General features: G+C 33.0%; 61 protein-coding genes (2 of these 61 only partly in view). 40 read left to right on the top strand and 21 right to left on the bottom strand.

Translation table 11 applies throughout. The annotated features are described in order from the left end of the window. The 12 genes from KWG70_RS10475 to KWG70_RS10420 form a co-directional block, all read right to left on the bottom strand. Positions 1-171, bottom strand: partial view of an Hsp20/alpha crystallin family protein gene (locus tag KWG70_RS10475; protein WP_230935972.1) — the start only. 282 nt of this gene lie to the left of the window's left edge; only the first 171 of its 453 coding nucleotides appear in the window; its start codon is at positions 169-171; the stop codon falls past the left edge of the window. Positions 172-273: 102 nt separating this feature from the next. Further along, a complete protein-coding gene (locus KWG70_RS10470; RefSeq protein WP_230935971.1) occupies positions 274-1,647 on the bottom strand; it encodes an MBL fold metallo-hydrolase RNA specificity domain-containing protein in 1,374 nt (457 codons plus the stop codon). Position 1,648: 1 nt separating this feature from the next. Continuing rightward, on the bottom strand, positions 1,649-2,500 hold the full coding sequence (locus tag KWG70_RS10465; RefSeq protein ID WP_230935970.1) for an ATP cone domain-containing protein: 852 nt from the start codon (positions 2,498-2,500) through the stop codon (positions 1,649-1,651). A gap of 76 nt (positions 2,501-2,576) precedes the next feature. Then, entirely contained in the window at positions 2,577-2,984 is a 408-nt protein-coding gene (locus tag KWG70_RS10460) for a hypothetical protein (RefSeq protein ID WP_230935969.1), read from the bottom strand. 12 nt (positions 2,985-2,996) lie between these two features. Beyond that, entirely contained in the window at positions 2,997-3,851 is an 855-nt protein-coding gene (locus tag KWG70_RS10455) for a universal stress protein (RefSeq protein ID WP_230935968.1), read from the bottom strand. 70 nt (positions 3,852-3,921) lie between these two features. Beyond that, complete coding sequence (locus KWG70_RS10450; protein WP_230935967.1) at positions 3,922-4,752, bottom strand: universal stress protein; 831 nt, start codon at positions 4,750-4,752, stop codon at positions 3,922-3,924. A 68-nt stretch (positions 4,753-4,820) separates the two neighbouring features. Then, positions 4,821-5,675, bottom strand: coding sequence for a universal stress protein (locus KWG70_RS10445; RefSeq protein WP_230935966.1), 855 nt, complete (start codon positions 5,673-5,675; stop codon positions 4,821-4,823). Positions 5,676-5,689: 14 nt separating this feature from the next. Further along, complete coding sequence (locus tag KWG70_RS10440; protein ID WP_230935965.1) at positions 5,690-6,538, bottom strand: universal stress protein; 849 nt, start codon at positions 6,536-6,538, stop codon at positions 5,690-5,692. Between the two features lie 251 nt (positions 6,539-6,789). Then, a complete protein-coding gene (locus tag KWG70_RS10435) occupies positions 6,790-7,176 on the bottom strand; it encodes a hypothetical protein (protein WP_230935964.1) in 387 nt (128 codons plus the stop codon). After that, a complete protein-coding gene (locus KWG70_RS10430) occupies positions 7,169-8,029 on the bottom strand; it encodes a universal stress protein (protein ID WP_230935963.1) in 861 nt (286 codons plus the stop codon). Before KWG70_RS10430 ends, KWG70_RS10435 begins: the two co-directional genes overlap by 8 nt. A 70-nt stretch (positions 8,030-8,099) precedes the next feature. Next, complete coding sequence (locus KWG70_RS10425; RefSeq protein ID WP_230935962.1) at positions 8,100-9,155, bottom strand: response regulator; 1,056 nt, start codon at positions 9,153-9,155, stop codon at positions 8,100-8,102. After that, a complete protein-coding gene (locus KWG70_RS10420) occupies positions 9,152-11,032 on the bottom strand; it encodes a sensor histidine kinase (RefSeq protein ID WP_230935961.1) in 1,881 nt (626 codons plus the stop codon). Before KWG70_RS10420 ends, KWG70_RS10425 begins: the two co-directional genes overlap by 4 nt. A gap of 133 nt (positions 11,033-11,165) precedes the next feature. Here KWG70_RS10420 and KWG70_RS10415 point away from each other — a divergent pair, with 133 nt between their 5' ends. The 6 genes from KWG70_RS10415 (at position 11,166) to KWG70_RS10390 (ending at position 16,393) form a co-directional block, all read left to right on the top strand. Further along, the gene (locus KWG70_RS10415) at positions 11,166-11,555 is read left to right on the top strand and encodes a hypothetical protein (RefSeq protein ID WP_230935960.1); all 390 of its coding nucleotides are present in this window, start codon (positions 11,166-11,168) and stop codon (positions 11,553-11,555) included. 99 nt (positions 11,556-11,654) lie between these two features. After that, entirely contained in the window at positions 11,655-12,263 is a 609-nt protein-coding gene (locus KWG70_RS10410; RefSeq protein WP_230935959.1) for a WG repeat-containing protein, read from the top strand. Positions 12,264-12,287: 24 nt separating this feature from the next. Then, complete coding sequence (locus tag KWG70_RS10405) at positions 12,288-13,373, top strand: site-2 protease family protein (protein WP_230935958.1); 1,086 nt, start codon at positions 12,288-12,290, stop codon at positions 13,371-13,373. Positions 13,374-13,375: 2 nt separating this feature from the next. Next, a complete protein-coding gene (locus tag KWG70_RS10400) occupies positions 13,376-14,455 on the top strand; it encodes an efflux RND transporter periplasmic adaptor subunit (RefSeq protein ID WP_230935957.1) in 1,080 nt (359 codons plus the stop codon). Further along, entirely contained in the window at positions 14,455-15,717 is a 1,263-nt protein-coding gene (locus KWG70_RS10395) for an ABC transporter permease (protein WP_230935956.1), read from the top strand. The genes KWG70_RS10400 and KWG70_RS10395 overlap by 1 nt, the downstream gene beginning before the upstream one ends. Before the next feature lies 1 nt (position 15,718). After that, positions 15,719-16,393 (top strand): ABC transporter ATP-binding protein, encoded by a 675-nt coding sequence (locus tag KWG70_RS10390; protein WP_230936068.1) that lies wholly within the window; start codon positions 15,719-15,721, stop codon positions 16,391-16,393. A 4-nt stretch (positions 16,394-16,397) separates the two neighbouring features. On the opposite strand, the gene KWG70_RS10385 is transcribed toward KWG70_RS10390, so the two are convergent. Further along, complete coding sequence (locus KWG70_RS10385; RefSeq protein WP_230935955.1) at positions 16,398-16,550, bottom strand: hypothetical protein; 153 nt, start codon at positions 16,548-16,550, stop codon at positions 16,398-16,400. Between the two features lie 161 nt (positions 16,551-16,711). On the opposite strand from KWG70_RS10385, the gene KWG70_RS10380 reads away from it, so the two are divergent. The 7 genes from KWG70_RS10380 to KWG70_RS10350 all read left to right on the top strand — a co-directional run bounded on the left by KWG70_RS10380 (position 16,712) and on the right by KWG70_RS10350 (position 20,446). Continuing rightward, on the top strand, positions 16,712-17,305 hold the full coding sequence (locus KWG70_RS10380) for a CDP-alcohol phosphatidyltransferase family protein (protein WP_230935954.1): 594 nt from the start codon (positions 16,712-16,714) through the stop codon (positions 17,303-17,305). Between the two features lie 105 nt (positions 17,306-17,410). After that, positions 17,411-17,923 (top strand): hypothetical protein, encoded by a 513-nt coding sequence (locus KWG70_RS10375; RefSeq protein WP_230935953.1) that lies wholly within the window; start codon positions 17,411-17,413, stop codon positions 17,921-17,923. Positions 17,924-17,935: 12 nt separating this feature from the next. Beyond that, a complete protein-coding gene (locus KWG70_RS10370) occupies positions 17,936-18,397 on the top strand; it encodes a pyridoxamine 5'-phosphate oxidase family protein (RefSeq protein WP_230935952.1) in 462 nt (153 codons plus the stop codon). A 14-nt stretch (positions 18,398-18,411) separates the two neighbouring features. Beyond that, the gene (locus KWG70_RS10365; protein WP_230935951.1) at positions 18,412-18,798 is read left to right on the top strand and encodes a DUF7670 domain-containing protein; all 387 of its coding nucleotides are present in this window, start codon (positions 18,412-18,414) and stop codon (positions 18,796-18,798) included. A 72-nt stretch (positions 18,799-18,870) separates the two neighbouring features. Beyond that, the gene (locus KWG70_RS10360) at positions 18,871-19,377 is read left to right on the top strand and encodes a hypothetical protein (RefSeq protein WP_230935950.1); all 507 of its coding nucleotides are present in this window, start codon (positions 18,871-18,873) and stop codon (positions 19,375-19,377) included. An 11-nt stretch (positions 19,378-19,388) separates the two neighbouring features. Continuing rightward, a complete protein-coding gene (locus KWG70_RS10355; protein ID WP_230935949.1) occupies positions 19,389-19,760 on the top strand; it encodes a GerW family sporulation protein in 372 nt (123 codons plus the stop codon). A 239-nt stretch (positions 19,761-19,999) separates the two neighbouring features. Continuing rightward, positions 20,000-20,446, top strand: coding sequence for a hypothetical protein (locus KWG70_RS10350; protein WP_230935948.1), 447 nt, complete (start codon positions 20,000-20,002; stop codon positions 20,444-20,446). Between the two features lie 6 nt (positions 20,447-20,452). Here KWG70_RS10350 and KWG70_RS10345 read toward each other — a convergent pair whose 3' ends face one another. Genes KWG70_RS10345 through KWG70_RS10330 form a run of 4 tightly spaced genes read right to left on the bottom strand, consistent with a single transcriptional unit; the run spans position 20,453 to position 23,484 of the window. Next, positions 20,453-20,941 (bottom strand): hypothetical protein, encoded by a 489-nt coding sequence (locus tag KWG70_RS10345; protein ID WP_230935947.1) that lies wholly within the window; start codon positions 20,939-20,941, stop codon positions 20,453-20,455. 3 nt (positions 20,942-20,944) lie between these two features. After that, positions 20,945-21,937 carry an MlaD family protein gene (locus KWG70_RS10340; RefSeq protein WP_230935946.1) on the bottom strand — a complete coding sequence of 331 codons (993 nt, stop codon included), beginning with the start codon at positions 21,935-21,937 and terminating at the stop codon, positions 20,945-20,947. A 6-nt stretch (positions 21,938-21,943) separates the two neighbouring features. Continuing rightward, positions 21,944-22,705: an ABC transporter ATP-binding protein gene (locus tag KWG70_RS10335; RefSeq protein ID WP_230935945.1), complete on the bottom strand. Its 762-nt coding sequence runs from the start codon at positions 22,703-22,705 to the stop codon at positions 21,944-21,946. Further along, positions 22,702-23,484: an MlaE family ABC transporter permease gene (locus KWG70_RS10330; protein ID WP_394801632.1), complete on the bottom strand. Its 783-nt coding sequence runs from the start codon at positions 23,482-23,484 to the stop codon at positions 22,702-22,704. Before KWG70_RS10330 ends, KWG70_RS10335 begins: the two co-directional genes overlap by 4 nt. A 136-nt stretch (positions 23,485-23,620) precedes the next feature. Between KWG70_RS10330 and KWG70_RS10325 the strand changes: the two genes are divergently transcribed. Beyond that, on the top strand, positions 23,621-23,845 hold the full coding sequence (locus KWG70_RS10325) for a heavy-metal-associated domain-containing protein (protein ID WP_230935943.1): 225 nt from the start codon (positions 23,621-23,623) through the stop codon (positions 23,843-23,845). Here the strand turns inward: KWG70_RS10325 and KWG70_RS10320 are convergent. The 4 genes from KWG70_RS10320 to KWG70_RS10305 form a co-directional block, all read right to left on the bottom strand. After that, positions 23,834-24,826 (bottom strand): 2-hydroxyacid dehydrogenase, encoded by a 993-nt coding sequence (locus tag KWG70_RS10320; protein ID WP_230935942.1) that lies wholly within the window; start codon positions 24,824-24,826, stop codon positions 23,834-23,836. The two genes, KWG70_RS10325 and KWG70_RS10320, sit on opposite strands and share 12 nt — an antisense overlap. 159 nt (positions 24,827-24,985) lie before the next feature. Continuing rightward, positions 24,986-27,493 carry a TonB-dependent receptor gene (locus KWG70_RS10315; RefSeq protein ID WP_230935941.1) on the bottom strand — a complete coding sequence of 836 codons (2,508 nt, stop codon included), beginning with the start codon at positions 27,491-27,493 and terminating at the stop codon, positions 24,986-24,988. Further along, positions 27,480-28,382, bottom strand: coding sequence for a FecR family protein (locus KWG70_RS10310; RefSeq protein ID WP_230935940.1), 903 nt, complete (start codon positions 28,380-28,382; stop codon positions 27,480-27,482). The genes KWG70_RS10315 and KWG70_RS10310 overlap by 14 nt, the downstream gene beginning before the upstream one ends. 49 nt (positions 28,383-28,431) lie before the next feature. After that, complete coding sequence (locus tag KWG70_RS10305) at positions 28,432-28,905, bottom strand: RNA polymerase sigma factor (RefSeq protein WP_317206758.1); 474 nt, start codon at positions 28,903-28,905, stop codon at positions 28,432-28,434. A gap of 279 nt (positions 28,906-29,184) precedes the next feature. Between KWG70_RS10305 and KWG70_RS10300 the strand changes: the two genes are divergently transcribed. From KWG70_RS10300 to KWG70_RS10175, 26 genes are all read left to right on the top strand, one after another. Continuing rightward, positions 29,185-30,969, top strand: a complete 1,785-nt coding sequence (locus KWG70_RS10300) for a hypothetical protein (RefSeq protein ID WP_230935938.1) — start codon at positions 29,185-29,187, stop codon at positions 30,967-30,969. 33 nt (positions 30,970-31,002) lie between these two features. Then, entirely contained in the window at positions 31,003-31,488 is a 486-nt protein-coding gene (locus KWG70_RS10295; RefSeq protein ID WP_230935937.1) for a hypothetical protein, read from the top strand. A 90-nt stretch (positions 31,489-31,578) separates the two neighbouring features. Continuing rightward, positions 31,579-32,220, top strand: coding sequence for a Crp/Fnr family transcriptional regulator (locus tag KWG70_RS10290; protein WP_230935936.1), 642 nt, complete (start codon positions 31,579-31,581; stop codon positions 32,218-32,220). 46 nt (positions 32,221-32,266) lie between these two features. Further along, on the top strand, positions 32,267-32,476 hold the full coding sequence (locus tag KWG70_RS10285) for a YgaP family membrane protein (RefSeq protein WP_230935935.1): 210 nt from the start codon (positions 32,267-32,269) through the stop codon (positions 32,474-32,476). Positions 32,477-32,496: 20 nt separating this feature from the next. Continuing rightward, the gene (locus KWG70_RS10280) at positions 32,497-33,348 is read left to right on the top strand and encodes a T9SS type A sorting domain-containing protein (RefSeq protein ID WP_230935934.1); all 852 of its coding nucleotides are present in this window, start codon (positions 32,497-32,499) and stop codon (positions 33,346-33,348) included. Positions 33,349-33,354: 6 nt separating this feature from the next. Then, the gene (locus KWG70_RS10275) at positions 33,355-33,771 is read left to right on the top strand and encodes a c-type cytochrome (protein ID WP_230935933.1); all 417 of its coding nucleotides are present in this window, start codon (positions 33,355-33,357) and stop codon (positions 33,769-33,771) included. Then, positions 33,768-34,703, top strand: a complete 936-nt coding sequence (locus KWG70_RS10270; protein WP_230935932.1) for a DUF5777 family beta-barrel protein — start codon at positions 33,768-33,770, stop codon at positions 34,701-34,703. Before KWG70_RS10275 ends, KWG70_RS10270 begins: the two co-directional genes overlap by 4 nt. Beyond that, on the top strand, positions 34,690-35,106 hold the full coding sequence (locus tag KWG70_RS10265) for a c-type cytochrome (protein WP_230935931.1): 417 nt from the start codon (positions 34,690-34,692) through the stop codon (positions 35,104-35,106). Before KWG70_RS10270 ends, KWG70_RS10265 begins: the two co-directional genes overlap by 14 nt. Before the next feature lie 302 nt (positions 35,107-35,408). After that, the gene (locus tag KWG70_RS10260; RefSeq protein WP_230935930.1) at positions 35,409-36,683 is read left to right on the top strand and encodes a tyrosine-type recombinase/integrase; all 1,275 of its coding nucleotides are present in this window, start codon (positions 35,409-35,411) and stop codon (positions 36,681-36,683) included. Beyond that, entirely contained in the window at positions 36,683-37,723 is a 1,041-nt protein-coding gene (locus KWG70_RS10255; protein WP_230935929.1) for a hypothetical protein, read from the top strand. Before KWG70_RS10260 ends, KWG70_RS10255 begins: the two co-directional genes overlap by 1 nt. A gap of 79 nt (positions 37,724-37,802) precedes the next feature. Beyond that, positions 37,803-38,078, top strand: coding sequence for a helix-turn-helix domain-containing protein (locus tag KWG70_RS10250; RefSeq protein WP_230935928.1), 276 nt, complete (start codon positions 37,803-37,805; stop codon positions 38,076-38,078). 11 nt (positions 38,079-38,089) lie between these two features. Then, positions 38,090-39,139 carry a protein rep gene (locus KWG70_RS10245; RefSeq protein ID WP_230935927.1) on the top strand — a complete coding sequence of 350 codons (1,050 nt, stop codon included), beginning with the start codon at positions 38,090-38,092 and terminating at the stop codon, positions 39,137-39,139. Between the two features lie 65 nt (positions 39,140-39,204). Then, the gene (locus KWG70_RS10240; protein ID WP_230935926.1) at positions 39,205-39,618 is read left to right on the top strand and encodes an HYC_CC_PP family protein; all 414 of its coding nucleotides are present in this window, start codon (positions 39,205-39,207) and stop codon (positions 39,616-39,618) included. Positions 39,619-39,726: 108 nt separating this feature from the next. Then, complete coding sequence (locus tag KWG70_RS10235; protein WP_230935925.1) at positions 39,727-43,434, top strand: efflux RND transporter permease subunit; 3,708 nt, start codon at positions 39,727-39,729, stop codon at positions 43,432-43,434. Next, positions 43,431-44,666, top strand: coding sequence for a TolC family protein (locus KWG70_RS10230; protein WP_230935924.1), 1,236 nt, complete (start codon positions 43,431-43,433; stop codon positions 44,664-44,666). Before KWG70_RS10235 ends, KWG70_RS10230 begins: the two co-directional genes overlap by 4 nt. 3 nt (positions 44,667-44,669) lie before the next feature. Beyond that, entirely contained in the window at positions 44,670-45,395 is a 726-nt protein-coding gene (locus tag KWG70_RS10225) for an acetolactate decarboxylase (protein ID WP_230935923.1), read from the top strand. Further along, positions 45,392-45,949, top strand: coding sequence for a helix-turn-helix domain-containing protein (locus KWG70_RS10220; protein ID WP_230935922.1), 558 nt, complete (start codon positions 45,392-45,394; stop codon positions 45,947-45,949). Before KWG70_RS10225 ends, KWG70_RS10220 begins: the two co-directional genes overlap by 4 nt. A 77-nt stretch (positions 45,950-46,026) precedes the next feature. Then, positions 46,027-46,761 carry a heavy-metal-associated domain-containing protein gene (locus tag KWG70_RS10215; protein ID WP_230935921.1) on the top strand — a complete coding sequence of 245 codons (735 nt, stop codon included), beginning with the start codon at positions 46,027-46,029 and terminating at the stop codon, positions 46,759-46,761. A 64-nt stretch (positions 46,762-46,825) separates the two neighbouring features. Then, positions 46,826-48,832, top strand: a complete 2,007-nt coding sequence (locus KWG70_RS10210) for a copper-translocating P-type ATPase (RefSeq protein ID WP_317206756.1) — start codon at positions 46,826-46,828, stop codon at positions 48,830-48,832. A 4-nt stretch (positions 48,833-48,836) separates the two neighbouring features. Further along, positions 48,837-49,421: a DUF2911 domain-containing protein gene (locus KWG70_RS10205; protein ID WP_230935919.1), complete on the top strand. Its 585-nt coding sequence runs from the start codon at positions 48,837-48,839 to the stop codon at positions 49,419-49,421. Further along, positions 49,422-50,135: a PepSY domain-containing protein gene (locus KWG70_RS10200; RefSeq protein ID WP_230935918.1), complete on the top strand. Its 714-nt coding sequence runs from the start codon at positions 49,422-49,424 to the stop codon at positions 50,133-50,135. A 2-nt stretch (positions 50,136-50,137) separates the two neighbouring features. Then, positions 50,138-51,910, top strand: coding sequence for an efflux RND transporter periplasmic adaptor subunit (locus KWG70_RS10195; RefSeq protein WP_230935917.1), 1,773 nt, complete (start codon positions 50,138-50,140; stop codon positions 51,908-51,910). Between the two features lie 45 nt (positions 51,911-51,955). Further along, positions 51,956-52,936, top strand: a complete 981-nt coding sequence (locus KWG70_RS10190; protein WP_230935916.1) for a hypothetical protein — start codon at positions 51,956-51,958, stop codon at positions 52,934-52,936. Between the two features lie 76 nt (positions 52,937-53,012). Beyond that, positions 53,013-53,453 carry a heavy-metal-associated domain-containing protein gene (locus KWG70_RS10185; protein WP_230935915.1) on the top strand — a complete coding sequence of 147 codons (441 nt, stop codon included), beginning with the start codon at positions 53,013-53,015 and terminating at the stop codon, positions 53,451-53,453. Between the two features lie 136 nt (positions 53,454-53,589). Beyond that, entirely contained in the window at positions 53,590-53,961 is a 372-nt protein-coding gene (locus KWG70_RS10180) for a hypothetical protein (protein WP_230935914.1), read from the top strand. A 122-nt stretch (positions 53,962-54,083) separates the two neighbouring features. Next, positions 54,084-57,671, top strand: partial view of a CusA/CzcA family heavy metal efflux RND transporter gene (locus KWG70_RS10175; RefSeq protein ID WP_230935913.1) — the 5' portion only. It continues 747 nt past the right edge of the window; 3,588 of the gene's 4,335 nt are visible here — the first part of the coding sequence; its start codon is at positions 54,084-54,086; its stop codon lies beyond the right edge, outside the window.

Here is a 57,671-nt window from a genome sequence, read left to right as displayed (position 1 = left end):
TTCAATTTCGTAATCGTTATCGTGTTCTTTTACATTCATTGCTGGCATAAGACTATCTTCTTCAAAGAAGTCTGTATGAAAGAAATCATCTGAGCTTAGAAAATCTTTAAGTTTATCATTACTCCATGAAGGAAATAATCTATTTCTGTTGTTAAATTTGATAAGTGACATAATTTTAATTTTTTGTTATACTTAATTTCCTGTTTGAAATGTACTATTGAAATGTGTTTTTTGAAATGATAATTATCAGTTAGAGGTTCTATTTTAACTGTTTTAGATCATAACCTTTTTAACGTCTGTTAGTTTAGGAATACTCACATTCCAATGATAGATGTCTTGTATTTTTAGTCTAAAAACATCTAAAGCTGTAGCTTCTCCATGAATTAAATAGACCTCTTCGGGAATGTTTTTAATACCGCTCATCCACTTTATTAAATCTTGTTGATCTGCATGAGCTGATAGGCTTTCAATATGTTTTATGGTTGCTTTTACAGGATAATATTTGCCGAAAATTTTTATTTCATGAGCGCCTTCTTGTAGTTGTCTACCCCGTGTACCTTCAGCTTGAAAACCTACTAATAGAACCGTAGTTGATGACTCATCTATAAGCTGTTGCAAATAAGTGAGCACACGTCCACCAGTGACCATACCACTTCCTGCTACTATAATTTTAGACCGTTTATCGTCTATAGTTTCCCAAGTTTCCTTATACGATTGAATAATAGTAACATGATTGCACATAGCGTTATAATCTGACATGGATAACTTATGCCATTTTGGGAAACGTTTAAAAACCTCCAGAACATTATTTCCCATAGGACTATCTATGAAAATAGGAATGTTAGGAATTTTGTTTTTCTTGTAAAGCGTCCATAAAATATACATGAGTGTTTGCAAACGCTCTACAGCAAAACTTGGGATTATTAGATGTTCTTTTTTATGAATTGTATCACTAATAAGAGCAGTTAGAATAGACTCTACGTCTTCTGAAGGATGCAGCTTATTTCCATATGTACTCTCCATAAATAAGACATCTGCCCATTCTGGAGTTTTTGGGTCGTCTAACAAGTAATCATTGCATCTACCAATATCTCCTGAAAATACAAAGCGTTTACCATTGATATCTAACTCTATGAAAGTTGCTCCAATTATATGACCATTGTATTGAAACCTATAGGATATGTGTTCAGATAGCACCATCCATTTATCTTCAATTTCTATCTGAAATAATCTAAGCGTATGCTCAGCTTCCCTTATCGTATAAAAGGGTAAAGCGGGATCATGACTTGAATACTTCTCAATATTAGCTTTTTTAGCTTCTTCCTCATGAATTTTAGCACTATCCTTGAGTATAATCTCTGCTATAGCTAATGTAGGAGCAGTACCCATAATTTTTCCTTTAAACCCTTGTTGCACTAAACGAGGTAAATAGCCTACATGATCTAAATGACCATGCGTAAGTAAAACGACATCAATGGTACTCACATCAATTGGCAGATTGTTCCAATTTAAAGCTCTTAGCTCTTTAAGTCCTTGAAACATTCCGCAGTCTATTAAGATATTCTTTTCTGATGTTTGAATTAGGATTTTTGATCCAGTGACAACACCAGCTGCGCCTAAAAAGTTTATACGTACAAATTTTTCCATATTAGAAGTTCTTTTGATCACAGAGGCATGAGACTTCATCGAGAATTTTTTCTTTCCTTATTTCTGATATACCTAAATGATCTAGGTAGAAATTGTCATACAATAGTTCGCGGCAGAGTACAACATCTCTGCTTAATAAAAATTGTTTTTCTCTGTTGGTTAATAGTGTTGAGACTGTTATAGGGTATAATCCTAATCTATCAATTCTATCTTTTAAGCCATTGTTTTTTGGATAATCCCAACTCAATAAATACAAGCCCACACAATTACCATAGGTTAAGGCATCTTGTGTAAATCTCGTATTTGTTACCACCCAACCTTGAGTTAATAGCGTTTGATTCTTTGATATTTTGGCCCAATTAGCTTTTACATCCTGATAGCGAGAGTTGATATATAACGGAATTTTGACATTGCATTTGAGACCTTGCTCGCCATGAAATTTGCACTCGATTATGGTCGCTTCAGAATTTTTAAAGGCTAAAACATCTATTTCGTGAGAAACACATTTTCCTTGTAATGTCTTACTTACTTCGGTTTTATAGCCAGAGTAATTTAAAACTGCACTTACAAAACGCTCAAAAGGAAATCCGGTGGGACCAAGTTCATATATGGCTTTTTTTAGCTTGTATTTTGAAGCGAGGTGACTTTTACTCTTTTTAAGTAGAGCGAATGCTCGATTGTAAATTTCTCTTGTGGATATGCCTTGATAGAGTTCGTCACGAACTGTATCAAGAATTTGATCAATAATAGTTGCACTAGCTCCAGTTCTCTTTAAAGATGAACGTAGTTTTTCTAATGAAAATTTTACTTTTTCACCTGATGATTTGGTTATCTCTAAATTTTTGATTTCCATAATTGACTTAAAAAAAACTGCCATAATCAAATAGATCATGGCAGTTTCACTTCACTAACTAATAAAATATCGAAAACTAATTCGACTTAAAAAAGTCTCTTACCCATGCCTTGACTTGATTGTCTGTCATGCTATCTGCCTTTTGCACACCTTTTATTTTTGTACCCAAAGGCTTATAATTCTTTTGTAATTCTTCACTAAATTTTTCATTGGTTCCTGCAGGTCCAAAAATCACTAATGCATCTGTGTCTTTAATTTCATCAACAATAGTTTTAAAGTATTGTTTAAGTTGATGCTTTTCCCGTTCTAAATATTTGCTGTCTTGCACTACATCCTGTGGACCACCTTTAAACCGTGTTCCAGATCCACCATGAATACGGTAATGTTCTATATTAGATGGAATGGTTTGTAATGTTTCTTGCTCCTTTTCAATGGTAACAATGAGCGCTTTGTCTTTATCTAACCAGATGCCTGTACGTTTCATTTTTAATGTTTTTTAGTTTTTTAAATCATGCATTACCATAATGGGTACTCTTGAGTGAAAGGTGATATCTTTAACTAATGGGTTTGTTAGCATACTTCCAAAAAAGGCATGTTTTTTATTTATAAACGCAACCATGTCACTCTCTCTACTTTCAACAAAAATGGTTATTGCGGTTTCAATTGAGCAATGTGGTAGTGTATGATGTTTGTAATTAGTGCCTTCTAAAATGTCTTCAAGTAATTGCTTTTTCTCTTTTTGATTTTTATCCAATTCATTTTGTTCTAAAACATGTAGAACAATAATAGTGGCGTCACATTTTTTGGCGATGTCGGTCAAATACTTAAGCTCACGTCGTTTAAAATTGATTTTATAATCTGTAGGAAATACGATTTCTTTGGGTAATATTTTCTTAGCATTTTGCGGAACGACAATTACTGGACAATTACGCACTTTTTCCATGACATTAATTGCGGTACTGCCAAAGGCAGTGGCTCTAGAGTACGTTTCTCCTTTGCTACCCATAACAATCATCTCTATATCTTTTTTCTCTACGACATCTTTAATAGCAGTAACGGGATTATTAAACACTGAAATTGTTTTGAATTGATGCTTAGGATTGTCATATTCTCCCATTGCAATCATATCATATACCTTAGCTAGTCCATTTTCAGAATGTAGTTTTGCAGTTTGATACAATTCGCTTCCAGGTTCCATGTTTAATAAGCTTTCCATAATATTGCTGGTCGCAGAAAACACATTGAGTAGATAAAAATCACAATGGTCATTTTCGTATAGCTTTATAGCATAATGTAAGGCTTGCATTGCGTTTTTAGAAAAGTCTGTAGGTATTAACACTTTATGCTTCATGATGTTTTTAATGTTTATATTGTAAAAGTACTTCACAGATATAAGATGCAAAATGATATATATCAGATTGTTATTCTGAAATAACTAAAAATGGAATTATGGGATGAAACCCAATTTTTTTGATAATAGGTTCTTTTATAATGCTCTCAATAAAACTGTGTTTATAATTTATCATGGCTAACATATCTACTTCTAATAACGCAATGAAATCATTAATTTCATCTGTTTTTTTAGCATAATTTGGCATGAAATGAAAACTCGTATTATAGTGTTCTAGATAGTTTTTAAGCATGGTCATATTATAGTCTTGGATATCTGTCAACTTGTCTTTGGATAGAATACAAACTGGTAAAATCTTAGAATCAAATAGATCTGCTAGATCCTTTAGTGGTCTTAATTCCTTATCGTCATAAAACCTAGTGTAATCTGTGGGAAATGCTATTTGCTTAGGCGGTACAAAGTTAAACTCGTCTGGAACCACTAGAATAGGGCAGCCTTTCACTTTTTTTATAATTCGTACGGTATTGCTTCCGAAGAAAAATTCTTTGGCACCTGTTGCACCTTTTGTTCCCATAACCATCAAGTCGATTTGATATTTTTTTATTGATGATTTTACAGCAGTCTCAATGTCACTAGAACTTAAAATGATTTCAAACTCATGATTTGCATTGGCGTTTGAAACTTCAGCCATAGTTTTCAATTCTACAAGTTCTTTCATGGCATTTTCAGACATAACCTTCAATAATTTATTTGAAAAATTTGACATTGTTGAAACGCTCATTTTTGTAGAGTGTAAAAAATAGAATTTACATTCAACTTCAGCATATAGTTTTAACGCATACACAATAGCGCTCCACGCATTATCTGAAAAATCTGTTGGGAATAAGATGTTTTTTTTCATGGCTATATGTTTTAAATTATAATTTGAAAATTAAGATTTACAATTAGGCTATGAAATGATATAAATCACTAATGTTCTATCTTTTTTGGAGGAATCACTAAGAATGGAATATTTAAATGAAATCCAATTTGATTAATGGTATTCTTGAAAAATAAGTTTTCAAAAAAGGAATGTTTATTATTAATCATGACCAATAAATTAATTTTATACTTCACCTGAAATGCATTAATTCCTTCTAAAATATTCATGCTCTTGATATCATGAAATAAAAAGGCTGTGTCCTCAAACATTAACTCTAGTCTTGATTTATTCTTTTCTTGTAAATCGGTTAAGTCATAACCTGTTGAAATGTGCATGGCGTTAACTCTAGAATGATGGGATTTTGCTATATCATGAAGAATATCTAAGTGTGTTTTATTATAATCTACTTCTAAATCTGTAGGAAATAGAACTTCATGAGGTGATTCATATTCAAAACCAAATGGGATGGCTAGAATAGGACATTTGATTTCTTTAAACACATGTACAGTATTTGATCCAAACAATATTTCTTTGGCACCAGTTGCACCTTTGGTTCCCATCACAATCAGATCAATAGGGTGTTTCTCCATAAATGCTTTAATGCCAGATGTTAGGGTGTCAAACCTAGCTTCGGTTTCAAATGTATGCTTTGGATTAATTCCAAATTCTTCTTTGATTTTCGAAACCGTCTCATTTAAGTTCTCTTGAGCATTAGTTCTTATCACATCTCCTAAGCCAAATTGAGCCGGATAACCCAATACATATTCGACATGATAAATAACAGGAGTATACGCATTCAATAAGTAAAAGGTGGAATCCTCATTTTTAAATAATGTAATGGCATATGTAATGGCATTCCATGCGTTTTCAGAAAAATCGGTAGGTAATAGAATATGTTTCATGATACTTTGTTTTATTATGATCGTGCTGAATTCTGCATTGCTAAAAGAGGTATTTCCAATCCTAAACTCACCTTATCTATTGTTGAAGGAAATAGCATGTCTTCTAAAAATGAATGTTGCGTATTGACCATTGTTAAGATGTCTATATTGTTATCTTTTATATAGTTTTTAATGATCTCGGCTATTTTTTTACTGTCTTCATGATAAAAATTAACCTGATTATCCTTTAATGTGTTTTTTATGAATGCTTGATTATCTTCTTGCCGTATTGATAGTTTATCACTTTTAGAGATGTATAAAACATCTATGACGCTCCTGTATGACTTTGCTAGCTCAGACAAGAGTTTCAATTCTCGACGCTTATACGGAATTAGATAGTTAGTTGGAAATAATATGTGTTTGGGCTGAGTATTGGTATAATTTGATGGTATGGCCAATACAGGACATTGCACATATTTTAATACTTGGAATGTATGACTTCCAAATACAATATGGCGTTCATCAGATTTGCCCTTTGTTCCCATTACAATCAGATCGATGTTTCTTGCTTCTGCTATTAAGTTTGCTTCCTCAACGAGTGTGCTATACGATGAAATAGTATGATAGGTAAATCTCGGATTTGGAGCAATGCTTTTAACCTCTTCTAATAATTTTTCTAAGTTGGCTTGTGATGTAGTTCTAATTGTATTTAAAACATCTTCAAAGACCTCTCGAGAGGTTAGGTCTTCATGATCATAAAATTCATTTTGATACGCATGCATAAAATAGAATTGTGTTTTTTGGTATTTAAAAAACTCCAAGGCATATTTAATGGCATTCATTGAATTTTCAGAGAAATCGGTAGGGAGAAGTATTGAAAACATCTGTACAAAGTTTAAGTGTTAATTGTAAAATTAGGTTGTAGATGATGCAAAAACAATGATATATATCAGATGGATACTTACTGGTGAGATGTGTAATTATCTTGTATTAAGTAAACCAAGAAAGCCAAACGTAGGCGTTTGGCTTTCTTAAAGTTGAGAATCCCCACTCTCAATATGATAGTCACCCTAAAATGACACTATAAATATAATTTTAACTTAATTCTCATACAATGATATCTATCAGTTTTGACTCATATTTGTACGATACTGTAAGCCGTATTAAGTAAAAAGAGCCCTGTAAAAAATAGAAGCATATAAATGACCTGAACAAATTTAATATTAGCTAGTTCCAAAAAGGAAACCGTTGGTTTAGGAAATATAAATAACGCTAATCCTATAATAAGCGAAATCCAACCTATACTTGTAATGATTAGCTTATAACTTAAGTCCCAAATATTATGAAACTGAATGTTTACCAAACCTACTATAATTGCTAAAAATGATGAGATGATAAGAAATTTTTCATCATTTAAATCATTAAATATTTGCTTAATTCGTTTTGGATTAAGACTTAAGATAAAAAAGAATATGAGGAGATACCATCCCCAAAATTTAGCTAAGAAAATTGAATTATCCATAATGCTTGTTTTTTTCATGAAGTACTAAAAATGGCACATCTGTATGATAGCTTATTTGTTCAACCTTTGAATGAAATAGAATTTGTTGAAAGTAATTTAGGTTTTTAGCAACCATACAAATCATATTGATATCTCTGCTTTCTACAAAACATTGAATTGCGCGTTCAATTTTTTTGTCTGTTAAATAATGAAAGCTAAAATCTTGATGATTAAAATAATCTTCGAGTAGTTCTTTGTTTTTTTCTTGATCGTTATTTAGAACAACTTTGTTTTTGTTGATATGTAGTATTCTTAAAGCGGACTTAAATCGTTCTAAAATGTCTGAAATTGGTTGAAGAACATGTAAATTACTGGACAGCGAGAAATCTGTTGGAAATGCAATTTCTTTTGGTATTGTGAACTCTGCATTCTCTGGAATGGCTAGTGTATTGCATTTTACTTTTGTAATCACATCTGCTGTATTGGTTCCTAGAATGATTTTCTCCAGACCTGATGCACCCTTGGTTCCCATTACAATACAATCTATATGCTTTTCATCTACAGTTTTACGAATAGATTCGATAAAAAAATTATACTCTGAAAGTGTATAAAACTTATGCTTTCTATGATTTGTTGTTAATGTTGAAATACGCTTTAATATGTTGCGTAATTTTTGTTTTGTAGGTTTTACATAAATGGTATCAATAGCATCCTGATTTAATATTAATGGCGAATCATTAACTGCAAGGTTGCTGAGTTTATTTACGTGCAACACGTAAAAGTTGCATTCTAAATTTTCAAAAAAACGGACAGCATATTTAATGGCATTCCAAGAGTTTTCCGAGAAATCAGTGGGTAGTAATATATTTTTCATCTGACTACATCTTTACTAAACAAATGTATTAGTAAGATGTCACTTCATAAATGATATTAGTCATGTTTAGTTAACTGATGGATTTTAGCTTTTCTAAATCAACAACTTTAATATTTCGTCCTTCGATGTTTATGATACCCTGTTTTTTAAAGTTCGTTAGCGCTCTAATTAAAGTTTCAGTAGCAACACCAGCAACACTTGCTAAATCGCTTCGCGATATCTTAATAGGATCTTCAGGTTTGCGATTTATTTTTTCTGAAAACTTTATAATAGTGGCTGCAGTTTTTTTATTCACCGAACCATAAGCCATTTCTAATAATTGATTTTTCATTAGCAATAAATCATCAGATAATAACTGCATTAACTCTAAAGCCAATTTATGATTGGTATTTAAGATTTGGTTAAACTCAATAATCGAAATACCTACGAGCTGTACATTTCCAATCGCCATGGCTGTTTCTCTGTGAGGCAAATTATTCGTAAATGAGGTATAGCCAAATAGATCATCTTCTTTATATAATGTTGTGACAAGTTCTTTGCCTTGATCATCTATTTGATGACATTTTACAGACCCTTTGGTGATAAGGAAGATATAATTAGAATGATCACCTTCGCGGTAAATGATCGCATCTTTTTCGAATGTAAATGCAGTACCATGATCATCAAAATAGTTTTTTAGATCGTTGAGTGACCTTAATTCATTTCTATTGGTGTCTTTTATTAAAGTGTTAGTGTTAGCTCTTGCATCTTTTAATATAGATGCTTTTGCTAAGCGACTTTCAATAGCACTAATAAGTTCGTCCTCTGTGAAAGGCTTTGTGATGTAGTCATCTGCTCCCATATTCATGCCTTTTCTTACATCTTTATGTTCAGTTTTGGCAGATAAAAAAATAAACGGAATATATTTCGTCGCGTCATCTTGAGATAGGATTTTAAGCGTTTCATATCCATCAAGCTCAGGCATCATAATATCACAAATGATAATGTCTGGTGAGTGTTCTCTTGCCATATCAATACCAGTCTTGCCATTTGAAGTAGTGATTACTTTATAATGCGAAAGCTCTAAAAGTTCTGCAGTATTTTCCCTTAGAACAACGTCATCTTCAATAAGTAAAATGGTTTTCATTGTTTTACAGTATTAGGTAATGTTATTGTAAATGTAGTACCTTTTTGTTCTTCACTTTCAAAATAAATAGTGCCACCTAAATTTTCTAAATGATGTTTCGCAATGTTTAAGCCTATACCAGTGCCTTGCGTATTAATTACATTTTCTGCTCTAAAATAGCGCTCAAAAATACTTTTCTGATCTGCCTTCGGAATTCCTATTCCGTTGTCTTGGACTTGAATGGTAGTTACGTCTTGATCTTGCTTGATGGCTATGGTTATAACCGAATGCTCTGGAGAATATTTAATGGCATTATTGACTAAATTTGATAGTATAAGTTCGACAATTTTCTCATCTTGATAAAGGGATAAGTCATTCACATTATCTGGATACTTAATAGACTGACCTTCTTTTAAAAGCATATTGGCATTATAAATCACTTCATCTACAACCTTGCTTAATTTAAAATTGCTAAAACTGTATGTTAGTTTTCCTGTTTCTAATTTTTCTAGAGATAGAAAATCATTTAAAATATTATTTAAGTAATGTACTTTGTCTGAGATCGTTTTAATATGTTTATCTCTTCGATTTTGTTCTTCGGTTAATTGATATTTACTCAACAGAACAGTTGAAGTTAAAATACCGCTTAGAGGTGTTTTGAATTCATGTGAAACTAAAGATAAGAATCTGGTTTTTAGTTCATTGAGTTCTTTTTCTTTTGATAAAGCTGCTTTAAGTTGTTCTGTTCGTTCCTCTACTGTATTCTCAAGTTTTTCAGTGTAATTTTTACGCTCGGTGATGTCTAGAATGATAGCAACGAAAACTTCGTTGTCACCTAAACTTGAAAGTTGCAAATGTACTTCAACGGGATAGGTTGTGCCATCTTTTCTTTGGTGTATGGCTTCAAATTCTATTTTTTCAACATTCTTTTTTAATAAAATATCAGTGTTTTTTCTAAATGTAATTTCATCTTCTTGAGTTTTTAGATCTAAAGGTGTCATTTGCTTTAGTTCTTCAATAGTATAGCCGCTATTTTTTTGTCCGCCATAATTGACATTTACAAATTTTAAGGTGTGGGCATCAAAAACATATATTTCATTGAGAGATTCATCGAAAATAGTTGACAGATGATTACGTTCGGCTTCCGCTTTTCTGCGCTGTGTTACATCATTCTGAATCCCAATAAAATGTGTTATCGTTCCTTTTGCATTTGTTATTGGCATAGTGTACAGGTCATTCCAAAATAATGTCCCATCCTTTTTGTAATTGCGCAATGTGACTTGACAACTTTCACCTTTTTTTATTGCAGTTCTCAATGTTTTAAGTGGTAATTGGTCTGTGTCCTTACCTTGTAAAAACCTACAGTTGTGATGTAATATTTCTTTGCTTGAATATCCAGTTAGGTTTTGAAATGCCGAATTAAAATAAATAATTGGGTTGTCAGGTTTTAAGGCATCAGTAATAATAATACCATTACTTGCAGATTGTAGAGCCTTACTCTTTAACATAAGATCTTTTTGAGTTTCTTTTATTTCTGAAACATCCTTGATCAATGCCATGACATAGGTTTTGTTATAAATTGTAAAGGGGTTAAGTTCTACCTCAAGCGCAATAATATCTCCGCTCTTTTTTACACCGAAAATATCTGAGGCTTCTCCCATACGTCTCCGCTTTCCTTTCTTGACAAATTTTTCAATATGCTTGGCATGGCTCTGATGATAATTTGAAGGCAATAAAGTGTTCAACTCTCGTTGAATGAGTTCCCCTTTTTCATAGCCAAATATAGATTCAGCAGTTGAATTAATTTCCATAATGTGCTGATTATTGTCAATAATAATAACACCTTCAGAAATTGCCTGGAACAGTATATTAAATATCTCTTGATCTTGCTGGAACATAGTTTTTAAGAAAAGAATACTACCATTTTAAAAGTACGAAAAAAAGGTATTTAAATCGATTAATAACTGATTTATATCATATGTGTTACCCATTAAAGCATTTATATTTAAGAATCATCAATTTAATTAAATCATGAGCGAAAAAGTAGATGCTAAATTTTGTCAACATTTGGGTAAATTGTTTTATGCTATTGCAGCTGTAGACAAAAATGTAAGACCTGAAGAATTCAATAAACTTAAAGAAGTTTTGGATAATGAATGGACCTTTTTAGATGATGCTTCCATTTGCTCAAAGGCAACTATCATAGATACATTTGAGTGGTTGCATTTAGATAACGAATATAACGCTGAAGTTTGTTACAACAACTTTATGTTGTTTAAACGAAACAACGAAGCCTTATTTAGTTCAAAAATGAAATCTCTTATTTTACAAACGGCTAGTAAGATAGCGACAAGTTTTTCTGGTCAGAATAAGTCAGAGCTTATGATGCTAGCCAAGCTTAGTATTGAATTTAAAAAGTAGTTGACATCTACTACACAATTGTATGAGTCTGACCAATATCATTTTATAGCAATGTGTTCCATGCTAATTTTGCAGTACTAATTTAAAAATGTTGACATCATGAAAACGTTCACACTCTTCTTTTTAATCGTAATAGCGATACCATTTTCTGGATTCACACAAGCAATAGACAACCTTAATTATATTTCACCATTTCATGAAGGCTTTGCAGCTATAGAGAAAGATGGTAAGTGGGCATTTATTAATGAAAAAGGGACTATTGTTGTCGATTTTAGAACTGATTTGGTTGCAACAACCAATAAAAAAGGGAGCTATCCCATATTTACAGAAAAAAGATGTTTGATTAAGACTGTAAAAGATGGTATTTCTTATTTTGGTTATATCGATACTTCGGGAAACACCATAGTCGAGCCACAATATTTAAATGCTATTAATTTTTATAATGGTCAGGCCATTGTTTTAAAACTCATTACTGAAACAGTTGGGCGAAATGTGGCGTTGGGTAAAAATGTGGTGTATTATAAATATTATGAAGTTATCATAGATGTAGACGGAGTGGTTAAAACATACCTTACTAAAAAACCAGTTAATGTTGTTTTGGACAAAAAATTCTTAAAAAAACCGCCTCCAATCACTACCAAACGAATAGCTGATGAGCTTTATGCCGTAAAGAAAAAGAACAAATGGACCATTATCACAAGCAATTAGTAATACTAAAACTATTGGTGAAAAATGAATGCGAACTTAAATTTGGGAAGCATTTTTGGAATTAAAATTAAAATTCATTGGACATTTTTCTTTTTAATTGCTTGGATAGTTTTTGATGAATTAAAAAGAGGAGGGAACACCCAAAGTGTTTTGTTCAATATTGCTTTTATAATAGCAGTTTTTATATGTGTTGTGTTACACGAGTTAGGTCACGCGTTAACCGCGAAACGTTTTGGAATTAGTACTAAAAAGATAACATTACTTCCAATTGGAGGAATGGCAAGTTTAGACAAGATTCCAGAATCTCCAAAGCAAGAATTTCTAGTTGTGATTGCTGGCCCTTCAGTAAATGTGGTAATAGCATTGATACTGTATTTTATAATTCCAGTTAAAGACTATATACATTTCAACTTTACAGAAACCTTTGAGGCCTTAATGAGCTTCACGTTACAAAATTTTCTTTTCTATTTATTTATCGTAAACGTAGGTTTGATTTTGTTTAATAGTATTCCAGCATTTCCTATGGATGGAGGTCGTATTTTAAGAGCAATATTGGCTCTAAAAATGGATCGTGTTAAAGCCACTCAAATAGCTGCTACCATAGGACAATTTATTGCAGGTGTTTTTTTATTGGTCGGACTATTATATAATCCATTTCTTGTTTTTATTGCCTTGTTTATTTTTTTGGGAGCCTATGGTGAAAACCGAATGGTACAACACTTAGATTTAATTAAAGGTCATACTGTTGAGGAAGCAATGATGATCAATATAACACTATTCAATCCTAAAGATTCAATAGATCTTGTGGTTAATAAAATAATTTCTGGAACTGAAAATAACTTTGTTGTAGTTGATGGAGACACTGTGAAAGGCATATTGTATCATAAGGACATCGTAGAAAACTCCAATAAGACCATTTTGGTAGAATCGGTTATGGATACATCCTTTAAAACTGTTGAAAATACTGATAGCCTTAAACAAATATATCATCTTATTTACACAGAGAAACAACGTTTCCTTCCAGTGGTTAAAAATGGTCGCTTAGTTGGTGCTATCGATGCCGTTAACCTTAATGAATATATATTATTACAATCTAAATTAGTGTATTAGTTATGAAAAAATGGAGTTACATATGTGTTTTATTTATCTTTTTTTCTTGTTCTAATACACAAGAAAAAATTCTACCTGAAGAAAAATCACTAACGGAGTCTGTGTATTCTTCAGTAACCATTCAGCCAGATAGTCTTTATCAAGTATATGCAATTGTATCAGGACTGTTAGATGCTAATCTAGTCGAAGAAGGTGATTTAGTTTTCAAAAATGACCCTTTATTTCAAATCATAAATAGCACACCTAAATTAAATACCCAAAATGCCAAGTTGGCCTTAGATCTAGCTAGAGAGAATTACAACGGTAGAGCAGCTATTTTAAGCGGTATTCAGGATGAAATTGAGGCCGCCAAACTCAAACGTGTAAATGATTCTATTAATTATTTTAGACAAAAAAACCTGTGGAGTCAAAACATAGGATCTAAAAACCAATACGATTCTAAAAAACTTAACTATGAATTAGCGTCTAATCAATTACGACTTCTACAAAGCAAATATAATAGGACTAAAAACGAACTTAAAACTGCTGTAAATCAAGCAGAAAACAACTATCAAACAGCATCTATAGCTTCAAAGGATTTTACTGTTGAAAGTAAAATAAATGGTAAAATCTATGCTATTTATAAAGAACCTGGTGAAATTGTTACAAGCATGGAACCAATCGCAAGCATAGGAAGTGCCAAAAGATTCATAATTGAATTATTGGTAGATGAAGTTGATATTGTATCCATACACAAAGGTCAGGACGTTTTAATTAGTCTAGATGCCTATAATGGCAACATATTTAATGGAGAAATCACAAAGATTTACCCTAAGAAAGATGAACGCAATCAAACCTTTATCGTTGAAGCTCAATTTATTGAGGCTCCTAAAGTTTTGTATCCAGGATTGTCTGGAGAAGCTAATATTGTAATAGGGCGAAAAGATCAGGTACTTACTATACCAAAGGCCTATTTGATTGATAACAATAAAGTAAAAACAGAAAATGGTTTGGTGACCATTACAATAGGCTTAGAAAACATGGAGTATGTAGAAGTACTTTCTGGACTGAGTAAAGATACATTCATTTATAAACCAGACTAATGATTAACTGGAAGGTCATACTAAACATTGCTAAAACACATTTGCTTACCAAAATTAAGCAAACATCAACGGCAGCTCTAGGCGTGACCTTTGGTATTGGTTCTTATATCACATTGGTTTGTTTTATGACAGGACTAAATATGATGTTGGATGATTTGATCTTAAATCAAACGCCACATGTTCACATCTATAATGAAATAGAACCTTCTAAAAAGCAGCCGATTTCACTTTATGACGATGTTAAGAGTAGTTTTAATGTAGTGCATTCAATCAAGCCAAAATTAAGTCAGAAAAAAATACATAATGCGTTACCAATTATTAGTTATTTGGAAAAGGATGTAAATGTTCGAGGCGCTCTTCCACAGATAAAAACACAAATTTTTTATATCGCAGGATCCATTGAGATAGGCGGAAACCTCACAGGTATAAATCCTATTGATGAAGCGAGGCTTTTTAATATGGAAGATTATATAGTTGAAGGTTCGGCTGAAGCTTTGCACAATTCAGATAATGGCATTTTACTTGGCATAGGTATTGCCAAAAAGATGTCATTAAACGTTGGAGATCGTATTCAGATTAGTCCGATTAATGGCGGTATTTTTTCTTTAAAAATTGTCGGCTTCTACCAAAGTGGTATTGCAGATCTTGATGCTATTCAAAGCTTTACAAATATAAAAACAGTACAGCGTGTTTTAGGTGAAGCTAAAAACTACATTACAGATATCAATGTCAAATTGTATGATATTGATCAAGCGATTCCACTCTCAAAAAAAATAGAGCAACAGTTTAAACTCAAAGCCATAGATATCAAGACTGCCAACGCTCAATTTGAAACAGGAACGACTATACGAAACCTTATCACATATGCAGTGTCTGTAACACTGTTGATAGTTGCAGGATTTGGTATTTATAACATATTAAATATGCTTATTTATGAAAAGATGAATGATATTGCCATATTAAAAGCCACAGGATTTTCGGGTAAAGATGTTCAACTTATTTTTATGAGTCAAGCAATGATTATTGGTTTTGTTGGAGGTGTATTAGGTTTGCTTATAGGTTTTGGATTGGCGAGTTTGATTGGTACAATTCCATTTCAAACAGAAGCATTACCAACAGTGGCGACCTATCCTATAAATATGAATCCATTATTTTTTGTTATCGGTTTTTCATTTGCCATGCTTTCAACATTTCTTGCAGGTTATTTGCCTTCAAAAAAAGCAAAGAAGATTGATCCAGTTAGAATTATTAGAGGCCAATAAGATGAGTGTCGTATTAGAAGCAAAACATATCAACAAATACTTCAAGAAGCCGGTATTATTTCATGTGCTAAAGGATATCAATTTTCAAATAAGGCAAGGTGAGTTTACTTCAATTATGGGTAAGTCTGGTTGCGGAAAATCTACATTGCTCTATATTCTTTCTACCATGGATACTGATTATGAGGGCGAACTGTTTTTAAATCAGAAATTGGTAACCAATGAAACAAGAGAGTACCTATCATATTTACGCAACAAGCATATAGGTTTTGTATTTCAGTTTCATTATTTACTATCTGAATTTTCAGTATTGGAAAATGTGATGCTGCCTGCTAAAAAATTGGGAGAAAAAACGCTACAGGAAATAGAGCATGATGCCATGAATAAACTAAAGATTCTAAATATAGATCATTTGGCAAAAAAACGAGCATCTCGTGTTTCTGGTGGAGAAAAACAGCGCGTTGCTATTGCGAGAGCGCTTATAAACAACCCATCGATTATCATGGGAGATGAACCTACAGGAAACCTAGACAGCTATAATTCTGAAAATGTATTTAATATTTTTAAACAGTTGAGTGAGGAGCAAGGTTTATCGCTTCTCGTGGTGACCCATGACGAAGATTTTGCCAATAAAACAGATAGAATCATTCAAATGGGTGACGGCAAAATTATTAGCTAGAGTATTATTTTACAGTGCCAATTTTTAGTAACATGCCAACAATTAAAAAAATGACACCTAGTGGCCAAACTCCGGTATTTGGATATATACCAAGTCCAACAATAATCCAAATTAATCCTAAGGTGAGAAAAATAACCCAAATATTTTGTTTTTTCATTGGTGTAGATTTTATGATTGCTTTAAAATTAAATGATAAGAGTCGTATGTAAAATGATCAATGTCATTTCTAAATTTTTAATTTTCAATTACTTTTCAACTCTAAAGTGTCATTAACAATGATACTACTTTTTGAAGTTAGATTATCCTCAATACGTTACTATGCTAACATTTAAAAATTATAATATTGCCGATTGGTTTTCATTTTATAGAATCGCAGCAGCACCTTTCATATTAGGCTTTATTTGGTTTGATCAACAGTTAATATGTGCGATTTTATTAGCCGTTAGTTATGTAACAGATGCTATTGACGGATTCCTAGCCAGGAAGCTTAAGATTACGAGCCCTAGAGGATCACAATTAGATTCATTTGGCGATCAAATTACGCTAATCGTTGGGTTGATTGCCTTATTTTATTTTGAGAAAGAATTCATTATAAAGAATGTTTTAATAATCGCTATTGCCTTCGTCCCATATATCATACAAATGTTGATTGCGTATTTTAAATATGGTAAAGCCACAGCTTTTCATACCTATTTGGCAAAGCTTTCAGCGGTCATGCAAAGTGCATTTATTTTATATGCACTGTTCTTTGATTCAAATTATATCCTTTTTTATATCATGATAGGTATAGGGTTGCTAGAAACCTTTGAAGAGATTACACTTATTTTTATGTATCCGCATTGGGCATCTGATGTTAAAGGAATTTATTGGGCTTACAGAGATAAGCGACGCTTAAAGAAAACCAACTTGTAAACCCATTTGGCATTTGAGGTGTTTTCTAATTCTCATCAACTGATTTTTATCATAGTAAAACAATGCTGAATGGAGTAATTTAATCCTCAGTAAATACTTATATCTATGTCTCGAACTAAAAAGATACTGGTTCTAGTAGGAACTATAATTGGGTTGTTATTTTTAATTTCAATTTGGTATCAACAAACGTATGCTATGGATGTAGCAGAGAGTTTCGAAGTAAATTCTCCTGAATACAGTCAGAAACTACTTATTGCCACCCAAGGAAGTGAATTTAAAGGCAAACTCACTACGACTATAATTGATCACTTTAAAGAGGATTCTATATATATCAAAGTAGTAGATATTTCCGAGTTGAAAGCTATTGAGCCAACAAGCTATAGTGCCTTAGTACTTATACATACATGGGAAAACTGGAAACCACCTAAGTCAATCGAAACTTTTGTAGAGCGAACTAAACCATACAGTGAAAGAATAGTAGTTATTACAACATCTGGAGAAGGATCTCGTAAAATGGATGATGTCGATGCTATTACTGGCGAATCAAAGCCAGAAAATAGTCTGGTTATGGTTAAACAAGCGCTTAGTAAATTAGAAATAATACTTAAGAGTCATTAAAAACTTTAAATCATGATAAGACATCTAAACGACAATGAGTGTATTCGTATTTTGGCCAATAACTACATAGGTCATTTGGCATATATCTATAATGGTAAACCTTTTATCGCACCAATAACCTATTTCTATGATAAAAATAGCAATGCTATAATAGGATACTCTGCTGAAGGACATAAAGTAAAAGCTATGCGAAAGCATACTGCTGTTTCTATGGGAGTTTCTGAAATAGATTCTGTGAATACTTGGGATTCTATCCTGGTTCATGGGCATTACCAAGAATTATCTGGAAGTGAAGCCAAAGCACATTTACATGATTTTTCACTTGGTGTGAAAGACTTAATTGTTAGAAAAGAGCACAGAAAACTTGATTTTATAAGTCAGTTTTCTAGTCAGATATATAAAGATGATTTTCCTATTATTTTTTTAATAAAGATTGATGAAATCACGGGGAAAATGAGAAGACATAAAGATTAAAATTGAAACCCAACATGAGTACTAATAACATAAATAAAACAGCAACAATTTTGAGGTATACAGCGCGTTATTGCCTGTTGCTAATTGCTAGTTTGTTGCTGGCTTTTTCCATATTGTCTGGTTCTACAGATTATGGAGGAGGAATTGAAGGTGTTTTAAGAAATAGCCCAAATGGATTGCCTTGGATTGTACTCATTATATTGGTTTTTGTAGCCAGTAAAAGAGAACTTTTTGGCGGTATATTAATTATCATTTCTGGTTTATGGCTGGTCTATTTTTTTAATTTCAGAGGTCCTAATTTTTGGTGGATTATTTTGGGATTAACGTCACTAATACCGCTCTTGGGATCGCTTTTTGTTATAAGCTGGTATCTTAGGAGTCCACGAAAAAAATATAGATAATAGCTATTCTAAACTGATTAATATCATTGTGTTAGACCTTTAATTGATCGTACTTTACAGTAAAATCAAGATATGGTATTCTACATACTTTTGATCATACTTTTACTAACAATCATTTATTTGTTATTGGTTCCGATTGTCTTTTATATTGATACTTCGACCAACCAATATTTTATAAAAATAAAAGGTTTACTAAAGGCAAGTATTGAGCCCGATGAAGCTGAAATTTTTAAAATTCATCTCAAGGTGTTCTTCTTTAATTTTTTTGTTTACCCACTCCAGAAAAAAAAGCGGTCAAAGACTAAAGCGGTTAAAAAGAACATTAGTAAAAAAAGAGGAGATAAACGTATCCCATTCAAAAAAGTAATTAGAGTATTAAAATCGTTTAAGATCAAACAGTTTCAGTTAGATATTGATACTGGAGATTGTATTTCGAATTCGAAATTATATCCAATTTTTGCATTTCTAAATTTTTATAGAGGTCATCATTTAGGTGTTAATTTTGAAGGAAGAAATAAAATGTTACTCTATGTTGAGAATAGACCAATTCGTATGATAAGATCATTTATTAACATTTAAAACTTAACATCATGGAATTACATTTTGAAGAATTATTAGGAAAAATTACTGACTTTATAAAGTCTGAAGCCAAAACTGAAACAGTAGTTGGTGACCAATTTGAATTAGGACAGTTTAAATGTGTCCCAGTCATTAAAGTTGGTATGGGATTTGGCTCAGGAGGAGGCGAAGGCGTTGAAGGAAAAGGCAATAAGCGAGGTGAAGGTATGGGAGCAGGAGCAGGAGTAGGTATTGAGCCTATTGGTTTCTTAGTGAGTAAAGAAGACGAAATCTCATTTATAGAAGCTGGTAAAGCACATGGTTTGGCCGCTGCTTTTGAAAAAGTACCAGATATGATTGAGAAAATTTCAGCAAATAAAAGAGCTGCAGAACCACAAGAATAGTGGATAAATAGCTAAGTGATAAGCTGAGCATTTCTTCTGAGATGTTCAGCTTTTCTTTATCCAGATCTTGAAACTGATTAATATCATTTTAGTTTGGCTTGTATGATGGTAAATTAGAGAGATTATATATGTGCTATTATGAAAATTTACTTTAAACTGCTGTGCGCTGTATTGCTTTTAATACTCTCTACTTTTCTATGTATCTAAAGTTAGGCATTGTCATATAAACCAATAATAAAGTGAAGAGATTTTTATATTTTTTGTTAATATTTCTCGGAATCGGAGCCATTTATGGAGGAAGTCTGTTAGTTGTTTCGCCAAGCGGAGAAGCATTGGGATTGCCATTATCATTATTAGAAACCTCTCCTTTTAGTAATTTTTTAATTCCAGGAATTATTCTGCTACTCTTACTTGGTATAGCGCCTTTATTGCTCGTCATTGCTCTAGTAAAAAAACCGTCATCGCGATTTGCTCAATGGTGTAATTGTTTTAAAGATATGCATTGGTCATGGTCTTTTACTATCTATTTGGCCTTTGCGTTGATGATTTGGATTCAAGTTCAAGAGGTACTTATAAACAGTGTATATTGGTTACATACGCTTTACATGCTTTGGGCAATGCTTATTCTTTTCGTAGCTATACACCCAACGATTAGACATAATTATAATGACATGTTTAAATTCTAATTGATTTTAATATCCTAGCTTATTTTTAGTAGTTGGTACTTCCCACTTAATCATTTCTTTCAAGAACTCATCTACCTTTTCCACAATTAATTTTTCTGAAATATCTGTAGGATTATAGGTTTCTAATTCTACACTACTACTTTCTAACGGTATTTGTTCGAGATATGGAAATAAAATAAAGGTATGGACATCTCCAGTATAGGACTGAGAAAACACGAGAGCGCCACCAATAATGAATTGATAAGCAGGAATTTGATTAGTACAGTCAATAAGTTCTTTAGGAAATGAATCAAAAGTGATATTTACCGCTTCGTTTGTTCCAATCCATTTGAGTTCTTGTACTTTCCATCCAATATCATATTGTTTGCAAATGGCCTTAAGTGTATTACTTATTAATGCTTTAGTTTTGGTTTCCCAAAGTATCTTTTTATCAACAACGGTTTTAATAGAGTTTTTGTAATCTATAACACGTTCTTCTAGATGTTCAATTTTCATAATCTAATCTTTTTTATTGTTTGCCTCCTTCTTTTCTTGTCGTTCGAGTTTCCTAAAGTAACCTCGCGTTAGGAAGTTATGCTTTAAGGCTTCCATATTTTGGTTGAATTTGTCTGTGCCTTCGTTAATATTTTTTAAGGTAGACTTCAAATTATTTACCAATGAAGAGTCCTTTACAATGTAGTTGAAAGCACCTTCACTCGAATTAAAATCATCAACTATTGTATTAATATTACCAACAGCTTTTTCTATCTCTACACTTGAAGATTCAAGGTTGTTTACAATAGATTTTAGTTTTTTTCCTGAAATAGAATCATTAATTAACATACCTAAAACAGTATTGTCATTTGTCTTAAGTGAGTATATGATGTCATTGAGATCTGTGATTGACTTTGTTGCACCATAACTTGCTGTTTTGAGATTAGTAACAGATTGTCGCAACTCTTTGGCCATAATAGTGTCATTAAGTAATACACCTAATGTCCCTTTTCCTTCGGTCATGGCATTGGTAATCTTTAGTAGGTCTGCTGTGAGTATGGCTGCATTTTCAGAACTCACGCTTAATGTGCTTAAAATATCATCTGCTCCAATTTTACTGTAGGATTCAATAACATCTCCATTGCTTATCATTTCTGAATGGCCTTTACCAGGAACAATGTTTACGATCATATTACCAACCAAACCATCGGATCCAATTGTTGCAATACCATTTTTTTTAATATGAGCGATGATTTTTTCTTGGATGTTCATATCTACTTTTATAGTAGAATCATTAATCATGGTGATGTCTTTAACCGTCCCTATGTCAATACCTGAGTACCTTACATTATTTCCTTTTTGTAACCCATTTACATTTTGAAAATAGGCACTTATTGTAAATGTTTTATTAAACATGTTCTGACGTTGCCCTATGAGATATACTGCGATAATAAAAATAATCGTGCTAATAATAACAAATGTGCCTAATCGTAGTTTCTGTGCGTTTGAATGTTTCATGATCGTTCAGTGTTTAAAGAAGGCTTTTATTTTTGGATCTTCTTGGTTTGATAATTCATTAAAAGTGCCAACGGCATAATTTGTTCCATCTATAAGTAGTATCATTCTATCTGCAATTACTCTGGCACAATCCACATCATGCGTAATGATGAGTGAAGATGTGTTGTATTTTTTCTGAATGTCTTGCATTAAAATGATGATTTCTTTAGCAGTAATAGGATCTAATCCACTAGTGGGTTCATCATATAGAATAATTTTCGGCTGTAAGATTAGTGTTCTTGCTAAGGCAATTCGTCGTTTCATACCTCCAGATAATTCCGATGGCATTAAGTCTATGGCATCTGCCAATCCAACATTCTCCAAGGCCTCAATAACTAGAGCATGAGTATCTATGGCTTCTCCAAATTTCTTTGTGTGTCGACGTAACGGAAACTCTAAATTTTCTCTTACAGTCATAGAATCGTACAAAGCACTACCTTGAAACAGGAAGCCAATATCTGCTCTTAAAATATCCAGCGCTTCTTGATCTAATTTGGTAATGTCGTTACCCATAACAGAAATAGAACCACTATCGGCTTCCATTAATCCAACCAAGCATTTTATCATAACCGATTTTCCCGATCCCGATTTTCCCATAATAACTAAGTTCTCGCCTTGGTATAATTGCATGTTAAAGCCGTTAAGTACATGATTATCGCCAAAGCTTTTGTGTAAATCTTTGATGTGAAGTACTGTATCTTGGGTCGATATGTTTTTTTTCTCAATCATAGATCGTAAAATATATCGGTTACAAAAACAGCAATGAAGTCAATTACAAATAGTAACAATGAGGTAAATACCACAGCAGAGTTTGCTGCTTTTCCAACACCAGCCGTTCCTTTTTTACAGTAATACCCTTTAAAACAGCCAACGATTCCTATGGCTAAACCAAAAAAGAAAGATTTCACCGTTGCAGGTACAATATCTCCAAATTCAAGCGAATCAAATACTTGGTTAAAAAAGAGCATAAATGAGACATTGCCTTTTACATGTTCAACTAAATAAGAACCAAATAAGGCAATAGCATCTCCTAAAATCACTAATAAAGGTAGCATTAAGGTAACAGCCAAAACTCTAGTAACGACTAAGTATTTAAACGGATTTGTACCAGAAACTTCCATGGCGTCGATTTGTTCTGTTACACGCATTGAACCTAATTCGGCGCCAATTCCAGATCCAATTCTACCAGCACAAACTAAAGCAGTTATAATCGGACCTATTTCTCTCACTATCGAAATGCCAACCATTGAAGGCATCCATGATACAGCACCAAACTCAGTCAAAGTTGGTCTTGTTTGCAAGGTCAATACCAATCCAATAATAAAACCAGTAATGCCAACCAATAGGAGAGAACGGTTGCCCATATTATAGCATTGTTTTAGTAATTCTTTGAATTCAAAAGGACGTTTAAATGCTTCCTTTAAAAATCTTGAAGTGAAGTATGAAAGCTCTCCCATTTCAATTAGAAAGGCTTTCAGTTGTGCGTTTATAGATTTGAATCCCAACATATACATCGGTAATATTCAATTCAAATGTATGGTTAAGCTGCGGTGTGTCAAATGATTTGTATCAGCTATTGATACTGATGAATATCATTTCATTAGTGGAGTATTTCAACTAGTTTAAGGACCGAAAAATTGTATCATGAGAGCAACAGTTCATATAGAAAACCTGAAGAGTTGTGGTTGTAAAAGAACCATAGTTAATGCATTATCTCAGGTAAAACATATTAGTGATGTTGATGTGAATATTGAAGCTAATACAACCTCTTTTGATTTTCAAACTCATTACGATTTCGACAATGCAAAACGTGTACTATCCAGAATAGGTTACCCAATTGTCGGTACTGAAAATAAACTAATTAGTTAATTCGTTTTCGGTGTCTTTACCAGAAGCCCAGCAATTTAAATTATAGATAGTGGTTTCTGCAATATTTGTGAGTGCTTCTTCGGTTAAAAAGGCATGGTGTCCCGTTATTAACACATTTGGCATAGCATTTAATTTCAGAAGGAGATCGTCATTAGGTAATTCTTGAGAGCGATTTTTAAAAAATATGTTTTTTTCATTTTCATAAACATCTATGCCTAGAGCACCAATCTTTTTGTTTTTAAGACCTTCTATGACATCTTCTGTATTGATAATAGCACCTCTAGCAGTATTAATAAGAATAACTCCATCTTTCATTTCAGAAATTAAATCGTCATTGATGAGTTGATGGGTTTCGGTATTTAAAGGAAGGTGTAAAGAGATAATATCTGCTTGATTACATAATTCCTTTAACGTCGTGTAGCGCATATTATAGCGTTCTTTCAATGTTTCATTTTCTTCGATGTCATAGCCTAATAAGATGCAACCAAAACCATGCATTATCCGACTCATGACAGCCCCAATTTTTCCTGTGCCAATAATACCGACGGTCTTTTGGTTGAGATCAAAACCAACAAGACCATTGAGGTTAAAATTATAGTGATTGACTCTAAAATTGGATTCAATTAACTTTCTGTTTAATGTTTGCAATAGCGCGACAGCGTGTTCGGCAATAGCATACGGCGAATAGGCAGGTACGTTTGCGACTTTTATATGTAATCGCTTGGCAGTTCTTAAGTTGACATTATCGTAGCCAACCGATCTAAGTGTTATATATTTTATACCGAAATCCTTAAGTTTTTCGATAGTGATAAAACAAGCTTCATCTGCCGAAAAAATTGAAATAGCATCGTAGCCTACAGCTTTCATGGCTGTTTCAGATGATAAGGCCTCTTCTGTAAAGCTCAATGTATGCTTCTTATTATTGGCTTGTTTTAAATATGGAATCTCAAAATCTTTGGCACTATAGATTAATACTTTCATGTTCTATGACTAAACGTTACATAGAGCAAATCTATTTATAATGTGACATCTGGGAAATGATATTGCTCATGCCATGGATTATTAATGAAGAGGGTTGTAATTTGCTTCTTACCAGAACGATCAAAGTGGTTTGGTCTATTAATTTTCTATAACTATGTTTTAAAAATAAACACGTACCACAGCATTTGTAGTCAAGCCCAATGAAAATCTTGAAAATCCATCTACAGTATTATTGTCATTGACTCTATAATAATTGTTAATTGTATTTTCTCTATTTGAAATATTCCATATTGAAGCGCCTATTTCGGAATGGAATTTATCACTGATTTTAAATTTATAAATCGCTGAAGCATCAAGTCTTAAGTAATCTTGTAATCTTTCAGTATTGGCTAAATCAAAGTTCACATCATCATCTATAATTTCATTCCCATTTAGAGGAATTGATGTAGGGTTTCCTGTTCTATAATTGATTCCTGCTGAAATGTTCCAAGATGTGCTGCTATACGTAGTCCCAAGAGTTATCGAGTGTGTAATATCAAAATTACTAGGAAATTCAATCTCTTCAAGTGCTTCGAAAGTATAGGTGTTGTTTATGTAAGAATAACTTAACCAACTATTAAAATTACTGAACGTCTTCCTAAATAGAAACTCAAAACCATAGGCATCATAGCTCCCTTTTTCTTTCGCAAACTCGTATTTGGTTGTAAAACTTTGGCTTTGTGTCGTTATACCATTTACACGTTTATAATACCCTTTAGCATCTAATAGCCAGCCACTATTTTTATATATGACTCCAATAGAAGCTTGTTTACTGCGAATGATTGGAATACTATCATTATCTGTTAATTGCCAACGTCTTTTTTCGATACCTAAAAAGTCATTTTGGAAATTGACTATCTGTGAGGTACTTTGATGCTTAAATTCGCCCTGAGCTTCAATTTCTATATGCTCTCCAATAGATTGCCTTATGCTTAATCTAGGTTCAACAATTAGTGTTTCAAACCTAGTGAGGTAATTTGCTCTAATGCCTCCTCTTACTGAAAAATTGTTGGTAGGATTTCGATACCAAGCTTGAGCAAAAGCGCCATGTTCTCTAAGGATTTCTTCATCACGTCTAACAAATCTAGGTAAGTCAATGTCGTTTAAATTGATTACTTCTGTTTCTGTAAACTGATACCCAAGATTAAAACGCCATCCATTTTTCTCATAACTATTATCAACTTTAATACTTGTTTCGGAAACAACATTCTCTTGTAAAAACAATTGCTCAGATAATATATCGGCATTCAATGATTGTAGCTTGTAATCAGTTTCATAGATGTTTATTATGCTTTGGAGTTGATCGTTCCATTGTCTTCTGTAGTTGAGACCAATAGCAAAACTGTTTTGAGACACATTACTACTTCGCGTTCTTAATGCACCATTGACATTTGCTGTTTCATTAAAACTCAAATCATTGTTTACAATATTAAAATTCAATCTAATAAAATCGTTGTTTGTTGGATGGTATAGCCACCTTAATGACGCATCATAGAAGTTAAATTCTTGATTAGAAGCAGACGTAGTATTGGAGTCATTGTTCTCGGCCTCTGTATCTTGGGTTACCCTATCAAAATAGACATCATATGTTGGTGTTCTAATGATGTCATCTAAAGATGTTCTTGACGCAATTTGAAGAGATGATTTTTGGCTTATAGGAATGTTGGTAAATAATTCTGTATTTAAAAAATTAAGTCCGAAAACACCATTAAATTTTGAATCAATTTGTGTATCGGTTTGCATATGAATAGTTCCCGAAACACCATCAGTAAGTGCTACATCTGTACCGTTATTGATAACAGTAGCCGTTTGGGTCATTAACGGATTAAAACTAGATATAAGTCCGAAGAAATGTCCAGTCTGATACATTTTAATATCATCCCAAAGAATGAGGTTCTGGTCATGAGAACCGCCTCTAATATTGATGTTTGAAACCGTTTCATCAACACTTAAAATGCTAGGCAACGCTTGAACGGTTTGAAGTACATCAGATTCAATTAAACCAGGTAAAAGACTAAAGCGTTCATAGTCAATTGAGGTTGTCCAATCTTGCCTTTTGTCGATACCTCTAACAAGGTAAGTTTCTATGAGTACAGGTGCTATAACTTCTTGTTGTATTAACATGGAAATCGTTCCGCAATCCTCTAAATTAAAAAACCTCGCTTGACGTTCAATAGTCTTAAATCCAATATGTCTAATGGTCAATACTTCGTTCAGGGCTTTAAGCTCTATGTCAAAATACCCATTCTCATCGGTTATAGCATAAGCAAACTTACCATTAATGGTGGCTCCAGAAAGTGGTTCTTGTAATTCGAAATCTTTTATATAACCACAAAAGCGTATGGCTTTGGTAATGGTGTATACAAAATCACTAACCTTTTCAAAAACTAAATGTGTTTGCTTTTCAAGATTCTTAATTGTTGCAGATAAGCTTAACTCATTTGATACAGGAACCACAGTTATATCTTTTAATAGACTACTCTCATAATTAAATTTAATAGCGTGTGTTTTCGTGATTTGTTCTAGCACATCAGAAATTGGAATTTTAGATGCTGTACTTTGACCTTGCGCTGCAAATAACGACAAGCAAAAGATGAGCTGTAGTATGTATGAGTTAGTCCTGCACATGCCTTATAATGACCTCGTTGTTGTTCTGGATGCTGTAGGTCAAATTAAGGGGTTGGGTAATAGATTTTAAAGCATTTTCAAGATTGTTGTGTTCAAAAGCACCAGTAAAATTCAAAGTCTTATCTATTTGGTAATTCACTTTAATACTGTATCGCTTTTCAAACTCTAAAAGGACATTCTCCAATGTTGCATTTTCAAAGACACTCATGTTTTTTAACCAATATGGTTCAGCAATAACAATACTTGATTTAGAACCTTTACCTGATGTTAATGTAAATTCTGTACCAGCAGGTAATTTAACATCAGTATTGTTGTAAGTGACTTGCACAAGTCCTTCATAACAAGACACCTTAAAAATGCTATCACGTGATAAGACATTAAATTCTGTACCTAATACAGTTACTTTTCCAAAATCGGTATGCACTTCAAACTGTTTTCCTTTTTCTACATCGAAGAAAGCTTCACCACGCAGATCTAATGATCTATTCTCATTCCAATCAGTACTAATGTATTCTAACTCTGATAATTCATTTAGACTAACAATTGAGTTATCTGGTAAGGTTATATTTTCATTTTGAGCTAAATCAGTCTTAAATGAAATTATTTGATCTTTATTAATTAATGTAAATAACGCAAAACCAACAACAAGAATAGCAGCTATACTTGAAACAATCTTTATCCAATGTATCGAAGTACTCTTCTTGGAGTCTAATTTTTTGTCCAATACTTCAAATGAATCAACTTTAGCATGAGTATCACCTTTAAATCGCTGTGCTTCTTGAATGATTTCTTCATAAAGCTCAGCATCATCAAATGAATCGAAAGTTACTTTCTCACTTGGAGATAAGTCATTTTGTAACCATTTTTTAATTATGTATTCTTTATCCATCACGTCATGTTCTAATATTAAAACAACTAAATATTAAGAAGTCCCAAGATTATTTTTTTCTAAGCTCAATTAATTGATCCTTTAGTTTATTAAAGGCCGCATATATGCGATGCTCGGTGACTTTCTTCGTTACTCCCATAATTTCAGCTATTTCCTTATGAGTTTTTCCATCTATTTTACTGAGTAAAAATGCTGTTCTTTCTTCGTGCTTTAAGTTAGATAATACGGCCTCATAACGTTTTAAGAATTCTTTTTTTCTCAGAACAAATTCAGGAGATTCGTTAGTATAATCCTTTGGTTTGATCTGCTGATATTTTAAAACTACTTTTTGATGCTTCACTTCATTGAGCATCATATTGTTTGCTGTCTTGTATAAATAGGATTTAGCAGTTTCTGGAGTCACTTTTGCACAATTCTCCCATAGTTTAATAAATGCATCCTGAACCTTGTCGGCAGGGTTTAGCAAATCACCATACTTGTAATATAGGATATTACTCAAGCTTTGAGCATACTTCTCATACAACTTGGAGAAGCGGAATTTATCACAGATATTTTGATGTAGGGATTTCGACAATGGTATCTTTTTTAGGTATTAATACAGATGTAAGCAAAACTAAATAGATCAGCTTCATAAAGCTATGATTTTTATCATGCTTTAAATTTCCACAGTAAAAGATAAATAATTTTTTTTTGGGACATTGTATAAATGAGTTGTTTTAAGAATAAAGGCAGTTAGTTTAATTCATTTTAAAAAGATTCCTTTAATATCATTTGACAGTATAAAATAAAAAAACAGATAATCATGAAAACATTGAAACCAATCCTATTCATACTTTTAGGAATTTTTTTAAGTATCACTTCGTGTAGAACAGAAGATGATCTAAGTATTGACCCACCCGTTGAAGAAACTATCGAAGCTAATTCGCCAATAGCAGTCTTAATGAGTAATGTTGCTATTAATGACGGCTCTAATGATAATATCATTGACAACGCAAGTTGTTTAAGTGTTGAATTGCCAGTGACAGTGACAGTTAATGGGATTGAACTAGTAATTAATGACGATGATGGTTATGAAGATATAGAAGACATTATCGATCTTTTTGATGACGATGTAGATTCCGTTGTCATTTCTTATCCAATTACAGTAATACTATCTGATTTTTCAACTGTTGTAGTCAACTCAGATACCGAATTAGCAGCGCTCACAGCTAATTGTCCTGGTGAAAATGAGAATGATGATGATATTGAGTGCATCGATTTTCAATATCCTATAACAGCTTCAATTTTTGATGAAAACAACGATTTGATTAATTCAATCACCATCAATAATGATAACGATATGTATGACTTTATTGATGACTTAGATGAGTATGCAGCAGTTACCATAAGTTTCCCACTTACTGTTATTTATTTCGACGGAACGACACAAATCATAAACACTATTCAAGAACTGACTTTAGCAATCGAAACTGCAGATAATAGTTGCGATGAAGATGATGATAACGATTTTGATGATGATGATTGTGATAATTGTACGACTAGTGATCTTGATACTGTGTTTGCCGACTGTTCTGGATGGACGGTTGATAAATTAGAACGCAATGATGATGACCTTGAAGATAACTATGTAGGCTACGTATTTGAGTTTAATAATGATGGAACAATTCTAGTCACTCAAGGAGTAAACACATTTAACGGTACATGGGAAGCTTCTGGTTCTGGTAATAATATTTCAGTAATCATTAATGTTACAGGGCTACCAGATTTTAACGATACATGGAACTTACATGAAATAGAACAAGAACCTGGAGAAGTTGAGGTCGATCTAAGATTAGGAGACGATCGCTTGCGCTTTGAGAGTGATTGCTCTACTGATGGAGGCGTTGATGACTCGGCTTTAGTTACTGCATTAACCAATGGTGATTGGTATGTCACTTACTTCTTCGACGATACAGATGAAACTACAGATTTTGTAGACTATGTATTCAATTTTGCATCAGACAATACGGCAACTGCAACAGATATGAGTGGAACGACTAATGGTTCTTGGTCCACAACTTCTGGCGATGATACACCTCTCGGACTTAATTTAAACTTCGGAACAAGTATGCCATTAGATGAACTGGCAGATGATTGGGATGTTTTGGAAGTTACCAACGATATTATACGATTAAAAGATGTTAGTGGTGGTGATGGTTCTGAAGACTTCTTAACCTTTGAAAGAACACCTTTTGATGGTGGAAATGGTAATGATGATTTGTCATCAATTTTAATCGATGGCCTCTGGTTTGTTGCTTCTTATATGGAAGATGCCGATGACCAAACGGCGAATTATACAGGCTATGAGCTAGACTTTAATATGGATGGATCAGTTTCGGCTTCAAACGGTACTACAACTAATAATGGTACTTGGACTGTGTTTAGTGGAGGCAATCAAATGACTTTGAATTTTGGTACAGACTTACCATTTGAAGAGTTTAATGATGACGATTGGGACGTAATTTCAGTGTCAAGTACTGAAGTGGTCATCCAAGATGTAAGTGGCGGTGGCGGTGGAACCGATACGCTAACGCTTCAAAAACTTTAAAAACAATATTAACAACTTAAACTTATAGAAATCATGAAAAAAGGACTGTATTTCGGTATGCTGATACTACTAAGCTTTTCATTAATGTCGTTTAGCTGTTCAGACGACGATGACGTTGGAAACCCAAACGATAATAGTCAGCAAATCGCTCAAATTGAAACTACTGTGGAGTCTGGAACTTGGCGAATAACCAACTTCAATGACTCCGGACAGAATGAAACTTCAGATTTTACTGGATATGATTTTGCTTTTAATTCAGATGGATCGCTTATAGCTACAAATGGCTCCACTACAATGACAGGAACCTGGTCTGTAACAGATGATAGTAATAGTAATGATGATAGTAGTAATGATGATGATATTGATTTCAATATCTTCTTTCCAGTGCCAGAAACCAATAATTTTGAAGACCTCAATGACGATTGGGATATTGTATCCACATCGTCAACTAGAATCGAATTAATTGATATTAGTGGAGGAAATGGTGGTACAGATATGCTGACTTTTGAGAAAAACTAGAATTTTAAGAATGAAACATAAAGTAAACATTTAAGAAACAAATGTCACTAAAAAGAAACATTCAAGCTTGATTCTATAAAAAAACAGATTATGAAGATCACATCACTTCCTTTTTTAAATGAGTCTTTGGCTGATGAGATTGATAAGTATTCTGTTGAAAAAATCATTCCAGAAAATACAGAGTTAATTGCAGCAGGACAATACATACAATCTTTACCTTTTGTTTTGGATGGATTAGTTAAAGTATTTACGTCTTATGGTGAAAAAGAGTTTTTATTATATCATATTAAGCCATCTGAAAGCTGTGTATTATCTTTTATAACCAGTAATAAAAATAAACCCAGTTCATTTTTTGCAAAAACTGAGGAAAAGTCCAAAATTTTATTCTTACCAATTCATAAAGTAGATCTATGGATTAAAAAGTATCCTGATTTTAATACCATGTATTTAAAGCTTTTTTCAGATAGGTATTATGATCTTATAGATACACTTAATCATGTGCTTTTTGATCGTTTAGATTTACGTCTACATCGATACTTATGTAAAAAAGCAGCAGTCTCAAATTCAATCATTATTAAAATGTCACATAAAGACATTTCATATGAACTAGGAACATCGAGAGAAGTTATTAGTAGAGTACTTAAAAAATTAGAATTTGAAAAAAAAGTAAAACAATCTAAATCAGGCATTATCGTAATGAAGGCTGTGACTAAAGTCACTGATTTTAATTAATTAAGACTGTAAGTTTATACAGTATTAATTATAAAATCAAATGATTATGAAGTCAAATGTTGGAACATCCGATAAGGTGATTAGAATTGCTTTAGCAATAGTGATAGGCGTACTGTATTTTGCCGATATTATTTCAGGTACTTGGTCCTATGTCTTGCTAGGTTTTGCATTTATACTGATACTTACAAGTGTTATGAGCTTTTGCCCTATTTATAAGCTATTAGGTATTAATAGCTGTTCGTTAAAAACAAAATAATCAATTAATATCCATTGATCATGAAAACAAATACAATTCTCTCATTATTATTTTTAATAGGCACATGCAGTGCTTTGGCACAAGTCAATTTAGGACAAATAGATGACTTTGAAAATGGAACCACAGAAAACTGGACTGATGGAGGTTCATCTGTTCCACCAGTAAATATTAGCTCTGGCGGACCAACTGGGGCAAATGATAATTACTTAAGTGATCCATCGTTAGGAGGTGGAGGTGAAGGCAGTAAAATGGTTATGTTCAATGAACAGCAATGGGCAGGTAACTATACTTCAACAGGAATTATTTCTATAAAATTTGATGCAAGAGCAATAACAAATACATTGAATTTAAGAATAGCGTTTGATGGTGCAGGTGGTCGGATATGCACAATAAATGCGGTAACAATTCCTGCTGGAGGAAGTTGGCAACAATATACTATTCCTATTTTAGCAAGTGATTTTACTACAGTTGCAGGTGGTTCAAATGTTGCTCAAACCCTTTCAGATGTATCTACTATGCGAATATTGAGTAATACAAATCCGTCGTGGCAAGGTGAATCTATCTCAGCAATTCTTGAGATCGATAATATTGAAGCTTCAGCAACGCTTAGCGTTGAGGATTTTAGTGCGACTCAGTTATTTGAGATTATTCCAAATGTAAGTGAAGATAAGTTAAACCTTACAATACCTGACTTCTCTATAAATAATAGTACGATACTTGACATTTTTGATAGTTCCGGGAGACAGGTGTTAAATAAAAAGATTTCTAGTCTGCAAAATGAGATTTCAGTAATTGATTGGAATAATGGGATCTATTTCGTTAGAATTATATCAGATAATTCACAACAAGTAAAGAAATTTATAAAAATCTAATTAGTCATGATAGTTATAAATCTAAAACAAATAGGTATTGCGTTGTTGGTTCTGTTGTTGGGATTATCCTTCTTTAATAAACTACAAGATGATAAATGGGTTGTGCCTAAGGCAGCTGATGATATAAAAAACCCAATAGCTAATGACAATAAATCAATAGAGAAAGGTAAACGTATTTATTACCAAATCTGTGCAACGTGTCATGGAAGATCGGGAACAGGAGATGGTCCTACAGCATCAACGTTGGAAAAAAAACCGGCAGATCACACAAGTAATTTGGTGCAGAGTCAAACCGATGGAGCATTATTTTATAAAATATCCAAAGGAAGAGACGCAATGCCATCTTACAATACAGCTTTGTCTAAGACCCAGCGTTGGCAAGTTATTAGGTATTTGAGAACCCTAAAAACTGAAGAAAAATGATTTTCATTACGGGTGATATAGTTCATAAAATGATCGTGCCTTTGTTTGTGCTGGTGTTTTTTAATTTGGGTTTTGGCCAAGACGACGATATACTGAATTCAATGTTGGAAGGTGAAGATTATATCACTAACGCCTTTAATTATGGACTTTTAATAAATAACCAGACTACAGAAACTACACCAAAAGGTGCATTTGAATTCCGTATTCAGCATAGATTTGGTGAATTAGATTTTAAAGATTTTGGTAATTCGGTTGTTCAAGAGTTCCTTGGATTTGATGGTTCGGCTAATATTCGATTTGGTTTTACTTTTGCCTTATCTGACCGACTTCAATTTGGGATAGGGCGAACTAAAATTGATAAAGTTTACGATTTTGAAGCCAAATATAAATTGCTAAGACAAAAAATCAAGAAAGTCCCAGTGTCAATAGCATTATACTTTAATGCAGGTATATCATCAAGAGATTTTCCAGAGGTTAGTCCGAATGAATTTTTTGTTGATGGAGTAACCCCTTTCGAATACACATTTGCGCATCGGATTGCCTACAATACTCAAATTATAGTTTCAAAAAAAATTAATGAGAAGTTCTCCGCAATCTTTAGTCCGACGATTATTTATAAGAATTTAGTGCCTTTAGATAATGATAATCTATTGTTTGGAGCAACTATTGGCGGTCGGTACAAAACAGGTGTTACCTCCTCAATTATTTTTGAATATACTACAAAATTTAATAATAGAGTTAATGATTTTAAAGACCCCATTGCACTAGGTTATGAAATTGGAACTGCAGGTCATGCGTTTCAAATATTTATTGTCTCGAGTAATCAAATTATACCTCAAAATCTTTTCTATTCGTCTCCTTTAGACTATACAAAAGGAAAGCTGGTAATCGGGTTTAATATTAAAAGAACGTTTAGAAATGGAAGCAATTAGAAATTTTTTTACAATAGTCACCTGCATTATTATTTTAGTATCATGTAGCGCAGAAGAAGGGCCAATATTTATTGAAACTGATGAGCCATTTGAAGTTAGTTTTTCAGCAGATATTCAACCAATATTTACCAATCATTGTATTCAATGTCATAATCAAAATCATCCTACTGGATTGGATTTAAGAGACGGAATGAGCTATGATTTATTGATAAACGTTAGCTCTACTAATTATGCGCCCAACCTAAGAATTGAACCTTTCAGTATTGAAAATTCTGTACTTTGGCATAAAATAATTGATGATGGTGTCTTTGGTCAACAAATGCCACCAATTGGTGATGGTTTATCTAATTTTGAAATACAAAAAATTGAAGAATGGATTATTCAAGGAGCTTTGAATGATTAGAACTCCCAATTACTATGACCCTTCTTAAAAACAAAAAACCCTTACTAAGCTTCGCTTGTTAGGTTTTGAGTTTCCTTGAAGTAAACTTCATAGGCTACAGAAAACACAAAACCCACAATTTTCATTGTGGGTTTCTTTTGCGGAGAAAGAGGTATTTGAACCTTTTATTTGTTAATATATCATATTTAATTTAAAATGCTAAAAATCAATATATTGTTGAAAAGTGTTTATAACTAATTGTAGTTAAAACATTATTAAATCATAACTTTATTGTCAACGATTCTGTCAACTGATAAAAAGTTATGAGAAGTACATTCAATCTTAAAGAACCCAATGCTGATAAAGAAACACTTATTTTGTTTTCAGCCTATTTTAAAGACGAAGGGCGTAAATTTGTCTACTCTACAGGAGAAACTATCCATCCAGATGAATGGGATTTTGTAAATAAACAACCGAACGACCTCAACGGAAGAACTAATGGAGCTAATAAGCATCGTGTCATTAAGCGACAATTAGACCGTTATTCTAATTTTTTTTCAGATACGATACAGAATTACAAATTGGCAAACAGAGAGATTATAATATCTGATATTAAAGATGATTTTAATGTTGAATTTAAGCGTACAAAATCAATATCAAACAAATTCTTTGAAGTTTATGAGTTGTTTCTAACTGATAAAAAGAATGATTATACTGAAGATGCCAACTCGCAAACAACTATTAAGCGTTATGAGTATAATAAGAAGTTGCTTTTTGATTTTCAGCAAAACAGAAATAATAAAATTCACTTCAATCAAATTAACAAAGTATTTTATAACTCATTCATAAATTTTTGTGTTAGTAATAAAAAGCATTCAGCAAATACACTTCGTAGAAATGTAGGCTTATTTAAGACTTTCCTTTATTGGGCTTTAGAAAATAACCATACTTACAAAACGGACTTTCAGAAGTTCAAAGCACCAAAACCTCAGCAAACCGATGAGATAGCATTGACCTTAGAACAGGTACAGGAACTTTTTGAATATGATTTAAGCAAAAATGAAAGATTAGAGAAGGTAAGAGATTTATTCGTATTTGGTTGTGCTACAGGGATGAGGTATAGCAACTATTCTAAGGTGCAAAAGAGGGATATTCAAAACGGAATTATTAAAGTGAGAGATGAAAAAAATAATGATAAGACTTTAGAAGTCCCTCTTAATGATTTTTCTAGATACGTGCTTAAAAAGTACGATTACAAATTACCAAAAATCTCTAATCAAAAATTTAATGATTATATCAAAGAAGTTTTTCAGCACTTGGGCTACGTAGAAGAGATTAAAAAGACGATTAAGATAGGAAAAGATATTATTGAGCAATTTCACCCTTTGTATGAAAGAATATCATCGCACACAGCAAGAAGAAGTTTTATAACCGTTATGAAGAATAAGAAGATTCCAGATAAAGTAATAATGAGTTATACAGGGCATAGAAGTCTGGAGGTTTTTAATAAGTATTATAAGCCGAATAATGAAGAGAAAAAAGATTTCATGCAAACCGTGTGGAAAATGGATGATGTACCTTTAAAACAATTAAATTAATGACAAGAAAAGAGATTGGGTTTGAGATTAATATGAAAGAGGATGAAAAAATCACTTTTATTGAATTTTCACCAGAACAAAAGGAATATCAGAGAAAGCTGAACGAGAAGAATCATAGATATTACTTAACTGAGTTTTTAGGTTCTGAAAAGAATTATAAAATAGCATACAGAGCATTTGAACAAGCAATGGACAAATCGTTGCCTAATGATAGGAAATCAAAATGTAAATATTGTTTAGGAGAGACTACCGACAAAGGATTTAAATTGTGTCAAAAATATATTATGCAGATGCAATTAACATATGTTATTGCTTCAAACGAATTCATAAGTATAGTTTTTCAAAACAGATTTATTTATAATGATAAAGAGAATCTTCAAAAGTTAACTGTAAATTTTTTCAACTGCCTTAAGTTTATAGAGAATGAAGGTAAAATGTATTTTGATTTGGATCTTATTAGTAGGTATGCTTTGAATGCTGGATTTTTGTCTCTTTCCCAAATGTTTTCTCGTTCTGAAACGTTAACCGCTTATAAAATTATTAATGAAAGTTTGGATAGTTTAACGGAGCAAGGGCTACAAAACAAAGTTCTAGAGAAAGTAGATGAAAATTATTTAGAATTGCAGACAGAATTTTTTGAAAGTAAATTGCGATATTATAAGGAGAAGATATTTATAGAGGATAGAAAAAACAAACTGAAATCTATAAAGATATCTAATACAGAAAATAAAGTTTCTATTCCTCAATATGCTCTTTACTATTATTATTTGCAACAAAGTGGTGATTTTGGTTATTTTGAAAATCATCCAGAAGGGAAAGTGAAGGCTATAGCTGAATTAATCAGAAAAGAAAGTATTAATACTACGACTAAGTATTTTCAAAAAGAATACAATTTTATAGCCCATCATAGAACAAATCGAGTTGCTAAAAATAAAGTTTCTCATATAGATTTTGTCGCTAATACTATGCTTAAAGATTTTTCAAAAGCTAAAAGCATTGCACTTTTAGAATTAAAAGAAGCTAAAACAAAGAATAGATAACTATAAGTGGTAACCGTTACATTATAGTTACCTCATCAATCCCAAATTATGTTTGTATCAAATTATAAAACGATTTGTTATGAGCAACCCATTTGAGACAATCAGTGAAAGATTGTCAAACATCGAAACTCTTTTATTGGAAATAAAACATAAACCAATAGAAGAAGAAAAAACCGAAAACCTAACAGTAAAAGAAACCGCCGAACTTCTTAAGGTTTCAGAACAGTCTATTCACAATTACATAAAACGTGGTTATATCACTGCTAAAAAAGTAGGTAGAATTTTACTTATAAAACGAAGTGATATTGATGAGTCTTTGCAAGAAGTAAAATCTCTTAAATACAAACGATCATAATCAATTACAATATGGGATTAGAAAAGTTTGGGGATAGAGAAATCTATACATTAGCAGAAAGTAGGACAAACAAAACAGGACAAAACAATGTCATAGTCAATGGAGAAGGTTCTGACCTCAACAAAAGAGATGCCTTAAAAGGAAGAGCAAAACGCAAAACCATTACGCAAATAATGATGTTAAAGCTAATTGATATTGCACAGAAAGAAGGTGAACCAGAATTAGAAAAATCGTATTGGAATACTTATTACTGCCAGCAAAACTTGTTTACAGCGGATGATAGACTTTATGGAAAATACTGTAAGAATAGATTTTGTACATTATGCTGTAGTATTAGAAAGGCTGAAATGATTAATAAGTATCATGTGGTTTTGAAAGAGTGGAAAACACCTTATTTCTTAACCTTAACGGTAAAATCTTGTAAAGCTGGTAACTTATCATTATACATAAAGAAATTTATTCAGGGTTTTCAAAGAATAACTGAAAAACATCGTAAACGTTATCAAAGAGGAAAGGGTAAAAAACTAATAGGCATAAGGTCTTTAGAATGTAATTTCAATCCTATTAAAAGAACATACAATCCTCATTTTCATATTATCACAAAAGACAAAGAAATCGCTGAGGTTTTACTTTCAGAATGGCTAAAATTATGGACACCAAAATTTGCTAGAAGACCTGCTCAAAATATTCAAAAAGTAAATAATTTAGAATCAGGACTCATTGAAATAATTAAATATGGAAGCAAAATATTTACAGAACCAGATTTAAAAAAACGAAAGAATCAAAAAGATACTACTCAGATATACATTAAAGCCTTAAATACAATTCTCACAGCTATGAAGGGTAAGCGCATATTTGATCGATTTGGTTTCAATTTACCGAAGCAAAATGATAAAAAACAAATGCCTGCTAAACTACTCACCGAATATAATGAATGGGAATACGACATAAGTTCAGCAGATTGGATTAATATAAAAACTGGTGAAGTCCTAACTAATTATAAAATGCCTTCACATTTAGAAGCTATTTTAAGTGAAAATATAGATTTAAGTATGAAATAATGTAATTTAAACTTCTGTTAAGCAAAAATGACATTAATTAAAAATTTAATACCTTTGTAGTCGTTATGAAGCATATATCTCATAAAATAATGTCGTTTATAATGGCTTTTGTAGTGTTATTCTCTACTATGTCATTTGCTGTGAATATGCATTATTGTGGAGATACTTTAGTGGAAACGGCTATTTTCCAAAAAGCTAAAGGTTGCGGTATGGAAATGGACAAACCATCAACAGAAGGTTGTGCTATTACAAAGAAAAACTGTTGTGATGATGAACAATTAGCATTTGAAGGTCAAGACGAACTACAATTGCAATTTGACAAAATTACGTTTGAGCAACAAGTATTCATAGCTTCATTTGTTCATACCTATATTAACCTTTTTGAAGGTTTAGATAATAATGTTTCTTCTTACGAAGAATACAAACCACCACTCGTCGTCAGGCAAATCTTCAAGATTGACGAGACTTATTTAATTTGATTTTTAAACAATAGACTGCGTTATCCAATGGCTTTATGCTATGTGGACAATTTGTTGTATTCGGTGTTTTCTCAACACCAATGTCTAATTGTTTAATTATCAAATACTATGCTAAATAAAAGCATCAAATTTTTAATAGAAAATAAACTCGTTGCAGTTCTACTTCTCGTTCTTTTCGTAGGATGGGGAACAGTAAATGCACCTTTCAATTGGGATACAGGATTTTTACCAAGTAATCCTGTAGCTGTAGATGCCATACCAGATATTGGAGAAAACCAACAAATTGTATTTACAAAGTGGGATGGTCGTTCACCTCAAGATATAGAAGACCAAATTACCTATCCATTAACCACGTCTTTGTTAGGTATTCCTGGAGTAAAAACCATTCGTAGTTCGTCTATGTTCGGCTTTTCAAGTATCTATATAATTTTTGAAGAAGATATAGAATTTTACTGGAGTAGAAGTCGAATTCTCGAAAAACTAAACTCATTACCAAGTGGTTTATTACCTGAAGGTGTTAATCCTGCGTTGGGACCAGATGCAACAGGATTAGGACAAATATTTTGGTACACGCTTGAAGGACGTGATGAAAACGGAAATGTAACTGGTGGTTGGGATTTACAAGAATTACGTAGTATTCAAGATTACTATGTAAAATATGCGCTATCCTCTGCAAATGGCGTATCAGAAGTAGCATCTATTGGTGGTTATGTTCAAGAATACCAAGTAGATGTTAATCCAGAATTGATGCGTCAATATAATATAGGTATGCATCATATTGTAAAAGCAGTTAAGGAAAGTAATAAAGACATTGGTGCACAAACTATTGAAATCAATAATGCAGAATATTTAGTTCGCGGCTTGGGTTATGTAAAATCTATCGCAGATATTGAAAACGCTGTCGTTACTTCCGAAGATTATACAGCAATACGAATTAAAGATATTGGAAAAGTCTCTTTAGGCCCTGCAACAAGACGTGGCTTATTAGATAAAGAAGGTGCAGAAGTTGTCGGTGGTGTTGTAGTAGCGCGTTATGGTGCAAACCCAATGGAAGTCATTAATAATGTAAAAGAGAAAATTAACGAATTAAGTGCAGGGTTACCTTCAAAAGTATTGGCAGATGGAAGAACATCACAAGTCACAATAGTACCATTTTATGATAGAACAGAATTAATTCAAGAAACACTAGGCACACTCAATGAAGCCTTAACTTTAGAAATTCTAATTACCATTTTGGTTATTATCATTATGGTGTTTAATCTTCGGGCATCGGTACTTATATCTGGACTACTACCAGTTGCTGTTTTAATGGTTTTTATAGCTATGAAGTTCTTTGGAGTAGATGCAAACATTGTCGCATTATCTGGTATTGCAATTGCTATTGGTACAATGGTCGATGTTGGTGTCATTCTTTCAGAAAACATTATAAGGCATTTAGATGAAGATGATGGAACACAATCCATTAATACAGTAGTTTATAATGCCACAGCAGAAGTATCTGGCGCAATCGTAACCGCAGTAATGACAACAATAATTAGTTTCATTCCTGTATTTACTATGATTGGTGCAGAAGGAAAATTATTTAGACCATTGGCATTTACAAAAACCTTTGCGTTAACTGCATCAGTTATTGTCGCTTTATTTTTAATTCCACCGTTTGCTGCTTATTTATTCAGAAAGAAAAGCATTAAAAACACTTTTAAAACTATTTTAAATGGTGTTTTAATAGCTTTAGGAATCGTAGCAATAGTCTTTGGGTATTGGTTAGGATTGATTTTGATAGCTTTTGGAATTACAGCACTTCTAAATCTTCAAAATAAAATATCAGACAAACAAGCTAATCTTGTCAATATCATTATTTCAGCATCAGCAATCATATTTCTGTTAGCCGAATATTGGCGACCATTAGGCGTTGATAAAAGCATCTTTTGGAATCTCATTTTTGTAAGTGTAATTTGCTTTGGTTTATTAGGTCTTTTTACATTATTCATCAAATATTACACACATATTTTAAGGTGGTGTTTAGATCATAAATTATTGTTTCTATCTGTTCCAACAGCTATTGTAATTGCAGGGTTTTTCATCATGAAGAACACAGGCAAAGAGTTTATGCCATCCTTAAATGAAGGCTCATTTCTACTAATGCCAACTTCAATGCCTCATTCTGGTGTGGAAGAAAACAAACGGGTTTTACAACAATTAGATATGGCTGTCGCCAGTATTCCAGAAATTGAAACAGTTGTAGGTAAAGCAGGTAGAACAGAATCAGCGTTAGACCCAGCACCTCTATCAATGTATGAGAACATCATTCAGTATAAATCAGAATATATGCTGAATGCAGATGGAGAACGACAACGCTATAAAGTAAATGAGGATGGTTTGTTTGAATTGAAAGATGGTCGCTTTATTTCTAATCCTAATAATTCCGAAAATGTTGCTTATAGCACAGTTAAAAGGTCTCAACTAATCGAAGATGAGGATGGTGAATACTATCGTAATTGGCGACCAGAAATTGAATCACCAGACGATATTTGGAATGAAATTGTAAGAGTTACCAAATTGCCAGGTGTTACGTCAGCACCAAAACTACAACCCATTGAAACAAGATTGGTAATGCTTCAAACAGGAATGCGAGCACCTATGGGAATTAAGGTAAAAGGTCAAGACTTAAAGCAAATTGAAGCCTTTGGTGTTCAATTGGAAGATATACTCAAACAAGCTGAAGGTGTTAAAAAAGAAGCTGTTTTTGCAGACCGTATTGTAGGCAAACCCTATTTGTTAATTGATATTGATAGAGAGAAAATTGCACGTTATGGTATTTCTGTACAAGATGTTCAAGAGGTATTAAAAGTCGCAGTTGGTGGTATGGTATTAACACAAACGGTTGAAGGTCGTGAGCGATATGGTGTTCGTGTGCGATACCCAAGAGAATTACGAGCAAATCCAACAGACTTACAACAGATTTATATGCCAGTTGAAAAAGGCAGTCCTGTTCCATTAAGCGAATTGGCATCCATTCGTTACGAACAAGGTCCACAAGTCATTAAAAGTGAAGATACCTTTTTAGTAGGTTATGTACTGTTCGATAAATTAGATGGTTTTGCAGAAGTAAGCGTGGTTGAAAACGCACAAGCATTGATTCAAGAAAAGATAGACTCTGGTGAATTGATAGTTCCAAAAGGAATCAACTATGCATTCACAGGAACTTACGAAAATCAATTACGAGCAGAAAAAACCTTATCTGTTGTTGTGCCATTAGCATTGGCAATCATCTTTTTAATACTGTATTTCCAATTCCGTTCTGTTGGTACATCATTAATGGTGTTTACAGGTATTGCAGTAGCGTTTGCTGGTGGATTTGTAATGATATGGCTCTATGGTCAAGATTGGTTTTTAAACTTCAATGTCGCTGGGCAGAATCTGCGTGATTTATTCCAGATGCACCCAATTAATTTAAGTGTGGCTGTTTGGGTAGGTTTTATTGCACTCTTCGGTATTGCAACCGATGATGGTGTGGTTATGGCAACCTATTTAACACAAACTTTTAATAGAAATACACCAGAAAACAAAAAAGAAGTTAGGGCGTCAGTTGTTGAAGCAGGAGAAAAACGAATCAGACCCTGTTTAATGACAACAGCAACGACCATATTAGCATTATTACCAATACTCACATCTACAGGGAGAGGAAGCGATATTATGATTCCAATGGCAATCCCAAGTTTTGGTGGAATGCTCATAGCCTTAATAACCCTATTCGTAGTTCCAGTATTATATAGCTGGAAATCCGAAGTTAAACTTAAAAGAGCAACAAAATGAAATACATAAAAATCAATATAAAAACGGTCTTTGTTCTTTGTGCTTTATGCTTCGTGCTTTCTGCGCAAAGTCAAGAGTTAGAAAAGCTTATTGATACAGCATTAAATAACAGTCCAGAAATTCAAAAATTTGAATTGCAATACAAAAGAGCTTCCGAAAAAGTAAATGAAGTCAATACCATTCCTAATACCGAATTTGGTGTAGGTTACTTTGTGAGCGAACCAGAAACGAGAACAGGAGCACAACGCTTTAAGGTATCAGCTAAACAAATGTTACCGTGGTTTGGTACAATTACATCAAGAGAAAATTATGTCAGTTCATTAGCTGATGCAAAATATGAAGACATTGTTATTGCAAAGCGAAAATTGATGGCTTCTGTATCACAATCCTATTATAATCTTTACGCTAATAAAGCAAAACAAGAGGTTTTAAGCGAGAATATTAAACTACTGGAAACCTATGAGACATTAGCACTAACCTCTGTTGAGGTTGGTAAAGCATCTGCTGTAGATGTATTGAGATTACAAATGCGTCAAAATGAAATGCAACAACTAAAAGATGTTTTAAGTCAACAGTTTTTAGCGGAACAAACGAATCTGAATAACCTTTTGAACAGAGAAAATGATGTTGCTGTTACTGTGGTAGAGAGTTTAATGATGCCTTCAGAAGACTTTGAAGTCACTACTAAAAATTTAGCATTGCATCCTGAATTGTTAAAGTATGATAAACTATTTCAATCCATAGAACAATCAGAATTACTAAACCAAAAAGAAAGCAGTCCTATGATTGGGTTTGGCTTGGACTATATCAATGTTTCCGAAAGACCAGATATGAATTTCTCGGATAACGGTAAAGATATTGTGATGCCTATGGTTTCATTGTCAATCCCAATTTTTAATAAAAAATATAAATCTCAAACCAAGCAAAATGAGTTGCAACAGGAAGAAATAACAGCTCAAAAACAAGAACGATTAAACACTTTGGAAACACTTTTAAGTAAGGCGATTAATGAACGTATTTCGGCAAGAATAAGTTATGAGACTCAAACCAAGAACTTAAAACAAGCTAAAGATGCAGAAGATATCTTAATCAAAAGTTACGAAACAGGAACGATAGATTTTAATGATGTTTTGGATATTCAGGAATTGCAACTAAAGTTTCAAATGAACCAAATAGAGTCTATTAAGGGCTACTATGTGCAAAGCACAATTATTAATTACTTAACCAATTAAGCAATGAAAAGATTAACATATATAATCGTATTAGTGTTTTTTACAATTGCCTTTTCGTCTTGTCGAGATAAAGAAAGTAAAACTCTTTCAACAGAAGTAAAACATTCAGGTGCTTTAAGAACAATAATGTCTGGGAATATTCAACCCGTAATCAGTTTAGACACACTTTCAAAAATGAAAAACCTTTACGCTCTTGGTGCTGTGGATAACCTCAAGGGCGAAATTCAAATATTTGATAGTCAACCAAGCAACAGTTTTGTGGTTGATAGTAGTTTACAGATTAAAGATTCTTACAATATAAAGGCATCTCTATTAGTATATGCAGAAATTAAAGCGTGGGATTCTTTTCAAATTGAGAATAGTAAAACAAAAAGTGATTTAGAAAAGCAAATTTTTGAAATAGCCACAGATATTGGGATTGACATAGAAAAACCATTTCCTTTTCTATTAGATGGTACTATCGCTTCTTTAGATTGGCACGTCATTAATTGGAAAGATGGTGATAAAATACATAGTCATAAAAAACACAAAGAATCTGGTTTAAATGGAACTTTGAAAGATAGTAAAGTTCAAATTATAGGGTTTTATTCTACAAAGCACAAAGCAGTCTTTACACATCATACAACCAATATGCATATGCATTTTAAAACAGATGGTAATGAGATTGCTGGCCATATAGATGATTTGTTATTACATCAAACAGTAACATTAAAACTACCAAAGCAATGAAACCAACCCTTAACATAAAGAATATGGTGTGCGACAGATGCAAATCAACTGTATTGCGTGAGTTGGAGGAATTGGGTTGTGACATAAAATCGGTTGAGCTTGGGCAAATTGTTCTAAACGAAAAGACAGGCATCCAAGCATTAGAATTGGAAAAAGTGCTGAACAAACACGGTTTTGAAATCATAAAGGATGAAACAGAAATTTTGATAGAGGAAATAAAGATTGTACTCATACAAAAAATCGAAAATCAAGACAATGCAAATCTTTCCTCTTTTTTGACCAAAAGGTTTAATAAATCCTATTCGGCTTTAAGCAAGTTGTTCAGTAAAACTGAAGGTTTAACCATAGAAAAATATGAAATCAACTTAAAGATTGAAAAGGTAAAAGAACTGATACAATTGGGACAGTTGAATTTTTCAGAAATAGCATACAGCTTGAACTATAATAACAGTAGTCATTTGGCGAGACAATTCAAAAATGTAACAGGAATGTCAATGACAGTATTTAAGAACCTGCAAAAATGGAACAGAAAACCCATAGACCAAATTGTGTAAAGATTATCCAGAATTGTACAAATAAAGGTGGGTTGCAGAAATTAATTTTGTGTAATAATCATTAAAAAAAATGAACAATGACACATACATATAACATAACAGGAATGACCTGCGGAGGCTGTAAGGCTTCGGTAGAAAAATATTTGGGCAACGTAGATAACGTTACCAACGTTACTGTTAACCTCGAAAAAGCCGAAGCTGAAGTTACAATGAGTAGTCACGTTGCTACGGAAGTTCTTAAAAAAGCATTGCCGGAAAAATATACTCTTTCGGAAAAGGAAAACAAAAATGTTTTCCAGATGACATCCCAATCTATGGATGAAACAGAGCAAAAGTCAAAACTGCAACAATTGCAACCATTATTGCTCATCCTTTTTTACATAGCAACTGCAAGTATTTTGTTGCATTCTAAAAATTGGGATGGTAATGCCGTAATGTTGGATTTTATGGGGTTGTTTTTCATAGTGTTCAGTTTCTTCAAGATGCTAGATTTGAAAAATTTCCCAGAATCCTTCAGAATGTATGACCCATTAGCAAAACGGGTTTCAATATATGGTTGGATATACCCATTCATAGAAACTGCTCTTGGACTGATGTTCTTAATGCGATTTGAAATAGAAATTGCCCTTATAGCCACTCTTATAATATTAAGTATCACAACGGTTGGCGTTACTAAAACGCTTTTGGATAATAAATCAATTCGTTGTGCTTGTCTTGGAACGGCATTAAAACTACCTATGACAGAAGCCACATTTATTGAAAATGCTATTATGATTGTAATGGCAGTATTAATGTTAACTCAAATGATATAAAATGGAACACCACCAACATCATAATCACGAAGAAATGGATCATTCTAAAATGGACCGCTCTAAAATGAACCGCGGAAACGGTGGTCATTCTGGGCACAATCCTGCTCACGGTAAACAGGGACACGACCATCATAAAATGATGATAGAAGATTTTAAACGGAGATTTTTGGTGTCCACAATTTTAACCATTCCAATTCTTTTATTATCGCCAATGATACATAAATGGTTGGGTATAGACTGGAATTTTACAGGCAGCAATTATATACTATTTGCCTTATCGAGTGTTGTTTACTTTTTCGGAGGATGGCCATTTTTAAAGGGCTTGGTAAGTGAGTTAAAGAAGAAGTCAGCAGGAATGATGACCCTTATTGCCATAGCAATTTCGGCAGCATACTTTTATAGTGTTGCGGTTATTTTTGGATTCGAGGGCAAAACTTTCTTTTGGGAATTAGCAACACTTATCGATGTAATGTTGATTGGTCATTGGCTTGAAATGCGTTCCATTTTAGGAGCAAGTAAAGCCTTGGAAGCATTGGCTGCATTAATGCCCAATGAAGCGAACTTGGTAGATGGAAACCAAACTCGAAAAGTAAAAATAAGCGAGTTAAATGAAGGTGATATCATTCTCATTAAACCGGGTGAGAAAGTTCCAGCAGACGGCGTAATTGTAGAAGGTAAAAGTGACCTTAATGAAAGTATGCTCACTGGGGAAAGTAAGCCTGTAAGTAAAAGTGTTGATGAAGAAGTAATTGGCGGTGCTATTAATGGTAATGGGGTCATCAAAGTAAGAGTAAAAGGCATAGGAAAAGAAACCTATTTATCAAAAGTGATAAATATGGTTCAGACGGCTCAAAAGCAGAAGTCCAAAACGCAACGTTTGGCAGACGTAGCAGCAAAATGGCTTACTGTAATTGCATTAGTATTAGGTTTTGGTACATTCTTTACGTGGTTGGCATTAGGAGAAACAGTATCATTTGCCTTAGAACGTATGGTAACTGTAATGGTAATCTGTTGTCCACACGCTTTAGGGCTGGCAGTACCTTTAGTAGCTGCAATATCTACAAGTATCTCTGCTAAAAATGGACTCTTAATTCGTAACCGAACAGCATTTGAGGCTTCTCGAAAAATATCAACCATTGTGTTCGACAAAACTGGAACGCTAACTAAAGGTTCACACGAAGTAGTAAGAATTGTTCCATTGTCATCAGACTACGATAAAACAGAACTCTTAAAGTATGCGACTGCTGTTGAAAGCCCTTCCGAACACCATATATCCAAAGGATTAAGACGAAAAGCAAAAGAAGAAAATATTGAGATTCCTTCTGTAACTGATTTCAAGTACAACGCAGGCGTTGGTGTTAGTGGAACAGTCAATGGAAAGAAAGTACAAGCAGGTGGATATGTACTAATGGAACAATTGAACAAAGATGTTGCTGAAGATAAAGACGAGGGTATTGAAACCAAAATCTTTACCATAGTAGATGATGAAGTGATTGGCTTTGTAACCTTCGCAGATGAAATCAGGGAAAGTTCTTATGAAGCTATTAAAGTCCTTCAGAAAAACAATATCAAAGTCTCTTTGCTTACTGGAGACAATGAAAAAGTAGCCAAAGATGTCGCTGATAAATTAGGACTAGATGATTATATGGCAGAAGTATTGCCAGACCAAAAACAAGATAAAATAATTGAATTACAGGCAATTGGTGAATTTGTAGCTATGACTGGCGATGGTGTAAATGACGCGCCAGCTTTGGCACAGGCAGATGTGGGCATTGCCATTGGTTCTGGAACGGATGTAGCCGCCGAGACCGCTGATATTGTTTTAGTGGACAGTAATCCAAAAGACATTGCCAACTTGATATTATTTGGTAAGGCTACCTATCGTAAAATGGTTCAAAATCTGGTTTGGGCAACGGGCTACAATATTGTGGCTTTGCCCTTGGCAACAGGGTTCATCCCTGGGCTTATGATAAGCCCTGCATTTGGCGCGGCGTTAATGAGTATAAGTACCATAATCTGTGCTGTAAATGCACAATTATTAAAAAGGAATTTAATAACCACAAAAGAATAAATCTATGAAAATCATATTCATAATACTATTTGCTGGAATTCTGCTCAAAAGTTGTAAAAACGTAAATAGTAATAAAGAAGAACATAACCACCAAGAAACTATGGAGGTGGATGCTGAGAAGAATAAAAAGAAAGTTTTAAGCCCTCATACATCTGCAATGGCAATGGTAGGTGATGCACATATTCACATAGACTATTCATCACCTGGAGTTAGGGGTAGAATAATTTTTGGCGGTTTATTGGCATACGACCAAGTATGGCAATCAGGAGCACATATGACTACTTGGATAGAGACCAATAAGAATTTACAAATTAAAGGTAAAACACTTCCAGCGGGTAAATACGGATTCTTTACAATTCCTTCAAAAGATGAATGGACAGTCATATTTAACTCTAATTGGGAGCAACACGGTAAAGATGAATATGATGAAAAAGATGATGTAATTCGGTTTAAAGTAAAACCTAATTTTTCTGAAGAAATAAAGGAACATTTAGAATACAAAGTCAGCAAAGTTGATAACGCCGAAGGGAAAATAAGTCTGTCTTGGGAAAAAGTATCAATTGATTTCAATTTTAAAGTAGAGCAATAGATGGTAAATAGGCACACAGCACTAAAAATCAGAAAAACACACCGCTATTTAGGGTTGTTTTTAGGAATACAATTTTTGTTTTGGACTATTAGTGGTCTGTATTTTAGTTGGACAGATATTGATGAAATTCACGGAGACCATTTTAAAAATTTAGATTATCAGCCTAAAGCATTTAAAGACCTCATTAGTCCATCACAACTTAATGTTTCTCAAGGTATCAATACTATTGAGTTGAGAGACATTAATAATTCGCCTTACTATTGGGTAAATAAAAAACAATTATACAGTGCTATTGATGGAAGCCCAAAGAATAGCATCACAAAAGATGAAGCACTTTATATCGCCAAAAATTATATGAAAGATGGTTTGGTTGCTGAAAATATAGAGCAAATTAATGAAGTAGGTAAACACCACGAATACAGAGAACGTTTATTACCAGCTTATGTGATTTCTTACAAATCTGACGAAACATTAAAAGCTTATGTGTCCGTAAAAGATGGAAAATTTCAAACAGTAAGACATCGGAGTTGGCGTTGGTTCGATTTTTTATGGATGACACATACAATGGATTACGAAGGGAGAGACAATTTTAATACAATAGTATTAAGAGCCTTTTCTCTATTAGGTTTAATTACTGTTTTGAGTGGCTTTTTACTATGGTACACATCATCCCCATCAATTAGAAAATTATTAAAAAGTAGAAAAAATAATTAAAGATGAAAAAATATATCATTTACATAGGAATATTAGCAATTGGTTTACTCTTGGGTTGGTTGCTATTTGGAAGTTCGTCCAATGAAAGTACAGAGCACAATCATATGGAAACAACAGAAACCAATCAAATATGGACGTGTTCTATGCATCCACAAATTATGCAACCAGAACCAGGTGATTGTCCTATTTGTGGTATGGATTTAATTCCTGCAGAAAGTAGTGCAGATGGTTTGTTGGCAGACCAATTCAAGTTAACTGAAAATGCGATGGCATTAGCCAATATTCAAACAACTGTTGTTGGCAAAGGAAATATTGAAGGCAACACGATTAAATTATCAGGTAAAATTGCTGAAAATGAAGAAGCAAACGCAGTACAAGTCAGTTACTTTTCGGGTAGAATAGAACGATTGAATGTCAGTTTTACAGGTGAAGAAGTAAAAATAGGTCAATTATTAGCAACCATTTATTCGCCAGAATTGTATGCAGCACAACAAGAATTGATTACAGCTTCATCTTTAAAGGAATCGCAACCTGCATTATACAAGGCGGTTCGTAGTAAATTGAAGTTGTGGAAACTTTCCGAAAGTCAAATCAATCAGGTTGAAGAAACTGGAAAAGTAAAAGAAAACTTTCCAGTCTATGCTACGGTTTCAGGAACAGTTACCGAAAAATTAGTAGAACAAGGCGATTACATTAAACAAGGTCAACCATTGCTTAAAATTGCAAACCTCAATACGGTTTGGGCAAATTTTGATGTCTATGAAAATCAAATCGATTTATTTAAAAAGGGACAAGAAGTTTTAGTGACTACAAACGCTTATGCTAATAAGGAATTTAAAGGGAAAGTAGATTTCATTGACCCAATATTAAATACCAAAACAAGAACAGTAACCTTACGTGTGGTGCTTACTAATAAAAATGATGTATTCAAACCTGGAATGTTTGTGTCCGCAAATATTGAACGAGTTTCAAGTAATAATGATGAGGTATTAACAATTCCTGCATCTGCTGTACTTTGGACAGGTGAGCGTTCTGTTGTGTATTTAAAAACCAATCCAGACCAAACTATTTTTGAAATGCGTGAAGTTGTTTTAGGCAATCAAATTGGTAATGAATATGAAGTTTTAGAAGGATTATTTGTTGGCAATGAAATCGTAACTAACGGAACATTTACGGTTGATGCGGCAGCTCAATTACAAGGTAAAAAATCAATGATGAATAAGGAAGGTGGTAAAGTAATGACAGGTCACGAAGAACATTTAGGAATGGATAATAATGCATCAAAAAAAGAAAGTGACCATACTAATATGAACCAGAGATTGACAGTATCAGAGAAATTTCAAGAACAATTAAAAGTTGTTTACAATGATTACATCAATTTAAAAGATGCTTTAGTTCAAGAAAATTCAAAAAATACTTCAGTTAGTGCAACAAGTTTATTTAACAATTTAAGTAAAGTGGATATGAAATTATTATCAGACAATAATGCTCATATACATTGGATGTCATTAGTAAAAGAAATACAATCTTCTGCGACATCTATTTCTAAAACCTCTGATATAAAGGCTCAAAGAGACCATTTCAAGCATTTATCATCACACTTAATAAATGCTGTACAACTGTTTGGTGTTAAGGAAAAAGTGTATGTAGAGTTTTGTCCAATGGCAGATAATAACAATGGTGCTTATTGGTTGAGTAAAGAGGAGAAAGTGTTAAATCCATACTTTGGTAAAGCTATGCTGAAGTGTGGTAGTGTGAAAGAAATTATTGAATAGATGCAACTAAAATTAAACAATTAATTAACAAATAATTAGAATATCATGAAAATAATATACTTATTCTGGGGCTTTGCAAGAGGTAAAGCGAGATTTCTTTACAAATTATTATTGACCAATTCTTCAGTAGCCAGAAGATTACTAAGAAAAGATAATGTTGCAGGTAGTAGTAGTTTATACTGCTATAGAATTTGGATGAAACATCTAAAGAATTGGTCAAGGGTTAGCAACGAAACACCAAAAGTTGTTGTAGAAATTGGACCCGGAGATTCTTTAGGTGTAGGGTTAGCAGCATTAATATCTGGCTCGCATAAGTATTATGCATTAGAGAAAACTCAATTTTGGAATGTAGAAACTAACATTAGGGTTTTTGATGAATTGGTTATTTTTTTTAAAAATAGAGATAAGACTCAGGCTATTGAGATAAATGAAGACGAAAACAACGATTTGATGCAAATGGATTTTCCTTCGAATATTCTAACCGAAGAATATTTGTCAGAGTGTTTAGCAGAGGAGAGACTTAATGCGATTCGCCTGGAATTATTAGATCCCGAAAACTTGAACAATGTTTATATTCATTCTATAATCCCTTGGAATAGTAGAGATATTATTGAAAACAATACAGTAGATTATATTTTTTCTCATACTGTTTTGCAACATTTACACGATTTACCTTATGATTACAAAACTATGAACCAGTGGCTGAAAAGTGGAGGTTGTATGTCGCATACCATTGATTTTACATGTTTAAATAGAACTAAATTATGGAATGGGCATTGGACACTCAGTAAATTGGAATGGAAAATAATTACTGGTGGAATAAGCTTAATAAATCGAGAACCCTTGTCCACCCATTTACAGTTATTAAAAGCAAATGATTTTGAAATCAAATACCAAAAATCAGTTCTGAGCGATAATACGCTTAAGGTAGAAGATTTGTCTGATGAATTTAAACGTTTAGATATCAAAGATTTAACTACAAGTGGATATTACTATTTTGCTCAGTTGAGAAACAAACAAGAGTAATTAATAATCGTCTATGAATAATGTAACACTTACCTGTGAAGAATTAAACTCAATATATTAATTAAATTTTAAAACAATGAAGAAAGTAATTTTAAGTGCAGCTGTAGTAGTAGCATTAGGTTTAACAAGTTGTAAAAACGAAACCAAAAAAGAAACAGAATCATCAACTACTGAAATGTCCAAAGAAATGGTAATGACAAACCTATCTTTTGGAGTAAGAGGTAATTGTGGCATGTGTAAAAGTACCATTGAAAAAGCGGCCAATGGTGTAGATGGTGTTGCAACTGCCAATTGGGATGTCGATAAAAAGAAGATTGATGTTTCTTTTGATGATACCAAAACAGATGTAATGGCAATTCATAAGGCAATAGCAGCTTCAGGTTACGATACCGAAAAAGTTGCAGGAAGTGAAGATGCCTATAAAGATTTACCTGGATGTTGTCAATACGACCACGAAATGGCAATGAATCAATCTGGTGAGGAAAAAGAAGAAGATCATTCAGATCATGATCATTAATATTAAACAAAGAAGAGCCTTTTTAAAAAGGCTCTTCTATTAAAAAAAGCTATATGCTCATTTTATTTGCACAACCATTGCATTAAATAATTTATATATTTGTCTTTATTATATGAAAATATTCTTTTCCATATCAATGTCTATTTTATTCTTTTTTCAAGGGATAAGCATAGATATGGACTTTTGTGGTCCAATTAAAGAAATTTCAAGTGTTATTACCCATTATCAAGACCATAAAGCTTATGGAGACTCTTTCCTTGAATATGTAGTTGAAGATTACATTGACAATGATGCGAAAAATAAAGAGCATCATCATAACCCAGAGAAGGAAAATACACCAGTCCATTCCCATAATCAATGTTGTCACCCTTTGGTATTAATTATTGCGAACAATAATTTGGCTTTAAACAATAGTGTAAATTTTGAAGAGAAAAAACAATACAATTTACATAACGTAAACTTCACTTCCAGATATTTGGAATCACTTTTCCAGCCACCAAGGGCATAATTCAGTTTTTTTAAGGATAACTATATCCAATTTCGAGCCTATATGGTTCTTTTCATTTCGTGTAATTCTATTTTCTATATCAGAATTGTAACGAAAAGTTTAACTGAATTAAAACATTTTCTATGATTAATAAAATCATTGATTTTTCAATCAATAACAAATTCATTATTGGCTTGCTAACGCTTACCATTGTTGGAGCAGGTATTTGGAGTATGACAAAAGTACCCATCGATGCTGTTCCAGATATTACCAACAACCAAGTACAGGTCATAACACAAGCACCCAATTTAGGCACAGAGGACATTGAACAATTTGTAACCTATCCTGTGGAAGTTGCAATGAGCAATTTACCCAATGTTGAAGAAATTCGCTCAATTTCTCGCTTTGGCTTATCTGTGGTTACTATAGTTTTTGACGATGATATGGGAACGTATCTACCACGTCAATTAGTAGCTGAAAAACTAAACGAAGTCAAAGAGCAAATTCCAAGTGGTTTTGGCGAACCTGTTATGGGGCCTATTTCTTCTGGATTAGGAGAAATTTATCAATACACACTTAAAGTAAAACCAGAGTATAAAGACACATATTCGGTTACTGATTTGCGCACAATGCAAGATTGGATTGTCCAACGTCAAATGGCAATGGTAGAAGGTGTAGTTGAGGTAAACGCCATAGGTGGAAAAATCAAACAGTATGAAGTTGCTGTTGACCCAAATGAACTAAAAGCTATTGGTTTAACAATTACCGATGTTTTTGAAGCGCTTGAAGCTAATAATCAAAACACAGGTGGAGCATACATTGAAAAGAACCATCAAGCCAATTTTATTCGTGGAGAAGGATTGGTACGTAGTTTAGAGGATATTAAAAAGATTACGGTTAAAAACACAAACAATATTCCAATTACTGTTGGCGATATTGCTACAGTACAATATGGTGCTGCTATCCGTTATGGCGCTTTAACTCAAGATGGCGAAGGCGAAGTAGTTGGTGGTTTGGTAATGATGCTTAAAGGTGCAAATTCTAACGATGTTATTGAGAATGTAAAAGAGCGAATGGCTCAAATTGAAAAATCGCTCCCAGAAGGAGTCATTATCGAGCCTTTATTAGATCGAAGCAAATTAATAGCAGAAACAACTTCAACAGTTGCTACCAACCTAATTGAAGGTGCATTAATAGTGATATTTGTTCTTATTTTCTTATTAGGCAATTGGCGAGGTGGTTTGATAGTAGCTTCAACAATTCCATTATCCTTATTATTTGCCTTCATACTAATGAATGTGTTTGATGTATGGGCTAACCTAATGAGTCTAGGGGCAATAGATTTCGGAATTATTGTTGATGGTGCTGTAATTATTGTAGAAAGTACTGTTTTTCTAATTGCTTCTCAAGTCCTAAAGAAAAAGAAGTTAACATCTAAAGAGCGTGATGGTGTTGCAGCAGATGCTTCGAAAAAAATGATGAATGCTGCCTTTTTCGGTCAACTGATTATTTTAATTGTTTTTCTGCCAATATTAGCATTAGAAGGTATTGAAGGCAAAATGTTCAAACCAATGGCATTGACTTTCATTTTTGCAATGATTGGTGCAATGGTACTTTGTTTGACGTATGTGCCAATGATGTCTGCATTGGTGTTACGAGCACCAAAAAACGATAAAAAATCTTATGGAGATAGATTTGTGCATTGGGTTGAAGACAAGTATCAACCTTTATTGGTAAAAGCATTGCAAAAAGGAAAATGGATTATTGGTATTGCAGTCGTGCTATTTGGTGTTACTGTCTTTATGTTTATGAGAATGGGTGGCGAATTTATTCCACAATTAGATGAAGGTGACATTGCATTTCACGCCATCTTAAAACCAGGTAGTTCTCTTACAGAAACGATTGAAACCACTACAAAAATTGAACAAATTGTAAAAGTAAAGTTTCCAGAAGTTGAAAAAATAGTCAGTCGAATTGGTGTTGCCGAAATTCCAACAGATCCAATGCCAATGGATTTGGCTGATGTTTTTGTAATTCTAAAGCCAAAAAGCGAATGGACTACCGTTGAAACAAAAGACGAACTCATTGAAGAAATGAAGGAAGCTGTAGAAATAATTCCTGGCGTGAACTATGAATTTACCCAACCTATTGAAATGCGATTTAATGAACTGCTTGAAGGTGTTCGTGAAGACATTGCTATTAAACTTTATGGTGAAGATATAGAGGTGCTATCTCAAAAAGCAGAAGAAATATCAAAAATTATTGCTGGTACAGAAGGTATTGGCGATATGAAAGCCGAAGCTACAACAGGTTTACCGCAAATGACCATTTCGTATAACAGAAATAAATTGGCACAATATGGACTTCAAATAAATACCTTGAACCAAATTGTACAATCCGCATTTGCAGGTGGAACAGCAGGTGTTATTTTTGAAGGTGAAAAGCGGTTTGATTTAGTAGTTAGGTTAAGTTCTCGTAACCGTAAAGACATAACAGATATTCAAAATTTGTTTATCAACTTACCTTCTGGTGAACAAATTCCGCTTCGCGAAGTAGCTGATATAAGTTATAAAGGTGGTCCAATGCAAATAAGTAGAGACAATACCAATAGAAGGACTTATGTAGGGATTAATGTAAGAGGTCGTGATGTAAAATCATTGGTGGGCGAAATCAAAACTAAGTTAGATGCACAATTAGAGCTACCATCAGGTTATTTCATTCGCTATGGTGGTGCTTTTGAAAATTTAGAACGTGCCAGCAATCGTTTGCAAACCGTTGTTCCTATTGCGTTATTACTCATTTTTATTCTCATTTATTTCGCTTTAAAATCCTTACCACAAACCTTAATGATTTATATAGCAATTCCTATGGCAACCATTGGTGGTGTCGTAGCATTATGGTTACGAGATATGCCATTTAGTATTTCGGCAGGAGTCGGTTTTATCGTTTTATTTGGTGTTGCGGTATTAAACGGATTGGTAATGATTAGTGGTCTGAATGAATTAAAAGAAGAAGGTGTTACCAATCTAAAAGACAGAATTATAGAAGGTACAAAACGAAGAATTAGGCCTATCATGTTAACCGCTTTTACAGATGTTTTGGGTTTCTTGCCTATGGCAATTTCAGCATCAGCTGGTGCAGAAGTACAACGACCTTTAGCAACCGTTGTTATTGGTGGTTTGTTAACCTCTACATTATTAACATTATTTGTTTTACCTATATTATATCATTGGGTTGAGAACAAATCTTTCAATTTTCGAGCAAATAAAAAAGTAATTATAGTTACTTCAATGATAGCTTTTATGTTTTTGTTGCCAATAACAGGAAATGCGCAAAAAATAAATGATTCGTTACCAATTATTTCGATGCAAGAAGCTGTAAAATTGGCTAAAGAAAACTATCCAAGTTTAAAACAACAACAGTTTGAAATTGATAAGCAACAACAATTAAAGGGAACTGCTTTCGATTTTGGTACTACTCAAATTTTTACGGGAGGTGAAGAAATCAATAACGGAAATGGTATTTACACCACTATTGGAGTTGGTCAATCAAATATTGATGTATTTGGTATAGCACCAAAGAGAAAATTACTGGAGCAACGCATTCAGTTAGCCCAAAAAGCGTTTCAGCTTTCAGAATTAGATTTAGAATTGGAAGTACAGAAAGCGTGGGCAAATGCCATGCAGAGTAAAAGGAATTACAATTTGTACAAAGAGTTGGATTCTATATAT

The organism is Psychroserpens luteolus (assembly GCF_021032705.1).
Lineage (GTDB): Bacteria > Bacteroidota > Bacteroidia > Flavobacteriales > Flavobacteriaceae > Psychroserpens > Psychroserpens luteolus.
The sequence above is the reverse complement of the archived record's forward strand: the minus strand, read 5'-3'. Positions and strand labels throughout refer to the sequence as shown.

Coding starts and splice junctions, on each gene's coding strand:
- KWG70_RS10470 (WP_230935971.1), bottom strand. CDS start 1,647: ATGGAAAAATTTGTACGTATAAACTTTTTAGGCGCAGCTGGTGTTGTC.
- KWG70_RS10465 (WP_230935970.1), bottom strand. CDS start 2,500: ATGGAAATCAAAAATTTAGAGATAACCAAATCATCAGGTGAAAAAGTA.
- KWG70_RS10460 (WP_230935969.1), bottom strand. CDS start 2,984: ATGAAACGTACAGGCATCTGGTTAGATAAAGACAAAGCGCTCATTGTT.
- KWG70_RS10455 (WP_230935968.1), bottom strand. CDS start 3,851: ATGAAGCATAAAGTGTTAATACCTACAGACTTTTCTAAAAACGCAATG.
- KWG70_RS10450 (WP_230935967.1), bottom strand. CDS start 4,752: ATGAAAAAAAACATCTTATTCCCAACAGATTTTTCAGATAATGCGTGG.
- KWG70_RS10445 (WP_230935966.1), bottom strand. CDS start 5,675: ATGAAACATATTCTATTACCTACCGATTTTTCTGAAAACGCATGGAAT.
- KWG70_RS10440 (WP_230935965.1), bottom strand. CDS start 6,538: ATGTTTTCAATACTTCTCCCTACCGATTTCTCTGAAAATTCAATGAAT.
- KWG70_RS10435 (WP_230935964.1), bottom strand. CDS start 7,176: ATGGATAATTCAATTTTCTTAGCTAAATTTTGGGGATGGTATCTCCTC.
- KWG70_RS10430 (WP_230935963.1), bottom strand. CDS start 8,029: ATGAAAAATATATTACTACCCACTGATTTCTCGGAAAACTCTTGGAAT.
- KWG70_RS10425 (WP_230935962.1), bottom strand. CDS start 9,155: ATGAAAACCATTTTACTTATTGAAGATGACGTTGTTCTAAGGGAAAAT.
- KWG70_RS10420 (WP_230935961.1), bottom strand. CDS start 11,032: ATGTTCCAGCAAGATCAAGAGATATTTAATATACTGTTCCAGGCAATT.
- KWG70_RS10415 (WP_230935960.1), top strand. CDS start 11,166: ATGAGCGAAAAAGTAGATGCTAAATTTTGTCAACATTTGGGTAAATTG.
- KWG70_RS10410 (WP_230935959.1), top strand. CDS start 11,655: ATGAAAACGTTCACACTCTTCTTTTTAATCGTAATAGCGATACCATTT.
- KWG70_RS10405 (WP_230935958.1), top strand. CDS start 12,288: ATGAATGCGAACTTAAATTTGGGAAGCATTTTTGGAATTAAAATTAAA.
- KWG70_RS10400 (WP_230935957.1), top strand. CDS start 13,376: ATGAAAAAATGGAGTTACATATGTGTTTTATTTATCTTTTTTTCTTGT.
- KWG70_RS10395 (WP_230935956.1), top strand. CDS start 14,455: ATGATTAACTGGAAGGTCATACTAAACATTGCTAAAACACATTTGCTT.
- KWG70_RS10390 (WP_230936068.1), top strand. CDS start 15,719: ATGAGTGTCGTATTAGAAGCAAAACATATCAACAAATACTTCAAGAAG.
- KWG70_RS10385 (WP_230935955.1), bottom strand. CDS start 16,550: ATGAAAAAACAAAATATTTGGGTTATTTTTCTCACCTTAGGATTAATT.
- KWG70_RS10380 (WP_230935954.1), top strand. CDS start 16,712: ATGCTAACATTTAAAAATTATAATATTGCCGATTGGTTTTCATTTTAT.
- KWG70_RS10375 (WP_230935953.1), top strand. CDS start 17,411: ATGTCTCGAACTAAAAAGATACTGGTTCTAGTAGGAACTATAATTGGG.
- KWG70_RS10370 (WP_230935952.1), top strand. CDS start 17,936: ATGATAAGACATCTAAACGACAATGAGTGTATTCGTATTTTGGCCAAT.
- KWG70_RS10365 (WP_230935951.1), top strand. CDS start 18,412: ATGAGTACTAATAACATAAATAAAACAGCAACAATTTTGAGGTATACA.
- KWG70_RS10360 (WP_230935950.1), top strand. CDS start 18,871: ATGGTATTCTACATACTTTTGATCATACTTTTACTAACAATCATTTAT.
- KWG70_RS10355 (WP_230935949.1), top strand. CDS start 19,389: ATGGAATTACATTTTGAAGAATTATTAGGAAAAATTACTGACTTTATA.
- KWG70_RS10345 (WP_230935947.1), bottom strand. CDS start 20,941: ATGAAAATTGAACATCTAGAAGAACGTGTTATAGATTACAAAAACTCT.
- KWG70_RS10340 (WP_230935946.1), bottom strand. CDS start 21,937: ATGAAACATTCAAACGCACAGAAACTACGATTAGGCACATTTGTTATT.
- KWG70_RS10335 (WP_230935945.1), bottom strand. CDS start 22,705: ATGATTGAGAAAAAAAACATATCGACCCAAGATACAGTACTTCACATC.
- KWG70_RS10330 (WP_394801632.1), bottom strand. CDS start 23,484: ATGTTGGGATTCAAATCTATAAACGCACAACTGAAAGCCTTTCTAATT.
- KWG70_RS10325 (WP_230935943.1), top strand. CDS start 23,621: ATGAGAGCAACAGTTCATATAGAAAACCTGAAGAGTTGTGGTTGTAAA.
- KWG70_RS10320 (WP_230935942.1), bottom strand. CDS start 24,826: ATGAAAGTATTAATCTATAGTGCCAAAGATTTTGAGATTCCATATTTA.
- KWG70_RS10315 (WP_230935941.1), bottom strand. CDS start 27,493: ATGTGCAGGACTAACTCATACATACTACAGCTCATCTTTTGCTTGTCG.
- KWG70_RS10310 (WP_230935940.1), bottom strand. CDS start 28,382: ATGGATAAAGAATACATAATTAAAAAATGGTTACAAAATGACTTATCT.
- KWG70_RS10300 (WP_230935938.1), top strand. CDS start 29,185: ATGAAAACATTGAAACCAATCCTATTCATACTTTTAGGAATTTTTTTA.
- KWG70_RS10295 (WP_230935937.1), top strand. CDS start 31,003: ATGAAAAAAGGACTGTATTTCGGTATGCTGATACTACTAAGCTTTTCA.
- KWG70_RS10290 (WP_230935936.1), top strand. CDS start 31,579: ATGAAGATCACATCACTTCCTTTTTTAAATGAGTCTTTGGCTGATGAG.
- KWG70_RS10285 (WP_230935935.1), top strand. CDS start 32,267: ATGAAGTCAAATGTTGGAACATCCGATAAGGTGATTAGAATTGCTTTA.
- KWG70_RS10280 (WP_230935934.1), top strand. CDS start 32,497: ATGAAAACAAATACAATTCTCTCATTATTATTTTTAATAGGCACATGC.
- KWG70_RS10275 (WP_230935933.1), top strand. CDS start 33,355: ATGATAGTTATAAATCTAAAACAAATAGGTATTGCGTTGTTGGTTCTG.
- KWG70_RS10270 (WP_230935932.1), top strand. CDS start 33,768: ATGATTTTCATTACGGGTGATATAGTTCATAAAATGATCGTGCCTTTG.
- KWG70_RS10265 (WP_230935931.1), top strand. CDS start 34,690: ATGGAAGCAATTAGAAATTTTTTTACAATAGTCACCTGCATTATTATT.
- KWG70_RS10260 (WP_230935930.1), top strand. CDS start 35,409: ATGAGAAGTACATTCAATCTTAAAGAACCCAATGCTGATAAAGAAACA.
- KWG70_RS10255 (WP_230935929.1), top strand. CDS start 36,683: ATGACAAGAAAAGAGATTGGGTTTGAGATTAATATGAAAGAGGATGAA.
- KWG70_RS10250 (WP_230935928.1), top strand. CDS start 37,803: ATGAGCAACCCATTTGAGACAATCAGTGAAAGATTGTCAAACATCGAA.
- KWG70_RS10245 (WP_230935927.1), top strand. CDS start 38,090: ATGGGATTAGAAAAGTTTGGGGATAGAGAAATCTATACATTAGCAGAA.
- KWG70_RS10240 (WP_230935926.1), top strand. CDS start 39,205: ATGAAGCATATATCTCATAAAATAATGTCGTTTATAATGGCTTTTGTA.
- KWG70_RS10235 (WP_230935925.1), top strand. CDS start 39,727: ATGCTAAATAAAAGCATCAAATTTTTAATAGAAAATAAACTCGTTGCA.
- KWG70_RS10230 (WP_230935924.1), top strand. CDS start 43,431: ATGAAATACATAAAAATCAATATAAAAACGGTCTTTGTTCTTTGTGCT.
- KWG70_RS10225 (WP_230935923.1), top strand. CDS start 44,670: ATGAAAAGATTAACATATATAATCGTATTAGTGTTTTTTACAATTGCC.
- KWG70_RS10220 (WP_230935922.1), top strand. CDS start 45,392: ATGAAACCAACCCTTAACATAAAGAATATGGTGTGCGACAGATGCAAA.
- KWG70_RS10215 (WP_230935921.1), top strand. CDS start 46,027: ATGACACATACATATAACATAACAGGAATGACCTGCGGAGGCTGTAAG.
- KWG70_RS10210 (WP_317206756.1), top strand. CDS start 46,826: ATGAACCGCGGAAACGGTGGTCATTCTGGGCACAATCCTGCTCACGGT.
- KWG70_RS10205 (WP_230935919.1), top strand. CDS start 48,837: ATGAAAATCATATTCATAATACTATTTGCTGGAATTCTGCTCAAAAGT.
- KWG70_RS10200 (WP_230935918.1), top strand. CDS start 49,422: ATGGTAAATAGGCACACAGCACTAAAAATCAGAAAAACACACCGCTAT.
- KWG70_RS10195 (WP_230935917.1), top strand. CDS start 50,138: ATGAAAAAATATATCATTTACATAGGAATATTAGCAATTGGTTTACTC.
- KWG70_RS10190 (WP_230935916.1), top strand. CDS start 51,956: ATGAAAATAATATACTTATTCTGGGGCTTTGCAAGAGGTAAAGCGAGA.
- KWG70_RS10185 (WP_230935915.1), top strand. CDS start 53,013: ATGAAGAAAGTAATTTTAAGTGCAGCTGTAGTAGTAGCATTAGGTTTA.
- KWG70_RS10180 (WP_230935914.1), top strand. CDS start 53,590: ATGTCTATTTTATTCTTTTTTCAAGGGATAAGCATAGATATGGACTTT.